The sequence below is a fragment of the Enterococcus hermanniensis genome, from assembly GCF_001885945.1.
Classification (GTDB): Bacteria; Bacillota; Bacilli; order Lactobacillales; family Enterococcaceae; genus Enterococcus_A; species Enterococcus_A hermanniensis.
This window is the reverse complement of record NZ_JXKQ01000001.1, coordinates 173,015-230,685: the sequence shown is the minus strand read 5'-3', so window position 1 is coordinate 230,685 and position 57,671 is coordinate 173,015. Positions and strand designations below refer to the sequence as shown.

Annotated in this window: 56 protein-coding genes, 1 tRNA gene, 1 pseudogene and 1 other annotated feature (2 of these 59 running past the window's edge); of the genes and pseudogenes, 48 read left to right on the top strand and 10 right to left on the bottom strand. The window is 38.1% G+C overall.

Annotated features, from left to right (window positions below; all coding sequences use genetic code 11):
* From asnS to dinB, 9 genes are all read left to right on the top strand, one after another.
* A protein-coding gene (gene asnS, locus RV04_RS01140; RefSeq protein ID WP_071856635.1) for an asparagine--tRNA ligase crosses the window boundary here: on the top strand, window positions 1–813 show its 3' portion. The gene continues 486 nt to the left of window position 1, outside the view; only the last 813 of its 1,299 coding nucleotides appear in the window; its start codon lies off the left edge, out of view; the stop codon is at window positions 811–813.
* Between the two features lie 181 nt (window positions 814–994).
* Window positions 995–3,052: a heavy metal translocating P-type ATPase gene (locus RV04_RS01135; RefSeq protein WP_071856634.1), complete on the top strand. Its 2,058-nt coding sequence runs from the start codon at window positions 995–997 to the stop codon at window positions 3,050–3,052.
* A 148-nt stretch (window positions 3,053–3,200) separates the two neighbouring features.
* The gene (locus tag RV04_RS01130) at window positions 3,201–3,641 is read left to right on the top strand and encodes a CopY/TcrY family copper transport repressor (protein WP_071856633.1); all 441 of its coding nucleotides are present in this window, start codon (window positions 3,201–3,203) and stop codon (window positions 3,639–3,641) included.
* Window positions 3,642–3,683: 42 nt separating this feature from the next.
* Window positions 3,684–3,893, top strand: a complete 210-nt coding sequence (copZ, locus tag RV04_RS01125) for a copper chaperone CopZ (protein ID WP_071856632.1) — start codon at window positions 3,684–3,686, stop codon at window positions 3,891–3,893.
* Complete coding sequence (locus RV04_RS01120) at window positions 3,894–6,068, top strand: heavy metal translocating P-type ATPase (RefSeq protein ID WP_143139473.1); 2,175 nt, start codon at window positions 3,894–3,896, stop codon at window positions 6,066–6,068.
* A 1-nt stretch (window position 6,069) separates the two neighbouring features.
* Window positions 6,070–8,190: a heavy metal translocating P-type ATPase gene (locus tag RV04_RS01115; protein ID WP_379952882.1), complete on the top strand. Its 2,121-nt coding sequence runs from the start codon at window positions 6,070–6,072 to the stop codon at window positions 8,188–8,190.
* 112 nt (window positions 8,191–8,302) lie between these two features.
* Window positions 8,303–9,337 (top strand): HTH domain-containing protein, encoded by a 1,035-nt coding sequence (locus tag RV04_RS01110; RefSeq protein WP_071856630.1) that lies wholly within the window; start codon window positions 8,303–8,305, stop codon window positions 9,335–9,337.
* 168 nt (window positions 9,338–9,505) lie between these two features.
* Window positions 9,506–10,033 (top strand): prevent-host-death protein, encoded by a 528-nt coding sequence (locus tag RV04_RS01105; RefSeq protein WP_071856629.1) that lies wholly within the window; start codon window positions 9,506–9,508, stop codon window positions 10,031–10,033.
* Between the two features lie 133 nt (window positions 10,034–10,166).
* Window positions 10,167–11,288, top strand: coding sequence for a DNA polymerase IV (gene dinB / locus RV04_RS01100; protein ID WP_071856628.1), 1,122 nt, complete (start codon window positions 10,167–10,169; stop codon window positions 11,286–11,288).
* On the opposite strand, the gene nrdG is transcribed toward dinB, so the two are convergent.
* Both nrdG and nrdD read right to left on the bottom strand, forming a co-directional pair.
* On the bottom strand, window positions 11,280–11,882 hold the full coding sequence (nrdG, locus tag RV04_RS01095; RefSeq protein ID WP_071856627.1) for an anaerobic ribonucleoside-triphosphate reductase activating protein: 603 nt from the start codon (window positions 11,880–11,882) through the stop codon (window positions 11,280–11,282). The two genes, dinB and nrdG, sit on opposite strands and share 9 nt — an antisense overlap.
* Before the next feature lie 61 nt (window positions 11,883–11,943).
* Complete coding sequence (gene nrdD / locus RV04_RS01090; RefSeq protein WP_071856626.1) at window positions 11,944–14,142, bottom strand: anaerobic ribonucleoside-triphosphate reductase; 2,199 nt, start codon at window positions 14,140–14,142, stop codon at window positions 11,944–11,946.
* A gap of 290 nt (window positions 14,143–14,432) precedes the next feature.
* Between nrdD and RV04_RS01085 the strand changes: the two genes are divergently transcribed.
* The 9 genes and pseudogenes from RV04_RS01085 to RV04_RS01045 all read left to right on the top strand — a co-directional run bounded on the left by RV04_RS01085 (window position 14,433) and on the right by RV04_RS01045 (window position 23,845).
* Window positions 14,433–15,200, top strand: coding sequence for an ABC transporter ATP-binding protein (locus RV04_RS01085; protein ID WP_071856625.1), 768 nt, complete (start codon window positions 14,433–14,435; stop codon window positions 15,198–15,200).
* A complete protein-coding gene (locus RV04_RS01080; RefSeq protein ID WP_071856624.1) occupies window positions 15,190–17,202 on the top strand; it encodes an FtsX-like permease family protein in 2,013 nt (670 codons plus the stop codon). Before RV04_RS01085 ends, RV04_RS01080 begins: the two co-directional genes overlap by 11 nt.
* A gap of 196 nt (window positions 17,203–17,398) precedes the next feature.
* A complete protein-coding gene (locus RV04_RS01075; protein ID WP_071856623.1) occupies window positions 17,399–17,548 on the top strand; it encodes a teichoic acid D-Ala incorporation-associated protein DltX in 150 nt (49 codons plus the stop codon).
* 36 nt (window positions 17,549–17,584) lie between these two features.
* Window positions 17,585–19,096, top strand: a complete 1,512-nt coding sequence (gene dltA, locus RV04_RS01070; RefSeq protein WP_071856622.1) for a D-alanine--poly(phosphoribitol) ligase subunit DltA — start codon at window positions 17,585–17,587, stop codon at window positions 19,094–19,096.
* The gene (gene dltB / locus RV04_RS01065; protein ID WP_071856621.1) at window positions 19,096–20,316 is read left to right on the top strand and encodes a D-alanyl-lipoteichoic acid biosynthesis protein DltB; all 1,221 of its coding nucleotides are present in this window, start codon (window positions 19,096–19,098) and stop codon (window positions 20,314–20,316) included. The genes dltA and dltB overlap by 1 nt, the downstream gene beginning before the upstream one ends.
* Before the next feature lie 45 nt (window positions 20,317–20,361).
* Entirely contained in the window at window positions 20,362–20,595 is a 234-nt protein-coding gene (gene dltC, locus RV04_RS01060) for a D-alanine--poly(phosphoribitol) ligase subunit DltC (RefSeq protein ID WP_071856620.1), read from the top strand.
* A complete protein-coding gene (gene dltD / locus RV04_RS01055; protein ID WP_071856619.1) occupies window positions 20,595–21,863 on the top strand; it encodes a D-alanyl-lipoteichoic acid biosynthesis protein DltD in 1,269 nt (422 codons plus the stop codon). Before dltC ends, dltD begins: the two co-directional genes overlap by 1 nt.
* A gap of 135 nt (window positions 21,864–21,998) precedes the next feature.
* Window positions 21,999–23,413 (top strand): annotated as a pseudogene (locus RV04_RS01050) (DHA2 family efflux MFS transporter permease subunit).
* Between the two features lie 15 nt (window positions 23,414–23,428).
* Window positions 23,429–23,845: a MarR family winged helix-turn-helix transcriptional regulator gene (locus RV04_RS01045; RefSeq protein WP_071856618.1), complete on the top strand. Its 417-nt coding sequence runs from the start codon at window positions 23,429–23,431 to the stop codon at window positions 23,843–23,845.
* Between the two features lie 48 nt (window positions 23,846–23,893).
* On the opposite strand, the gene RV04_RS01040 is transcribed toward RV04_RS01045, so the two are convergent.
* Window positions 23,894–24,310, bottom strand: a complete 417-nt coding sequence (locus RV04_RS01040) for an NUDIX domain-containing protein (protein WP_071856617.1) — start codon at window positions 24,308–24,310, stop codon at window positions 23,894–23,896.
* A gap of 161 nt (window positions 24,311–24,471) precedes the next feature.
* Between RV04_RS01040 and RV04_RS01035 the strand changes: the two genes are divergently transcribed.
* The 4 genes from RV04_RS01035 (at window position 24,472) to lplA (ending at window position 28,231) form a co-directional block, all read left to right on the top strand.
* Window positions 24,472–25,551, top strand: coding sequence for a M42 family metallopeptidase (locus RV04_RS01035; RefSeq protein ID WP_071856616.1), 1,080 nt, complete (start codon window positions 24,472–24,474; stop codon window positions 25,549–25,551).
* Window positions 25,552–25,609: 58 nt separating this feature from the next.
* The gene (locus tag RV04_RS01030) at window positions 25,610–26,383 is read left to right on the top strand and encodes a DUF975 family protein (protein ID WP_071856615.1); all 774 of its coding nucleotides are present in this window, start codon (window positions 25,610–25,612) and stop codon (window positions 26,381–26,383) included.
* The gene (locus RV04_RS01025; RefSeq protein WP_071856614.1) at window positions 26,380–27,117 is read left to right on the top strand and encodes an MBL fold metallo-hydrolase; all 738 of its coding nucleotides are present in this window, start codon (window positions 26,380–26,382) and stop codon (window positions 27,115–27,117) included. The genes RV04_RS01030 and RV04_RS01025 overlap by 4 nt, the downstream gene beginning before the upstream one ends.
* A gap of 106 nt (window positions 27,118–27,223) precedes the next feature.
* Window positions 27,224–28,231: a lipoate--protein ligase gene (gene lplA, locus RV04_RS01020; RefSeq protein WP_071856613.1), complete on the top strand. Its 1,008-nt coding sequence runs from the start codon at window positions 27,224–27,226 to the stop codon at window positions 28,229–28,231.
* Window positions 28,232–28,276: 45 nt separating this feature from the next.
* Here lplA and RV04_RS01015 read toward each other — a convergent pair whose 3' ends face one another.
* On the bottom strand, window positions 28,277–29,950 hold the full coding sequence (locus tag RV04_RS01015; RefSeq protein ID WP_084405482.1) for a hypothetical protein: 1,674 nt from the start codon (window positions 29,948–29,950) through the stop codon (window positions 28,277–28,279).
* A gap of 190 nt (window positions 29,951–30,140) precedes the next feature.
* Here RV04_RS01015 and RV04_RS01010 point away from each other — a divergent pair, with 190 nt between their 5' ends.
* Window positions 30,141–30,662, top strand: a complete 522-nt coding sequence (locus RV04_RS01010) for a S24/S26 family peptidase (RefSeq protein ID WP_071856612.1) — start codon at window positions 30,141–30,143, stop codon at window positions 30,660–30,662.
* Window positions 30,663–30,676: 14 nt separating this feature from the next.
* Here the strand turns inward: RV04_RS01010 and RV04_RS01005 are convergent, their stop codons facing one another.
* Entirely contained in the window at window positions 30,677–31,045 is a 369-nt protein-coding gene (locus tag RV04_RS01005) for an ACT domain-containing protein (RefSeq protein ID WP_071856611.1), read from the bottom strand.
* A gap of 129 nt (window positions 31,046–31,174) precedes the next feature.
* Between RV04_RS01005 and RV04_RS01000 the strand changes: the two genes are divergently transcribed.
* From RV04_RS01000 to RV04_RS00985, 4 genes are all read left to right on the top strand, one after another.
* Complete coding sequence (locus tag RV04_RS01000) at window positions 31,175–32,134, top strand: quinone oxidoreductase family protein (protein ID WP_071856610.1); 960 nt, start codon at window positions 31,175–31,177, stop codon at window positions 32,132–32,134.
* A 74-nt stretch (window positions 32,135–32,208) separates the two neighbouring features.
* Window positions 32,209–32,478, top strand: a complete 270-nt coding sequence (locus tag RV04_RS00995) for a Na+-transporting malonate decarboxylase, carboxybiotin decarboxylase subunit, madB (protein ID WP_071856609.1) — start codon at window positions 32,209–32,211, stop codon at window positions 32,476–32,478.
* Between the two features lie 144 nt (window positions 32,479–32,622).
* A complete protein-coding gene (locus RV04_RS13165; protein ID WP_071856608.1) occupies window positions 32,623–33,219 on the top strand; it encodes a hypothetical protein in 597 nt (198 codons plus the stop codon).
* Window positions 33,220–33,345: 126 nt separating this feature from the next.
* Window positions 33,346–33,606, top strand: coding sequence for a SemiSWEET family transporter (locus RV04_RS00985; protein ID WP_071856607.1), 261 nt, complete (start codon window positions 33,346–33,348; stop codon window positions 33,604–33,606).
* An 80-nt stretch (window positions 33,607–33,686) separates the two neighbouring features.
* On the opposite strand, the gene RV04_RS00980 is transcribed toward RV04_RS00985, so the two are convergent.
* From RV04_RS00980 to RV04_RS00965, 4 genes are all read right to left on the bottom strand, one after another.
* Window positions 33,687–33,760, bottom strand: a tRNA-Arg gene (locus RV04_RS00980).
* Between the two features lie 121 nt (window positions 33,761–33,881).
* A complete protein-coding gene (locus RV04_RS00975; protein WP_071856606.1) occupies window positions 33,882–34,718 on the bottom strand; it encodes an alpha/beta hydrolase in 837 nt (278 codons plus the stop codon).
* A 100-nt stretch (window positions 34,719–34,818) separates the two neighbouring features.
* Entirely contained in the window at window positions 34,819–35,487 is a 669-nt protein-coding gene (locus RV04_RS00970; protein WP_071856605.1) for an O-methyltransferase, read from the bottom strand.
* Complete coding sequence (locus RV04_RS00965; protein ID WP_071856604.1) at window positions 35,487–36,134, bottom strand: uracil-DNA glycosylase; 648 nt, start codon at window positions 36,132–36,134, stop codon at window positions 35,487–35,489. Before RV04_RS00965 ends, RV04_RS00970 begins: the two co-directional genes overlap by 1 nt.
* A gap of 196 nt (window positions 36,135–36,330) precedes the next feature.
* Window positions 36,331–36,402: a sequence feature (ribosomal protein L21 leader region), on the top strand.
* Between the two features lie 20 nt (window positions 36,403–36,422).
* On the opposite strand from RV04_RS00965, the gene rplU reads away from it, so the two are divergent.
* The 21 genes from rplU to RV04_RS00860 all read left to right on the top strand — a co-directional run bounded on the left by rplU (window position 36,423) and on the right by RV04_RS00860 (window position 57,349).
* On the top strand, window positions 36,423–36,731 hold the full coding sequence (gene rplU / locus RV04_RS00960; protein WP_010740661.1) for a 50S ribosomal protein L21: 309 nt from the start codon (window positions 36,423–36,425) through the stop codon (window positions 36,729–36,731).
* Window positions 36,732–36,752: 21 nt separating this feature from the next.
* Window positions 36,753–37,103, top strand: coding sequence for a ribosomal-processing cysteine protease Prp (locus RV04_RS00955; protein ID WP_071856603.1), 351 nt, complete (start codon window positions 36,753–36,755; stop codon window positions 37,101–37,103).
* A 12-nt stretch (window positions 37,104–37,115) separates the two neighbouring features.
* A complete protein-coding gene (gene rpmA, locus RV04_RS00950) occupies window positions 37,116–37,409 on the top strand; it encodes a 50S ribosomal protein L27 (RefSeq protein ID WP_010779981.1) in 294 nt (97 codons plus the stop codon).
* A 384-nt stretch (window positions 37,410–37,793) separates the two neighbouring features.
* Entirely contained in the window at window positions 37,794–38,480 is a 687-nt protein-coding gene (locus RV04_RS13430; RefSeq protein ID WP_245791023.1) for a hypothetical protein, read from the top strand.
* 181 nt (window positions 38,481–38,661) lie between these two features.
* On the top strand, window positions 38,662–39,582 hold the full coding sequence (locus RV04_RS00940) for a DUF6731 family protein (protein ID WP_071856602.1): 921 nt from the start codon (window positions 38,662–38,664) through the stop codon (window positions 39,580–39,582).
* A 21-nt stretch (window positions 39,583–39,603) separates the two neighbouring features.
* The gene (locus tag RV04_RS00935) at window positions 39,604–40,146 is read left to right on the top strand and encodes a hypothetical protein (RefSeq protein ID WP_071856601.1); all 543 of its coding nucleotides are present in this window, start codon (window positions 39,604–39,606) and stop codon (window positions 40,144–40,146) included.
* A 419-nt stretch (window positions 40,147–40,565) separates the two neighbouring features.
* Complete coding sequence (locus RV04_RS00930; RefSeq protein WP_071856600.1) at window positions 40,566–41,273, top strand: putative ABC transporter permease; 708 nt, start codon at window positions 40,566–40,568, stop codon at window positions 41,271–41,273.
* 264 nt (window positions 41,274–41,537) lie between these two features.
* Window positions 41,538–44,315, top strand: coding sequence for a sigma-54-dependent transcriptional regulator (locus RV04_RS00925; RefSeq protein WP_071856599.1), 2,778 nt, complete (start codon window positions 41,538–41,540; stop codon window positions 44,313–44,315).
* Between the two features lie 218 nt (window positions 44,316–44,533).
* Complete coding sequence (locus tag RV04_RS00920) at window positions 44,534–45,028, top strand: PTS sugar transporter subunit IIB (protein ID WP_211271162.1); 495 nt, start codon at window positions 44,534–44,536, stop codon at window positions 45,026–45,028.
* A 75-nt stretch (window positions 45,029–45,103) separates the two neighbouring features.
* Complete coding sequence (locus RV04_RS00915) at window positions 45,104–46,093, top strand: mannose/fructose/sorbose PTS transporter subunit IIA (RefSeq protein ID WP_071856597.1); 990 nt, start codon at window positions 45,104–45,106, stop codon at window positions 46,091–46,093.
* 32 nt (window positions 46,094–46,125) lie between these two features.
* Complete coding sequence (locus RV04_RS00910; RefSeq protein WP_071856596.1) at window positions 46,126–46,929, top strand: PTS mannose/fructose/sorbose transporter subunit IIC; 804 nt, start codon at window positions 46,126–46,128, stop codon at window positions 46,927–46,929.
* 21 nt (window positions 46,930–46,950) lie between these two features.
* The gene (locus tag RV04_RS00905; RefSeq protein WP_071856595.1) at window positions 46,951–47,862 is read left to right on the top strand and encodes a PTS system mannose/fructose/sorbose family transporter subunit IID; all 912 of its coding nucleotides are present in this window, start codon (window positions 46,951–46,953) and stop codon (window positions 47,860–47,862) included.
* Between the two features lie 109 nt (window positions 47,863–47,971).
* Complete coding sequence (locus tag RV04_RS00900; protein WP_071856594.1) at window positions 47,972–48,343, top strand: DUF956 family protein; 372 nt, start codon at window positions 47,972–47,974, stop codon at window positions 48,341–48,343.
* 155 nt (window positions 48,344–48,498) lie between these two features.
* Entirely contained in the window at window positions 48,499–50,259 is a 1,761-nt protein-coding gene (locus RV04_RS00895; RefSeq protein WP_071856593.1) for a PTS mannitol transporter subunit IIBC, read from the top strand.
* A gap of 86 nt (window positions 50,260–50,345) precedes the next feature.
* The gene (locus RV04_RS00890; RefSeq protein ID WP_071856592.1) at window positions 50,346–52,397 is read left to right on the top strand and encodes a BglG family transcription antiterminator; all 2,052 of its coding nucleotides are present in this window, start codon (window positions 50,346–50,348) and stop codon (window positions 52,395–52,397) included.
* A gap of 24 nt (window positions 52,398–52,421) precedes the next feature.
* Window positions 52,422–52,859, top strand: a complete 438-nt coding sequence (locus tag RV04_RS00885) for a PTS mannitol transporter subunit IIA (RefSeq protein ID WP_071856591.1) — start codon at window positions 52,422–52,424, stop codon at window positions 52,857–52,859.
* A 1-nt stretch (window position 52,860) separates the two neighbouring features.
* Window positions 52,861–54,000, top strand: a complete 1,140-nt coding sequence (locus RV04_RS00880) for a mannitol-1-phosphate 5-dehydrogenase (protein WP_071856590.1) — start codon at window positions 52,861–52,863, stop codon at window positions 53,998–54,000.
* 184 nt (window positions 54,001–54,184) lie between these two features.
* The gene (locus tag RV04_RS00875) at window positions 54,185–54,826 is read left to right on the top strand and encodes a YitT family protein (RefSeq protein ID WP_071856589.1); all 642 of its coding nucleotides are present in this window, start codon (window positions 54,185–54,187) and stop codon (window positions 54,824–54,826) included.
* Between the two features lie 204 nt (window positions 54,827–55,030).
* A complete protein-coding gene (nagB, locus tag RV04_RS00870; protein ID WP_071856588.1) occupies window positions 55,031–55,732 on the top strand; it encodes a glucosamine-6-phosphate deaminase in 702 nt (233 codons plus the stop codon).
* A gap of 130 nt (window positions 55,733–55,862) precedes the next feature.
* On the top strand, window positions 55,863–56,570 hold the full coding sequence (locus RV04_RS00865) for a pseudouridine synthase (RefSeq protein ID WP_071856587.1): 708 nt from the start codon (window positions 55,863–55,865) through the stop codon (window positions 56,568–56,570).
* A 74-nt stretch (window positions 56,571–56,644) separates the two neighbouring features.
* Entirely contained in the window at window positions 56,645–57,349 is a 705-nt protein-coding gene (locus RV04_RS00860) for an MgtC/SapB family protein (RefSeq protein WP_071856586.1), read from the top strand.
* Window positions 57,350–57,426: 77 nt separating this feature from the next.
* On the opposite strand, the gene RV04_RS13360 is transcribed toward RV04_RS00860, so the two are convergent.
* Window positions 57,427–57,671, bottom strand: partial view of a TPM domain-containing protein gene (locus tag RV04_RS13360; RefSeq protein ID WP_084405481.1) — the 3' end only. 793 nt of this gene lie beyond the right edge of the window; only the last 245 of its 1,038 coding nucleotides appear in the window; its start codon lies off the right edge, out of view — the gene reads right to left on this strand; the stop codon is at window positions 57,427–57,429.

Here is a 57,671-nt window from a genome sequence, read left to right as displayed (position 1 = left end):
CCAGAAGGAACTAGTGATCTGTTCGAAACAAACTATTTCGACCAAAAAGCCTACCTTTCTCAAAGTGGCCAATTATATATGGAAGCAGCAGCTATGGCTCTAGGCAAAGTTTTCTCATTTGGCCCAACTTTCCGTGCTGAAAAATCTAAAACACGCCGTCATTTGATTGAATTTTGGATGATCGAACCTGAGATGGCTTTTATGCATCAAGAGGATAGTTTAGAAGTACAAGAACAATATGTTGCTTACCTTGTTCAAAGTGTCTTAGATAACTGTGACTATGCATTGGATGTTTTAGGCCGTGACAAAGAAGTCTTAAAAAACTATACAAAACTGCCTTTCCCACGTATCTCTTATGATGATGCCATCGAATTATTGAAGAAAAATAACTTTGATGATATCGAATGGGGCGATGATTTTGGTTCACCACATGAAACTTTTATTGCCAATTCATTCGACCGTCCGGTCTTTATTTTAAATTATCCAAAAGCAATCAAACCATTCTATATGAAGCCACATCCAACACGCGAAGACGTGGTGATCTGTGCGGACTTGATCGCACCAGAAGGCTATGGTGAAATCATTGGTGGTTCAGAACGCGCAACTGATTATGATTACTTGCTAGAGCAAATTCGTGAAGCGGGTCTGAATGAAGAAGAATATAGCTGGTACTTAGACTTACGTAAATATGGAACAGTGCCGCATTCAGGTTTTGGTTTAGGTTTAGAACGGACGATTACCTTTATTTCAGGGATTGATCATGTTCGTGAAGCTATTCCATTCCCTCGTTTATTAAACCGTATCTATCCATAAAAAAAGAAGTTGAGCCAAAAGTAGAAACATACTTTTGACTCAATTTTTTTTTGATTTCAATCAAAAGAATGGAAGCTAAAGTTTATGAAAAAGCTTTCTTTTTCGCTTGACACATGAGTACCTACTCATATATAATACATATGAATAATCGTTCATGTGTAAAAAGAGAGAAGGGAATTTTATGGAAAAGGTCTATCGTTTGGATGGTTTAGATTGTGCAAATTGCGCAGCAAAAATTGAGCGGTCTGTTCAACAGATCCAAGGAGTCGAAGAGGCAAAAGTTGACTTTATGAGTACAAAGCTTACGATCAAAGCATCAGCAGAAGATATTGATCGTGTAAGCAATGAAGCAAAAGGAATCGTTCATAAATTAGAACCAGAAGTAAATGTTAATAGTGTCCAAGCTGAAAAAAAAGAAGAAACACCTTATAAGAAGTTGATTCAGATTGGGATCGCTGTAATCGCATTGCTTCTTTTGGCCCTTTTTACGCCGCCAATGCCTTGGAAATTAGTTGCCTATCTAATCGTATATCTTTGGGTAGGTTACGACGTATTAAAGACGGCGATCACGAATATTTTCCATGGAGAGCTGTTTGATGAAAACTTTTTGATGGCGATTGCCACAGTGGGGGCCATTGCGATTGGGGAATATCCAGAAGCAGTCGCAGTGATGTTGTTTTATCAAATCGGCGAATTTTTTCAAGATTATGCAGTCACGAAATCAAGAAAATCGATTGGCTCATTATTAGCAATTCGACCGGATTCTGCGAATTTGATCCAAAATGGGGAAGTAAAAAAAGTAGCCCCAGATACGATTGCCATTGGTGATCATATTCTAATCAAACCTGGCGAAAAGGTTCCTTTAGATGGAATCGTAATCGAAGGACGTTCTATGTTGGATACATCAGCTTTAACGGGTGAATCAGTCCCGCGCAGTATAAATAAAGGAGAAGAAATTTTAAGCGGTTTTATTAATCAAAGCGGACAATTGACTGTGGAAGTTACGACAACTTTTGGTGAATCTACTGTAAGTAAAATTCTTGATCTAGTCGAAAACGCTAGCAGTAAAAAAGCTCCGGCAGAGAATTTTATTACGAATTTTGCGCATTACTATACACCGATTGTTGTAGGTTTGGCTGCTTTATTGGCCATCATACCACCACTTGTTACGGGGGAACCATTTTATGATTGGGTTTATCGTGCATTGACGTTTTTAGTAATCTCTTGCCCATGTGCTTTGGTGATTTCCGTTCCGTTAAGTTTCTTTGGCGGGATCGGTGGGGCTAGTAAAGCCGGAATCTTGATCAAAGGAAGTAACTATATTGAGACATTAGCAAAAGTCGATACATTAGTCTTTGATAAAACTGGAACATTAACTAAAGGTGTCTTTCGTGTTCAAAAAGTGGAAACAACTATGGATGAAAAAGATTTCTTACGTTATGTTGCAAGTGCAGAACAAAGTTCAAGTCATCCGATTGCTCAGTCGATCGTTAATTATGTCGATCAACCGTTGTTGCCAGTAACTGAATTAGAAGAACTTGCTGGATTTGGTATTTCAGTAGTGATAGACGGTCAACGCTTCTTAGTGGGGAATGAAAAATTATTGGTAAAAAACCATGTGACTTTCGAACCAGTGAATGAAATCGGGACGCTTGTCTATGTTGCAGCGGATAACGTTTATTTAGGCTACTTGGTTATTGCAGATGAATTAAAAGATCATGTAGCAGCAGCAATCACAGAAGTAAAACACTTAGGCGTTAAACGGACAGTAATGTTGACTGGAGATAACCAAGCTATTGCAAATGCAGTCGGCCAAAAAGTTGGAATTGATCAAGTCTATAGTGAATTACTACCTGAAGACAAGGTCAATTATTTAGAAGCAGAATTGAATCGTGAACAAAAAACGGCTTTTGTTGGCGATGGTATGAATGATGCACCTGTCTTGGCTCGAGCAGATCTAGGAATCGCGATGGGCGGCTTAGGGTCCGATGCAGCGATCGAAGCAGCCGATGTTGTGATTATGGATGATCAACCAGCTAAAATTCCGACAGCCATCCAGATTGCCCGTAAAACGATGAAAATCGTCAAGCAAAATATTGTTTTTGCGATCGGTATAAAAATTATCGTCTTGGTTTTAGGTGCATTAGGTTTTGCTACGATGTATGCAGCTGTTTTTGCTGATGTAGGAGTAACAATCTTAGCAGTTTTGAATGCGATGCGCTGTTTAAAAATCAAATAAAAGTAAAAAGCTTCTCGACTTTTACAAAGGCGAGAAGCTTTTTTTATAGAAATAAAAGAAAATCAGTTATATTAGTTGACGAATGAAGTTTACAACTGTAAACTTGGATTATAAAGATTACAACTGTAAACGAAAAGGGATTCTTTTTATGACAATGACAGTAACGCCTATAAAAATCAGTGATTCTGAATGGGAAGTAATGCGTGTGATTTGGACGCAAGAAGCGACTACAGCTCAAGAAATCATTGCTATTTTGGGACAAACGATGGATTGGAAACCAGCAACGATCAAAACACTTCTGGGTCGTTTAGTAAAAAAAGAAGCTGTCCGCACAGAACAATCAGGCAAAAAATATATCTATTACCCAGCTATCAGCGAAAGCGCCACTGTAAAAAGTGCTACGGAAAATCTTTTTTCTCATATCTGTGCTAAACGAATCGGTGAAACCATTAGTGAACTGATCGAAGAAGCCCAATTGACACCAGAGAACGTAGCCATACTTCAAGAACAACTAGCATCGAAAGAGACGGTTGCTACGATTGAGTGCAATTGTATCCCTGGTCAATGTGAGTGCACCCATCATAAATAAGCAATAATTAAAACAAACAAAACAAACGAGGAGACGGATAAAATGAAAAAACAATTTGCAATTAATGGAATGAGCTGTAACCACTGTGTAGCAAAAGTAGAAAATGCGGTCAATCAATTAGCTGGAATCGATAAGGTGAAAATTAATTTGAAAAAAAATCAAGGCGTTGTAAAGTTTGATGAAACAAAAGTTTCAGCTGAAAAAATTGCTGCAGCAGTGACTGAAGCTGGGTATGAAACAGAGGTGATCTAAGTGCCGACAAGTACAGTAGAAACCTTCGCAATTACAGGCATGACCTGTGCAAATTGCTCTGCTCGAGTGGAAAAGGAATTAAAAACGACCTCAGGTGTGTTAGAAGCCAATGTCAATTTAGCTACTGAAAAAGCTACAGTTCAGTTTGATGAGACAACGACGACGGAAGCTTTAATTCAGCAAGTGGAATCAATCGGATATGGAGCAATCCTCTTTGATGACGCGCACAAACAAAAAATTCAACAAGAAAAAATCACTTATGTCAAAAAAATGAAACGTGACTTGATTTTCAGTGCGCTCTTAACAGCACCATTAGTGGCGGCCATGTTTGGAATGTTGATAGGTAGCCATGGAGAATGGGTCCACTTCTTACATTTACCATGGGTCCAATTGATCTTAGTCACTCCAATTCAATTTGGTGTCGGTCAACGTTTCTATCGTGGAGCGTATCATGCCTTAAAAACAAAAGCACCAAACATGGATGTCTTGGTTGCTATGGGAACAACAGCAGCGTATTTATTGAGCATTTATAATGGGTTCTTTAATCCACATACGTCTGATTTGTACTTTGAAAGCAGCGGGATGATCATCACATTGATCTTATTGGGGAAATACCTTGAACAAAAAGCGAAGACCAAAACGAGTGATGCCATCAAACAACTGATGAATCTGCAAGCGAAGAAAGCCACGTTGATCGTCGATGGGATTGAAACAGAGGTCGCTATCGAAGCCGTTCAAGTCGGTGATCTACTGCGGGTTCGTCCTGGAGAACAAGTTCCAGTGGATGGAAAGATCGTTGCCGGGCAAACGACGATTGACGAAAGTATGTTGACCGGCGAAAGTTTACCGGTCGATAAACAAGTCGATGATTCTATTTTTGGTGGTACGGTCAACACAACAGGAAGTATCCAATTCACTGCTACTCAAGTTGGTAGTATGACGGTACTTTCAAGAATTATTCGAATGGTGGAAGAAGCGCAAGGTGAAAAAGCACCAATTCAACAAATCGCAGATAAAATCTCTAGTATTTTTGTGCCGATTGTTTTAGTGATTGCCCTGTTCACATTATTAGCAACAGGCTTTATCACTCAAGATTGGCAGCAAGCCATCGTACATAGTGTCGCTGTTTTAGTAATTGCTTGTCCATGTGCGCTAGGTTTAGCAACCCCAACGGCGATTATGGTTGGAACCGGGCTAGGTGCAAAATCAGGGATCTTGATCAAAGGTGGGGGTGCGCTTGAGCAAATCGCTCATCTTACCACAGTAGTTCTTGATAAAACTGGAACAATCACAGAGGGCAAGCCAGTTGTGGCTGATTTTGAAGCTTTCGATCCTAATGCATTGAGTTATTTAGTCAGTTTGGAACAACAGTCTGAACATCCATTGGCTCAAGCTATTTATCATTATGGAAAAGAAAAAGCCCCTATTTTACCAGTAACAGATTTTGAGAGTATCACCGGCCGTGGGGTCACAGGAACGATTGCCAACAAAAAGTTATTTGTTGGTTCAAAACGCGGGTTGAATGATCGAAATATTTCTTTTGTCGACGAGCGTGTGGTAGCGTTAGAAGCAGAGGGCAAGACGGTAATGTTTTTAACCGATGAGACGACAGTCTTAGCGTTGATCTCGGTAACAGATAAAGTCAAGCCATCATCGAAAGCAGCTATCAAAGCGCTACATGATCTAGGAATCAACGTAAAAATGTTGACCGGTGATAATCCACGTGCAGCACAGTTTATCGGTGAACAAGTTGGTTTAATTCAAAAAGATATCGTTACGGAAGTATTACCGGAAGACAAAGCTCAGATCATTAAGGAACTACAGTCGAAGCAAGAAATCGTTGGAATGGTCGGCGATGGAATCAATGATGCGCCAGCGTTAGCGTTAGCGGATATCGGAATCGCCATGGGTAGTGGAACGGACATAGCTATGGAAACAGCAGATATCACATTGATGAACAGTGACTTGCTTTCAGTCGAAAAAAGTATTCGATTATCAAAATTAACCTTAAGAAAAATCAAACAAAATTTATTTTGGGCATTTTTATACAATGTGATTGGTATCCCCTTTGCGGCATTGGGCTTTTTGAACCCAATTATTGCCGGAGCAGCGATGGCCTTTAGCTCAGTCAGTGTCTTACTTAATTCATTAAGTTTGAACCGAAAAAAAGTGTAAACTGTCTTTTAATAAATCGAAAAAATTTCAAGAACGAGGAGGGAATAAGGTGAAAGAGAATATGGAAGAACACCAAGCAATGAAGATGGATCATTCAAATCATCAGAATCCGCATGGAGATGCGATGAATGAAATGGATCACCATGAGATGGATCATGGTGGAATGGATCATTCGATGCATATGGGGAATTTCAAGCAGAAGTTTTGGCTTTCATTGGTCTTAGCAATCCCCATCATTCTACTGTCTCCGATGATGGGAATGTCGCTACCTTTTCAATTTACTTTCCCTGGCTCTGAATGGGTCGTCTTGGTTTTAGCAACGATTTTATTCTTTTACGGTGGACAGCCATTTTTAAGCGGAGCAAAGATGGAATTAAAAATGAAAAGCCCAGCAATGATGACACTGATCGCCATGGGAATCTCTGTTTCTTATATTTATAGTTTGTATTCATTTATCGTAAATAAACTGAATCCTCACGAACATGTGATGGATTTCTTCTGGGAACTTGCGACCTTGATCGTTATTATGTTGTTAGGACATTGGATAGAAATGAGTGCTGTCTCAAATGCCAGTAATGCAATCCAGAAATTGGCAGAATTATTACCGGATGAAGTGAATAAAATCGAAGCAGATGGGACTACTAAAAAAGTTAAATTGCAAGAGATAAAAAAAGGGGATCAACTACTTGTTCGTGCGGGTGATAAAATGCCGACCGATGGACAAATCATTGACGGAACAACGATCGTCGATGAGTCTGCGGTTACGGGCGAATCAAAAGGAGTCCAAAAATCGAAAAAGGATCCAGTGATTGGTGGCTCGGTAAATGGTGACGGTACGATCAAAATTCTAGTGACCGGAACTGGAGCAGACGGTTATTTAGCTAAAGTTATGGAAATGGTCAAACAAGCCCAACAAGAAAAATCAAAATTGGAATCTATCTCTGATAAAGTGGCAAAATGGCTATTTTATATTGCTTTAGGTGCTGGTATCTTGACCTTTATCGTTTGGTTGTTCGTTTCAGACTTAGCCCAAGCTTTAGATCGGATGGTCACTGTCTTCGTGATTGCTTGTCCTCACGCTTTAGGGTTAGCGATTCCGTTAGTGATTGCACGTTCAACTTCTTTAGCAGCTAAAAATGGCTTGTTGTTAAAAAGTCGTCAAGCATTAGAACAAGCCAATCAATTAGATTATATCTTTTTAGATAAGACGGGGACGCTGACAGAAGGGAAATTCACTGTGACGGGTGTAGAAGCAATGCATTCAATGCCACAAGCAGAAGTATTAAGCTATGTTGGCGCATTAGAAGCTCAGACAAATCATCCGCTAGCGGTAGGCGTAATGAATTATTTGAAAGCTGAAAATATTACGCCTTATCAAGCGCAAGAGGTTTCTACTTTAAAAGGAATTGGTGTCAAAGGAATCGTCGAAGGACATCAAGTGATTTTAGCAAATCAAAAGGAAGTAGAACGACGAGGTTTGTCTGTTGATCAAAAAAAATTGAGTAATTATCAAGCGCAGGGAAATACACTATCCTTTTTACTGATTGATGATCAGCTGATGGCCTTCTTTGCTATGGGCGATACCTTAAAACCACAAGCTAAAGAGTTTATCAGTCAATTAAAAGACGCAGGCATCGAGCCTGTGATGGTAACCGGCGACAATCAAGCCAGTGCTGAGGCGGTAGCGAATTATTTAGGCATCAAAGAATTTTTTAGTGAACTTTTACCGGATGATAAAGAAAAAATTATTAAGCAATACACAGATAAAGGCAAACAAGTCATGATGGTAGGTGATGGAATCAACGATGCACCTGCTTTAGCGAGAGCTTCGATTGGAATGGCGATTGGTGCTGGGACTGATATCGCGATCGATTCAGCAGATGTCGTCTTGACCAATAGCAATTTGCAAGATATTTTGAAATTTGTTCGTTTGGCAAAACGAACCCACAGTAAAATGATCCAAAATCTTTGGTGGGGAGCAGGCTATAATATTTTAGCCATCCCTTTAGCAGCCGGGATTTTAGCTCCAATTGGTATAATATTAAGTCCAGCAGTTGGAGCTGTATTGATGTCATTAAGTACAATCATCGTTGCCATCAATGCGATGACATTAAACGTCTGAGAATTCAGACGTTTTTTTTTTTGCAAAAAAATTGAGAAAAAAATGTATGGATACTTATGCTATGTTGGAATTGATACATAGGACGAAGGAGAAAAGAAAGAAGGGATGGAGTATGATTTGGCAATTTGTAACACGGAAAAAGTGTCGTCGACAATTAAATTTGATTGAATTGTTACGAGAGGAACGGTATAGTGTCGGTGATTTTGCAGAAAAGTTAGCTGTCAGCCGTAAGACGATCTTGCGAGATCTTTATGAATTACAGCAAAAAAAATATGTTGAAAAAAATTTTTTTTGGCAAATCAATTGGCGACAAGAACCTAGTTATACAGAGCTTTATCGCAAGTTGCTATGGACAGATGATCGCTTTCAACTGTTTCAACAATACTTATGGAATCGTGGAAACAAAAATGTCAATTACTCCAAAGTCAAAGAACTGAATCAACAGTTAGTAGAATTGAATCTCACGGCAAATCGACGAACTGGTAGCTTAATAGGAGAAGAAGCATTGATCCTTCATCTTCAATTACACTATTTACGTGATTTCTTTTCAAACACTGAAAATGAATTGTATCAACATGTCGAACAGAATCAGTGTTCCGTTCAACCATTTAATAATATGGCGACTTGTTTTCCTGATCCACATTTGTTAAAACAATTTGCGAAGAGCTTTGGGTTAAAAGAGCGATATACGCCTTACTTTTTTTTAGATTATACACGCTGTCATTATTCGGTTTGTGCTGACTTTTTTCACCTGCATCAATTACATCAAACCTCATTGTATCAAGCAACGATCCTTGGAATGCAAGTCATCGAGCCAGCAATTCAGTGGGATTCAACGTTAGTCAAAAAAATTTTTACAGTGAAACTATTTGATTTGTTTATTGGTATCCATCAGGGGCTGCCTTTAAGTGTCTACAATTTATATCGAAAATCAGAGAGACCAAGTAACTATTATTATGTATTAAGTAAAGAATTAAAACGCGAGAGTATTTTGCTAGTCAACTGTCGGTTGGATGAGTTGGCAAAAGCGATACACCAGATTTTTCAGTCTAGCCGACAGATGGTCATGAACGCGAACCTCGAGTCTCCCATTGCGGTAGTCAATGAAGCCAACGGATTATTTTCAGCTTTTCAAAATGAAAAGTAAATCTACGATTTTGCTTCCAGAAAGGTTATGCTATAATACTTTGAGAGTGCTTATTCTGTCTGGAAATTTTCAATCAGGCTTAAGAAAAAGCAAAACTAGAGCGATGAAAAGAGCCACTCAGAGTGGATCGCGATAAAAGTTGTCATAGAAAATCAGGGGGAGAGCAAAGTGGGGTTACGAAAATTAGATGTTCCGACATCTTCGATCACTGAAGTAAAAAAATCACCAATGGACGTTTTTGCCCAAGCTCGGAAAGCCGAGACAGGTGTTTATATTTTTAATCGTGAAAAAATTGCCGGCGTGATGTTGACGAAAGAACAGTATGAAGCATTGGTTGAAGAGTTGGACACATTGCGTGACACGCTTTATCAACCTGTTGAACGAGAATTGCCAGTGCCAGAGGAATTGGAAGAATTAGCCACAGCCTTGCGATCATCATTAGCTAAAGGCTCTGTGATCTCTGCGCGCTTTTTAGATGAGCGGATGGTAGCGAATGGCTTTATCACAAAAAAAACCGGTTTCGGTGGGGTAACAGAATTGATGAAGGAGCTAGAAGATAGCGGGAAAATTATTTATCAATTACGTCGTCGGGAACATAACAAAGTGATTTATGCGGAGATTTTTGGTGAATCTCAAGAGTCGCAACATGCACCAGATAAATTAATGATCCGTAAAGTGAATTTAGTGGAAAGATAGACAGTGAGCGCTGTCTATTTTTTTATTGGAAAAAGAACCCTTAAAAAAGCGTTATTAATTATCAGAAGGTTTGTCTCTGAACAAACGTTCGTTTATAATGGGAGGAGCAATTAAGAACAAAGAGGTGAGTTGTTTGGCTGAATTAGTCTTTCCATTAAAAAATGATACATCGCGAAAGATTATCCATATCGATATGGATGCTTTTTTTGCATCAGTCGAAGAACGAGATGATCCTGAATTAGCAAAACATCCTTTAGTGATTGCTCGCCATCCATCTGATACTGGTGGTAAAGGGGTGGTGACAACGGCTAACTATAAAGCTCGGGTTTACGGAATTCATTCAGCGATGAGTGCGCAAAAAGCATATGAGCTTTGTCCACAGGCAATTTTCAAACCAGGCGATCACGAAAAATACCGTGCAGTATCGCAACAAGTCCGTGAGATCTTTCATCGCTATACGGACGTCATTGAACCCGTCTCCATTGATGAAGCGTATCTCGATGTTACGAATAATAAAATTGCTGCCCGTTCGGCGATCAAAGTAGCTCGTAAGATCCAACAAGATATTTGGCAAGAACTGCATTTAACTTGTTCTGCGGGTGTCAGCTACAATAAATTTTTGGCTAAATTGGCTTCTGATTATCAAAAACCTCGAGGAATGACAGTGATCTCACCAGAAGAAGCCGTTTCTTTTTTGAAACGGTTGCCGATTGAACAATTTCACGGTGTTGGGAAGAAGACTGTTCCAAAGATGAATGAATTAGGTGTCTTTACTGGTGCTGACCTTTATGATAAAAGTGAAATGTTTTTGATTCAAGAATTTGGTAAGATGGGCTATTCATTGTATCGAAAAGTTCGGGGAATCCATGATTCACCGGTCAGTATCACTCGTGAACGAAAATCTGTCGGTAAAGAGCATACATATGGCCGTCCCTTAGCAACTGAAGAGGAAGTGTTGAGTCAGCTGCGGCAATTGGCTGAAAAGGTTGAAGAAGCTTTAAAACGAGTGCAGCGTCACGGAAAAACAGTGGTCGTAAAGATCCGTTATACTGATTATACAACGGTCACGAAACGTGTGACCTTGCCTTATTACATAGCAAAAAAAGAAGAGTTATTTTTACACGCCCGTTCGATTTGGGAAGATATCGGTGGCATCGAAAAAGGGATCCGATTAGTCGGTATTACGTTGACTAATCTAGATCCCATTGCGTATGAAAATATAGTATTACCTTTGTGGGAAGGGCGATCAAATTAGATCGCTCTTTTTGATTTGTTCAAAAGCTTTTTCGGAGTCGTGTAATTTTTCCCAAATAACGACTTTTCCTTGTGCTAAAGATTTTTTAACATCGATGATCCGTTGATTTGAACTACCACGGAATTGTAGCATCAGATTTTTTTTACTGATATCAAAGCGGCCGTCGACTAAAATATCGATCTTACTCAACATTTCTAATTTATCCTCACTGTCTTGCAAAAGCTCTTCGAAGGTATAACCGCTCCACGACCAAATATCTTTGCTTTGGCCAAATTCGGCGCGGATTCGATTGATGACTTTTAAGCAGACTTGAGTATTCAAGAAAGGTTCACCACCGAGTAGCGTGATGCCTTGAACGTAGTCGTGTGCGGTATCTGCAATGATTTGGTCTTCTAACTCTTGAGTAAATGGTTTTCCATAATGAAAATTTTGAGCCGCAACATTAAAACAGCCTTCGCAAGCAAAGGGACAGCCGCTGACATATAAACTATTTCGAACGCCTTCACCATCGACAAAGTTAAAGGCTTTATAATCAGCGATATATTGCAAACTTAAGTCGCTGGCTAGCCATTCTTTCGGTTTTGGATTACGCATGTGATCACCTTTCAAGTAAAACAGGGAGCAGCGAAAGAGCCGTCCCTGTCAGGAATAATTTTTATTGTTGTTTCATATGTTTAACACGAGCAGAGATTTCTTGATGACGTCCGTGAACCATTGGACGTGCTTGTGGATTGCCTAAGTAACCACAGGTCCGTTTAACGACATCACAAGTTTTGGGATCATGATTGCCACATTCTGGACATTCAAAACCACGTTCAGTTGGTTTGAAATCACCTTCAAAACCACATGCATAACAATGATCGATTGGTGTATTTGTTCCTAAGTAGCCGATTCGATCGTAGCCGTAATCCCAAACAGCTTCTAAAGATTTTGGATTTTGTTGTAGCACTGGATATTCACAGTAATGGATAAACCCACCAGAACAATAATTAGGATAATCTTTTTCGAAATCTAATTTTTCAAATGGTGTTGGATTTTTTCGAACATCATAATGGAAGCTATTCGTGTAATATTCTTTGTCGGTAATATTTTCCACGATTCCAAAACGTTCTGTGTCTAAACGACAGAAACGGTCGGTCAAGCTTTCACTTGGTGTTGAATAAACACTGAAGTGATAGCCATATTCATTACCCCAATCATCAGTGTGAGCTTTTAAATCTTCCATGATTTTCAAAGTAAAGGCTTTTGCTTCAGGGTTATTTTCCCATTCGCCGCCGTAAAAGACACTAGCGACTTCATAAAGTCCGATATAACCTAATGAAACAGTTGCGCGTTTGTTTTTGAATAAGTCATTGACTGAATCTGTCCGTTTCAAACGTTTGCCAAAAGCGCCATATTGATAAAGGATTGGTGCATTCGCTGGTGTTGCTTCTTTACAACGATCTACTCGGAAAACTAAAGCATCTTTAGCGATTTGCAAACGTTCTTCTAATAACGTCCAAAATTTATCTTTGTCGCCAGCTGATTCCATTGCGATACGAGGTAAGTTCAGTGTCACCACACCTAGATTCATTCGACCGACATTTACTTCTTGGCCATTTTCATCTTTCCAGCCTTGAAGGAATGAACGACAGCCCATAGGGACTTTGAAACTACCGGTTAATTCAACTAATTTGTCGTAATTCAAGATATCAGGATACATCCGTTTTGTGGCACATTCTAAAGCTAATTGTTTAATATCATAGTTTGGATCAGTTGGTTCTAGGTTTGTACCGCGGCGCAGAGTAAAAATCAATTTAGGGAAAATCGCGGTCCGTTTTTCGATTCCTAATCCTTCGATCCGAATTTGTAGAATTGCTTTTTGGATTTCGCGTTCAAACCAATCTGTTCCTAAACCAAAGCCTAGTGAGGTGAAAGGTGTTTGACCGTTTGAGGTAAACAATGTATTGATTTCGTATTCTAAACTTTGCATCGCATCATAGATATCTTTGCGAGTTTTTTGTTTTGCAAAGGCTTCTTGTTTTTCAGTACCTTCGATCCATTCTTGCGCGTCTTTCAAATGTTTTTGATAGTTTAAGCGCGCAAAGGGAGCAAGCAATTCATCTGTTCGGTCAGAAGAACAGCCACCATATTGACTAGAAGCCACATTCGCAATGATTTGTGAGATTTGGGCAGTGGCTGTTTGGATTGATTTAGGACTTTCAACATCAGCATTGCCGATTTTGAATCCATCTGTCAGCATGCCTTTAAAGTCGATCAAGCAGCAATTCGTCATTGGTGTATATGGATGGTAATCCAAATCATGGTAATGGATATCGCCTTTTTGATGGGCATTTGCTACATGTGGAGGCAACATTTTTAAACCGATCGATTTGCCAACGATTCCAGCAGTTAAATCACGTTGTGTATTGAAGACGTCACTATCTTTGTTGGCATTTTCGTTTACAACTGATTGGTCTTTATTGATTAATTTACCGATCGTGAAATTGATATCTGTCGCTTTACTCCGTTGGAAATCACGGTGCGTCCGATAATTGATATATTCTTCGGCTAATTCATATTCATTATGTTCAAGTAAGATATGTTCCACGATATTTTGGATTTCATAAATTTTGATATCATTTGTAAAGCGTTCAGAAATCTCAGCATCGACCCGTTCGACGATTGATTGGATGCGCTCATTGGCTAAAGGATCTACAGATTTCTTAGTTTTTGTTTCCGCTTTGATCAAGGCATCATAAATTTTTTGATCATCAAATGACACATGGCGACCGTCCCGTTTGACTACTTTGATTTTTTTTAGCGACGGTTGAAACTCGTTTGTTAGCGAGTCTTTTGTATGAATTTCCATCATATCTATTCACTCCAATTCGGTTATTTCAATTATTAATAATATCACAATGAAACGAGATATAGTAGCTTTTTTGTTAAAATAAAATCAGAAGACACTATATATTGTGCCTTCTGATAACGTAAGTTGTATTAAGTAGGATAGTATCAAGCTTTGGAAAAAATAAAATAACTTAAAGGTTTCTGTTTTCGAGTGATAAAAACGTAAGGCGTTATTTAGTCGTTTCACTCAAGAAACCAACCTAAATATGATACCATAAAAGAAAAAAATTAGATGTTAAAAAGAGGTAACAAATGAAAAAAATTATTGAAGTCCAACATCTTACTAAAAGTTATGGCATGCGTAATAATAAAGTCAATGTCTTGAATGATTTGAATTTTTCAGTTGAAAAAGGTGAATTTGTGGGCATCATGGGACCTAGTGGTGCGGGTAAGACGACTTTAATGAATATTTTGTCCACGATATTATTGCCAACGATGGGCTCAGTCAAAATTGCTGGATCAGATATCACACAAATGCGCGAAAATAAATTAACCGATTTTCGACGAGAGCATCTAGGATTTATTTTTCAAGAATTCAATTTGATCGATAGTTTAACGGTTCGTGACAATATCATCTTACCGTTGACCGTTAGTAAATTATCCAATGAAGAAATCATGCAGCGGGTGGTGCGCTTGACGAGTATTTTAAAAATCGATCATATTTTGCATCGCTATCCCGAAGAGATCTCAGTCGGACAGCAACAACGAACAGCCGCTGCGCGAGCATTGATCAGTCAGCCACAAATTTTATTTGCGGATGAGCCGACGGGTTCTTTGGATTCAAAATCAGCAACAGAGTTTTTGAATTATTTGGATGAAGTCAATCTGCATGAAGAGACGACCGTTTTGATGGTAACACATGATCCGTATACTGCCAGTTATTGCAATCGGGTTCTATTTATCAAGGACGGCCGTTTCTTTTCTGAAATCGTTCGTCGATCATCACGCAAAGATTTTTTTGAAAAAGTGATCGATATGCAAGCCACGATCGGTGGAGGAGGGAAAGCCAATGCTGATTAAATTGATTTGGCGTGGCTTTAAAAAGCAACTTTCTAATTATTTAGTTTTTTTCTTCAGTTTAATTTTTGCAGTTATGGTCTATTATTCTTTTACGGCTATGACTTATGAACAACCGCTGATCCGCAGTGCGGGCAAAAACACGCAATTGGTTGCAATGCTGGGTCTGGGCGGATTTGTTGTCGTATTGATTTTATTGTTTTTTATGACCAATACAAATCGTTTTTTTATTGAAAATCGGCGCAAAGACATCAGTATCTTCCATTTATATGGTCTGAGTTATTATCAGATCTGCTTGTGGTTTATTTTGGAAATTCTTTTTATTGGTATTTTTTCATTTGTGATCGGGATCAGTCTGGGTGTCTTGCTATCAAAATTATTTAGTATGATCTTAGTCAAAGCGATGGATCTGCCGCTTCAGGTCCATTTCTTTTTCTCTACCGATGCAATCGTTTCGACAAGTTTAGTGGTAGCTTTTATTTTATTGGTCGTGTCTCTTCAAGTTTTATGGTTAGTATCTAGATATAAATTTTCTCAGCTTAAAAAAATACAGTTGCGAAAAATCAAGGCGATGACACTTTCTACCAGTCAAAAGATCCTAGCTGTCATAGGTGTTTTACTCCTAGCTATCGGTTGGGGTTTAGCGGTTTTTTATCTCTATTTTTCTCGCCAATGGAGTGATCGTTTCGGCTTGTTCCAAGGTAATTTTTTATTGATGTTACTTATATTTATGATTTGTGTGGTGGGTAGCTACTTATTCTTCGCGGATACGCTTCGCTGGTATAACGCCTATCGCCCCAAACGATTGACCAAAAATCTAAGAATACTGTCACGCAGTGAGTGGCAATTACGTTTGTCTAGTGAATGGCGTTTTTTAGGTTCGATCACTGTAGCACTCGGTTTAGCTTTGACCTTATTAGGCCTGATGATTGCGATTAGTTCACTAGTAATGCGCTCGGTTCACGAAAGTACTCCCGCTTCCCTGATTGTGACCAGTGAAAGCTTCAAAAAAATCGAGCCAGAACTAAAAGCAGGGTTTCCTTATACCAAAGCAACGGTGACACTAAAAGCAGTTCCTGCTAAACAAGATGTCCGAATCTCGGGTGAAGAAACCATGACACAGCCAGAAGTGATGGACATGGTCTCATTGACTGATTATCGTGCCTTTCAAAAAATGAATGATACGTTAGGAAATATCCAATTAAAGGCAACGGATGCAACAATCATCTTGAGTTCGTATCAGCGTTTTTTAAATGAGTACACTCAATATGACAAAGTCATCAATCTTAAGCAGCGAAAATTATTTGTTCAAGAGATGCGGCCAAACTTTTTTGGCGATACGAGCATGCGTTATGGAACTGGAATGATCGTTGTCTCAGATAAAGTTTTCGCAGAGACACAAGGAGTAGCTTATAAAATAGAAGTGATCGATGTGGCTAGAAGAGATGAAAATGCACTGAATCGAATCGTGAAAAAAAATCTTAAGGGTGATTGGGATCATCCAATTCATCATGATCTAAGTTGGAAAAATGGTCAGATCGTGGGGGAGATCAAAACAGGTGATGACACGGAAAATAAGGAATCAACCATTTACCGCTCAGAGTATGCCTCGCATCTGGAAACCTATCGCCAAGCACGGAGTACGCAAGGCCTGATTTTGTTTGTTGTGACCTTCGTGACCACGATGTTCATCATTGCTACTGCAAGTATGTTGATGATGCGCCAATTATCTGACTTCAAACAAAAACGGAAACAATATTTATTGTTGCAACAATTGGGCATTCCAGAAAAAAATATCCATCAAGAAATCAATCGTGAAAATCGATATGCCTTTTTTATTCCTGCGCTATTAGCGTTGGTCCATAGCATTTTAGCTATCTCAGTGATCGCTCACATCGCGCAAAATGCCAATTATGGTTTTGTTTATTTATTTTGTGGCCTGATGTTAGCTGTTTATGGCTTGTTCTATTGGATCACGTGCATGTATCAGAAAAAATTTCTATAAATATCTTTATTTATCGTGAAAAAATAGCTGTTGATCGGTCACTTCCAAGAAGTTGTTGGAAGTGACCGATTATTTTTGTTTCAAGGATGTGACAAAAGTGTTCGTTCGGAAGCGTTTTATGTAAGTAGAATCGGTGGTAGATTATTTTCAGCTCTTTATAATAATTATCGAAAGCAGAAAAAGAAAGGGCGATTGGATGAAAGAGTTTTTTAATCGGCCGACGACTCGTTATTGGTTCAGTTTTATTGGAAAGACGATTTTTTACTTTGCTGTCCTTCTGATTCTAGTCTATTTGTACCATTACAAGAGTATCCAAGGCGGTAATTTTATTTATAACGAATTTTAATCAAGCGAGTTTTCTTGCAACGAACGGAGGTTAGTTATGCAAAATATTATTCAAACCATTGACCAATGGGCGATCGATCAACCCAAAGCGATAGCTTATCAATCTGAAAAAGAAAGCTTTAGTTATCAGACGCTGCAGCAGTGGTCGGATCATATCGCGTACTATCTACAACAAACAATTGAACCAAACCAACCGATTGTAGTTTATGGCGAATTAGAATTTGAGATGATCGCAAGTTTCTTAGGTGCAGCGAAAAGTGGTCATGCGTATATTCCGATTGAATCGAATACACCGTTAGATCGGATTGAATTGATTTTAGCCGTCGCTCAGCCAGCACTGATCTTAAGTGTTTTGCCATGGCCGGAGGAAATCAAATCAGATATCCCAGTAGTGACACCAACACAATTACGAGCGCTGTTTACTACCCAACCAAAAGAAGTAACGCTCACTCCAGTCACGGAAGATGAGACCTTTTATATTATTTTTACTTCAGGAACGACAGGTGTGCCGAAGGGCGTACAGATCAGTCACCAAAATCTTTTGAGCTTTACTCAGTGGGATTTAGCCGATTTTGAGATTCAATCCGGGATGCGTTTCTTATCGCAAGCACCTTATTCGTTTGATCTTTCAGTCATGAGCATTTATCCCGCTCTTTGTAGCGGGGGCACATTGATTCCGATGGAAAAAGAAATCATCAATGATTTTAAACAATTGTTCCATTTCTTACCGCAATTGGATTTGGAAGTATGGGTTTCGACGCCGTCATTCATGGATATCTGTTTAATGGAGAAGACCTTTGATGGGGAACATGTGCCATCGCTTAAAATTTTTCAATTTTGCGGTGAAGAACTAACGCGTAAAACCGCTGAAGAATTATTACGCCGTTTCCCACAAGCAAAAGTCTTCAATACCTATGGTCCAACGGAAGCCACTGTAGCAATGACAAAAATCGAAGTGACTGCTGAAGTATTAGCTGAATGTGACCGTATCCCAATCGGTTATATCAAAAAAGATACCGAAGTGTTGATTTATGAGGAGGATCAAGTCGTACCTGTAGGTAGAACTGGCGAAATCATTATCAAAGGTCCCAGCGTATCGAAAGGCTATCTACATAATCCTGAAAAAACTGCAGCAGCCTTTTTCACCATTGATGGTGTTCCGGCTTATCGTACAGGTGACGCCGGTCGCTTAACGGAAGAGGGTTTACTTCTTTATGAAGGACGGATCGACTTTCAAGTGAAACTACATGGCTTTCGAATTGAGTTAGAAGACATTGATCATCATTTAGAAAATGTTTCGTATGTGAAGCAAGCGACCGTAGTGCCTAAATATCAAGAGCACAAAGTTCAGCAGTTAGTCGCGTATGTAGTAGTAGAAAACCACGGCTTCGAAAAAGCCTATCAATTGACTAAAGCAATTAAAGCAGAACTAGCTGAAGGAGTCATGGATTATATGATTCCGCAAAAGTTTGTGTACGTCGAACAATTGCCACGAACAGCAAATGGAAAAATTGATCGGAAACGTTTGATCAGTGAGGTGAATAACTAATGTTTATTCCTCACATGATTCCATATGCGTCACCGACCTACTTTATAATTTTATTTATCGCTTTGGCACCTTTGGTTTTAAGTTTATTGTTTCGAGGCAAACGCATCAATTGGTATCAATCTCTGATCACCTTGTTTTTCTTATATATCTCTTTTGGTGGAAGTGACTATCGGCAAGGGTTAGCATTGATTGGGTATGTAATTTTCCAAAGTGTCCTCGTTTGGAGTTACCAGCGGTATCGTAAAAAAACGAATCAAGCCGGCGTATTCTATGGAGCTGTCTTTTTAAGTATCGTTCCGTTGATCTTTGTAAAAGTAACACCGTTTATGAATGGTCAAAATTCAATTTTGGGGTTCTTAGGAATTTCGTATCTCACGTTTAAGTCCGTTCAGATCATTATGGAAATGCGCGATGGGATGATCAAAGAATACAGTCCGTTGAATTACATCAAATTCTTGCTATTCTTTCCAACGATTTCATCCGGTCCCATTGATCGGTATCGTCGTTTTGAAAAAGATTTGAATGAACCGCCGATGAAAGAAAAGTACGTGGATCTATTAGGCTCAGCTGTCCATGATATTTTTCTTGGTTTCTTATACAAATTCATTATCGGATACTATTTTGGTCAAGTCTTGTTACCGATTGTGGACCGACATGCCTTACAACATGGTGGATTATCGTGGAGTTTGGTAGGGTACATGTATGTTTACAGCATGTATTTGTTCTTTGATTTTGCGGGTTACAGCCTATTCGCAGTCGGAACCAGTAAATTGATGGGCTACGAAACCCCACCGAATTTCAATAAACCATTCTTGTCATGGAATATCAAAGAATTCTGGAATCGTTGGCACATGACGCTATCTTTTTGGTTCCGTGATTATATCTATATGCGTTTGATGTTTACATTGATCAAAAAGAAAACCTTCAAAAGCCGAATCGTCGCCTCGAATGTTGGCTACTTTGCCTTGTTCTTATTGATGGGCGTTTGGCATGGCTTGACTTGGTACTATATCGTTTATGGTATTTACCATGCCACGTTGATCTGCTTGACGGACGCTTGGCTGCGATTCAAAAAGAAACACAAGCAACAACTACCATCCAATAAATTTACAAAAGCCTTCGCGATTTTCTTAACATTCAACGCTGTTTGTTTGAGCTTTTTGATTTTCTCAGGTTTTCTAGATAAATTATGGTTTCACAATATATTTTTCATGAAATAACTACCTAAAAAATAAAAAACGATAAAATGAAATGGAGCGAGTAAAATGGAAGAAACAATTTTTAGTATTTTAGAAGATATCACTGGAACGGATGAAGTGAGAGACAATCCAGAAGTAGACTTATTCGAAGAAGGTTTGATGGATTCACTAGCTACTGTTCAATTATTAGTAGAAATCGAAGGACAATTAGGTGTTCAAGTTCCCGTATCAGAGTTTGACCGCGCACAATGGAACACACCAGCTAAAATTATTGAACAAGTGAAAGCATTACAAGATTAATGAAAAAGAAACTCTTCGGTATCTTTGGGCCGGTTCTTTTGTCAGCGGTCCTATTGGTTCTTCTGTTTTTTTCACCATTCAAAATTAACAGCAGTGATCCGAAGTTGATCAAAGCTGCATCAAGCTCGATGGCGGGAAATGTACTGCGAGGAAACAATATTACAAAAGAAGCCTTAAGTACCGATAAATATGTTCCGTTTTTTGGCTCATCTGAATTGAGTCGGATCAGTCCATTCCATCCATCAGTTTTAGCAGAGAAATATGACCGTGGCTATACACCTTTTTTGATGGGCGCCCCCGGTACTCAATCGTTAACCCAATTTATGATGATGCAATCTTTAGGTGATGAATTAAAAGATCGTAAAGCAGCCTTTATTATTTCACCCCAATGGTTTGTCAAAGAAGGGATCAAACGTGATTACTTTGATGCCTACTATTCCCCAGAACAAACGCTGAATTGGTTGATGCATTTGAAAAAAGTCGATGACAGCGACCAATATCTAGCGCAACGTTTGACTCACTATGGAGTGATAAGAAAAGATGAACGCCTAGAACGTATGTTGACTGCCGTTATGAAAGGTCAACTACCAAGTAAAACCGATATCACATATAGCAAATTAAAACTAAACATGTTAGAACGCGAAGATGAATTGTTCAGCACGATTGGTATGATCAGTAAGCAAGACTTAATCGATCAAAATGTCAAAGCTCTACCTGCGAACTATGACCATGATGAACTTGATAGTCTTGCCAACCAATTAGGTGAACGGGCGACTCGAGGAAATGAATTCGGTATCCAAAAGCAATTTTATAAAAAACGGATTGAACCAAATTTGAGTAATTTGGCCGATTCACAAAAAAAATGGGACTATCGATACTCTCCAGAATTCTCTGATTTCCAATTGGCTTTGAATCAATTGGCTAAAGAGCATTCAGATTGTCTCTTTATCATTCCTCCTGTGAATGGTCGATGGTCTCAATACACCGGTCTTTCCGATGAAATGCTGCAACAATTTGCTAATAAAATCAAATATCAATTAACGTCACAAGGCTTTACGAACATCGCTGATTATACGAGCCAACAAAATGAACCTTACTTTATGCAAGATACGATTCATTTAGGTTGGAAAGGTTGGCTGACTGCCGATAAAAAGATCGAACCCTTCTTAAAAAATCGTGGTGCAACTAAAAAAGTCTATACTATCAATAACCATTATTTTTTGAGTAAAGAATGGCAAGAAGAAAAACCAGAAAATGTGATGAAATAAGCATATCAGCAAAAAAACTCTTTAGACCTTTCAACTAATTGAAGGGTCTAAAGAGTTTTTTTTGCTTGATTTATTTGAGAAAAGGGCTTATTCTATAAAACGTTAGCTTGCTAACGAATTATAGGGGGTCTTTTTATGTCAAACAATCAACATTCAGCAATTCCTTTAAAGGTTGTGCTCTCAATCATTGCAACAGGTATTATGTCATTTTGTGGCGTGATTGTTGAGACAGCTATGAACATTACATTTCCAACATTGATGGAAGAATTCCAAGTTCCAACAAGTACCGTTCAATGGTTAACAACGGGCTATCTGTTGATGGTGGCCATCATAGTGCCACTATCTGCAACATTAAAAAAACGATTTAATTTGAAAACATTGTTCCTTTTTGCGAATTTGAGTTTTTTATTTGGTTTATTGATTGATAGTTTTGCACCGAATTTTGGCATCTTATTGTTAGGTCGAGTGATTCAAGGATTGGGGACGGGGGTTGCCTTACCATTGATGTTCAATATTATTTTAGAACAAGTTTCGGTTGAGAAACGTGGAACAATGATGGGTGTAGGGACATTGATTACTGCAGTTGCCCCAGCGCTCGGCCCGACATTTGGTGGGATCGCGGTATCAAGCTTAGGGTGGCGTTATATCTTTGTATTATTATTGCCTTTTATTTTATGTTCGCTAGCGATTGGATTGAAATGCATCCAACAAGTGCAACCAACTCAACGTGTCTCAGTTGATTGTTTGAGTATCGGATTTGTTGTTATAACATTTGTAGGTTTGATTGTTGGATTTAGTGAATTCGGCACTAAAGACTTTTTGAGTTTGGCTGTTGCCGGTGCATTATTCATCGGTATTATCGGATTGCTTTTATTTATCCGAAGATCTATGAAAATTGAGCAACCATTGATCGATATCAAGGTGTTAAAATCGGGGACGTTTGGTGGTCATGTTTTTGCTTTTTTTGTTTTACAGTTAAGCACATTGGGAATGTCGTTTATTTTGCCTAACTATATTCAATTGGTCAATGGGTCAAGTGCAACGGTTGCGGGTTTGGTTATTTTGCCCGCTGCCCTTTTAGGAGCAATTATGTCACCTATCAGTGGAAAAATCTTAGATAGTTTTGGTGCTAGAAAACCAATTTTAACAGGCGCTTGTTTGATTTTACTGTCGTTGATCATTTTTACATTTAATATCAGTGCTATGAAAATAATTTGATTTTGATCATCTATATTCTTTATATGTTTGGTTTAGGTCTATTATTTGGTAATATTATGACGAGTGGCTTGAGCCAACTTTCCTTTGCGCAACAAAGTGACGGCAATGCGATCTTAAATACTTTGCAACAATTTGCAGGAGCTACTGGGACATCGATTGTCTCTGCGATCATTGCCATTAGTCAAACATCTGGACACGGTACACAAGCTCATCTTACTGCAATGGGCTCGCGGAATGCTTTAATCATTTTGACGGTCCTTATGTTGATAACTTTGTTCGTCCTATTTAAAAGTGTCAAAGGCCGATCGGATGTTAAGATAAAAAATAGCTAATCAAAAGGAGCGCTTATGAAAAATGTAGGTCGAGAGATCAAACGAGCTGTAAATCAAATGGATAAAGCAATGGATGCTTATGCTCGTTCATTTGACTTGACGGGTGTTCAATTATCGATCATCCATATGTTGAGCGAACGCAAACAACAAAATGTTTTACAGCGAGACATCGAACAAGAATTCAATATTCAACGTTCGACTGCAACCGTTATTCTTCAGCGAATGGAAAAAAAAGGCTTGATCCAACGAAAAAAGGCCAATCAAGATGCTCGACAAAAGCAAGTGATGCTTACGCCAACAGCGTTAGCTTTTGAAAAAAGCGCAGCTGAGTATATTGATGGGCAACAAGCTTTGATCGAGCAAAGATTCACAGAGCAACAACGAAAAGACTTTGAAGCCATCTTAGCGTTCTTCATTGAACAAAATAGTTGAGCAAAAAAAGAGCAATGCTTTGCTCTTTTTTTGTTTGCCACAGCTACTTTATTGATTATTGTCAAAATAAATTTGTTGTTGTTCGTCAAAGAAAATCGGGAGGAGTTCGTTTAGTGTACCGGCTAATTTTTTGGCTGTTAACGCTTCTTTATTTACCCATAAAAGATCGCTAGCAACAGGGCGTTTTTCCACGGTTGCCGTATAGAGAAAGGCTAATTCACGAGTTTGTTTGTTGAGATTGTTCCATTCGGCGGTACCTTTTAAAATCGGCTCGATAACAAAATCGGTTTCTTCTTTGATTTCACGAATTGCAGCAGTATAACTGCCTTCGTTTTGTTCCACGTGTCCACCAGGAAAGGTCCAGCCTGGCCAATCTGTCTTTTTCCGATCTTGAACTAAAATCTCACCGTCTTCGTTTTCGATCATAACCATCATCGTGAATTCAATTGCTAGTAAACGTTCCATTCAATCACCTCCTAGCTAGTATACAACATACTACGCAGATAATTTTTACAATGGTATACTAACTTTATAATTAATGGATGAAAGCAGTCTTTTTACAAGGATGCCTGCTTAGTGAAACGTCCAAATTTTTAAATAAATGTTTAACCATAGGGGGACCAGAAGTGGACAAAAAAGAAGAACAATTATTGATTGATTTGACTTCAGCTCGCGGTATCGCAGGCAATGAAGAAGAAGTCAGAGAAGTATTCAAAAAGTATGCCAAAGAATTTTCGGATGATATTTTCTTTGATGGATTAGGCAGCGTGATCGCCAAACACGGTGGGGGTGGAGGCCCTAAAGTATTTATTTCTGGTCATTTGGACGAAGTCGGTTTTATGATCACCAAAATTACTGAAAAAGGGTTTCTTGAATTCCAAACGATCGGCGGTTGGTGGAACCAAGTAATGCTCGCACAACAAGTTGAGATCAAAACACGCAAAGGGAAAATCATCCATGGCGTGATCGGCTCAAAACCACCACACGTATTGACAGCAGAAGCACGCAAAAAGCCCTTTGAAATCAAGGATATGTTTATCGATATCGGTGCAACTAGTGCTGAAGAAGCCAAAGAATGGGGTATTCGTCCTGGCGATATGGTAACACCATACATCCAATATCAACGCATGAATGAGTCAAAATTCTTACTGGCTAAAGCTTGGGACAATCGAATTGGTACGGCAGTAGCTTTACGAGTGCTAGAAAATCTATCAAAACGTGAACATCATAATGTCTTGTTTGCTGGAAGTGATGTCCAAGAAGAAGTGGGATTACGTGGAGCAAGAACAAGCAGCCATATCGTCAATCCAGATATTGCTTTTGCACTTGATACAGGTACTGCTGGAGATACACCCGGAATGACACCTAAAGAGGCTGATTCTGTTTTAGGAAAAGGCCCGCAAATCTTGATTTATGATGCTTCAATGGTCCCTCATAAAAAATTATTAGATTTCGTGATCGATGTGGCAGAAGAATTGGAGATTCCTTTCCAATATACAGTCATAGCAGGTGGCGGAACGGATGCTGGTCAAATGCATTTGACTCGTGATGGCGTACCATCATTAGCAATCACCGTGCCTGTCCGTTATTTACATTCACATACTTCAGTGATCCACGAAGAGGATTACTTCAATACGATTAAATTAGTGACCGAAGTTGTTGCGCGCTTAGATTATGATACTGTGGGTGAAATCAAAAATTATTAGTAGTTTTAAATATTGGGGAAGGATTCTCAAATAAATAATTGAAAAAGGAAGTGGATCTATGCGTCTTAGTGAATATCGTCAAACAGCCAAAGATCGGTTAAATGGACAATGGGGGATCAATGTTGGGTTGATTTTGATTATTGGGATTTTAACTGGAGCAATCGGTGGGGTTTCTTCAATCTCGAATAGAGAATCAATCCAGTTGGGAATCTCTTTTTTATTAAGTATTTTTGTCTTATTTGCCTTTAGTTATGCTATTTATTACATCAGTCTGTATGTCATCCGTGGCGGACGTGCAGAACTAGGTCAAATTTTTATTGTTTTTCAAAAAGGCTATTATGTACCGTTGTTACTGATCAATATTGCGGCTCAGATTGTTCAATATGTCTTGGCAGCAATTTTCTTTATTCCAATGTTGTTACGTGCAGGCAGTAGCGTTTATTTTTCGTTGATTGTCAGTGGTGGTGTGACGAGTGCGGGTAACGCTGCAACATTATTTGATATCGGCATGTTGACACTGTATCTTATTTTAACTGTGATCTTTTTGATCGTTTCAACGATCATCAGTATTCTCTTCAAATTTGCACTCTGGGTAAAATTCGATTATCCGGAATTAAGTGTTGGAGAGTGCATCAAACGTGCGTGGTTTTTACTAAGTGATCGTTGGGGTAAATACATCTTATTGCAACTTTCATTTATCGGTTGGTACATTTTAGGTTTCGTTGCTTTATTGGTCGGATTATTGTTTGTAGCGGTGTATGTCAATACAGCGAGTGCTGCTTTTTATGATCAAGCGGTCAAAGAAAAACTAACTCAGGAGGAATTGGTATGAAATTAACAGTTCTTGGTTGTCTAGGGGCCTATCCGTACGAGGGTCATGGAACCACTAGTTATTTGTTGCAATCAGATGGGTTCAATCTATTACTTGATGCCGGCAGTTCAACGTTAGTCGAGTTAGAAAAAGAATTGGATCCACTGGATTTAGATGCCGTGATCTTAACCCATTATCATCACGATCACATTGCTGATTTAGGTGTTTTACAATATTATTGGCAGCTTTATCCAACGCAAACGCCAAAACCGATTCTACCGATTTATGGCCATACGGAGGATGACTTTCATTTCAATGATTTAACGATGGAAGGAGTCACTGAAGGCCGTGCCTATTTTGAAGCAGAAGAATTGAAAATTGGCCCGTTTCTTGTTACGTTTATGAAGACGATTCATCCGGTACCATGCTATGCGATGCGTTTTGTAGAAGAAAAGACCGGAGCAGTATTTGTTTTTACTGGCGATTCCGGTTACTTAGAATCATTCAATCAATTTGCGAAAGCAGCGGATTTATTTTTAGCTGATACGTATCTGTTTGATGGGAATGAACATCATAAAGCACACTTTACCGCAGGTGAAGCAGGAACTTTTGCCAAAGAGGCGGCAGTTAAAAAATTGGTTTTAACACACTTGCCACAACATGGTGATTTAGAAAAGCTGCGTCAACAAGCAGTAGCTAAAAGTGAAGGCATCCCCGTTGAATTAGCAGCACCACATAAAGTCTTTGAGATTTAGCAGGGAATGAAATACGCCCATTTTTCGGGATAGATGATCGAAGAGAAAGGCTTTTGACCGGATAAAAAGAAAAGGTATTTCTCAATAAAAGCAGGGAGTTGGAAAAATGTTATACGTACCAAATGACAATGAACGTGATCCACGTGTGAATCTCGCAATTGAAACGTATTTATTACAAAACATGCCTTTAGATGAACCCATTTTACTTTTTTATATCAATGAGCCTTCGATCATTATCGGAAGAAATCAAAACACGATCGAAGAAATCAATAAAGAGTACGTAGATGAAAAGGGAATCCATGTGGTCCGTCGTTTGAGTGGTGGCGGGGCAGTCTATCATGATCCGGGTAATTTGAATTTTAGTTTTATCATGCCAGATGATGGTAATTCATTTAGAGATTTCAAAAAATTAACAGAACCGATCGTGGAAGCCTTACATAAATTAGGGATTGAAGGGGCACAACTAAAGGGCCGTAACGACCTCGTGATCGATGACAAAAAATTCTCAGGCAATGCGATGTATTCAACCAATGGACGGATGTTTGCTCATGGGACATTGATGTTTGATAGCGATATCGAGGAAGTCGTAAAAGCCTTAAAAGTAAAAAAAGATAAGATCGAATCCAAAGGAATCAAATCGATTCGCTCGCGTGTAACGAATATCAAAGATTATTTACCGGCTGAAAAACAAGCGATGTCGACAGAAGATTTCCGCCAAGCGATCTTACTTCAAATTTTTGGTGTTGAAAGTGAAGCTCAAATCAATACCCATGAATTGAATGAAGAAGATTGGCAAGTCATCAATCAAATCTCGGACGAATACTATCGTAATTGGGATTGGAACTATGGTCGCTCACCAGAATTCAATTTGGAACGGCAAAAACGTTTCCCAATTGGTTCGGTCGAAGTACGTTTAGATGTCGCTAATGGGTTGATTGAAAAAGCTAAAGTCTTTGGCGATTTCTTTGGATTAGGTGAGATCCAAGATGTTGAAGAACAATTAGTGGGTACACGTTATGAAAAGCAAGCCTTAACCGAAGCAATCGACAAAATCGATTTGGCTCACTACTTTGGTAATATCACAAAAGAAGAGTTTTTAGACTTGATCTATTAAAAAAAGCTGAAACAAAAGTAAATATTTACTTTTGTTTCAGCTTTTTTAGATAGCGAGAATAATTTTAAAGTATTGTTCCTTGCCCTTGTTTTCCCATGTCCAATGACCAGCTGAACGCCAGACCGTTTCTTTGAGTTTCTGATGAGTCGGATCTGTTTCAGCTTCAGTAATCAGTTCCAGTGAGTGACGTACAAAATTACTAGTGTTGCTTTCGATAATGAGTTGACTCGCTTGTTGTTCAATCGTTAATTCGACCGCACTATAATCCGAACTGTTCAAGAATTTTTCCAACAACTGAATCACTACCAATAATGGATATTCTTTTAAGAACGCTATTTCTGATGGAATAGCTAATTGACAGGTAAAAAACTTAGCATGTTTCGCAAATTCTTTCTGATAATACTCTTCGATCACTTGAAAGAGCTCATTCAGTGAGTAATTTTCAGTTTTATAGCGTTGGACTGCTAGTAATTTAAATGTTGCCAGTAAGTTGACTTGCTTTTCATGTTCTACTAATTGTCGTTGCTGTTCTTCTAAGCGTTGTGCTTGCTGTTGTTTTAGTGAAAAATAATTTTCAGTAAAGAAGTAGCCGCTAATCAAAACCATCAAACAACTGAAGATGATTAAGGGCCAATCGGTCGTTAAATTAACTGTACCAGTAAACAGTTGAATATAGTAAAAACCGTGGATAAAAGCAGCTAGGATGATCCCTGGGGAGCAGATCACGAAAAAATGATTCTCATCATTAGATTCCAGCATCGAAATAATTGCTGTATAGAGTGTAATAAATACATTGAAGCCACTGAATATATGAACTGAGATTGGCAAATTGATTTGTCCAATCAAAGTCAGCAGTAAAAAGCATAATGTAAGAGCTGTTTGGAAAAAGACCACTGGTCGGTATAAACTACGATAACGTTTGGATCGAGACAAGTAGTAATTCGTCAGACAGATCGGTATCAGTAAAAGCGTCAAATCACTAAACAAAGCAACTACTGTAGGATGGAAAAGTAGACTGATCTGATTGTTTGAAACGAGCGCTTGAATTCCAATACAGAAGACGAAACCAAGCAAAAAAACAGTCGAGTAAGTAAAGGAACGGGGCTTGTTTTTTTTCAATAGGAATAAAAGCCCGATTGCTACGAGCAATACAAGAACTAGAACAAGCAAAATTAATTGGGGTAGCGCATGAAAAATCAGATAACGGTCGAGATCTTCTGAATTTCCAATCAAAACTTGAGCCGGCACACCTGCATGGTAATTGTAAGGACTTTCCATAATGATCCGTAATTTTTGCCCTTGAAAATCTTTTGGTAGAGCAATGGTCGTATGAAGAAGTCCAGGTTTGTCTTGATCATTGGAAGCTTTATAGCGGTAAATTTGTTTGTCGCCTAATAAGACCGTTACCCATTGGTGATTGACTTTTAAGGCTATTTTTGGTGTATCAAGCGACATTATTAATGGTTTTTGCATGATCAGTAGATCATTGGCATGGATTTTTTCAATCCGCTGATGAGTATCCCCATAGATGTATTGGTCAGAGTGGTCTTTTAAAATAAAGGACCAACCATTTTTAAGTTCTTGGACAGTTGTTTTTTTTTGCTTAGTTTGGATTAATAATAAAAAGGAAATAATTAAAACAAAAATAACAATAGATATAAAATATTTTCTATTTTTTTTGACAATTATTGAATTTAGAATATTCTGATAAGAAGACATGAAACTACTCCTTTTTTAAGAAATAAACTTTATGATTTAATTTTATTATAATAATATTATCATATTGTCTCATCTAATCAAAATATATTTGAATTTAATTTCAAATAATAATATTTAAATGTAATTTTTTGGATATTGTGATATTCTTAAAGAAAGGGAATTCTTTACTTTTTGAGGGAGGAAAAAGCGGATGAAACGTAAAAAAATAACTATATTTTGTTCGTTTTTAATTTTTCTAATATTCTTCTTATCATTTGTAACGATTGTAATTCCAAGTGTATTGAAAGTAACACCGCATATCGTGGAAGACGATACGATGGCACCAGAATATAAAAAAAATGGACTGATTTTTGTAAAAGAAGCAGACCAACCAATCAATGTCGGTGATACGATCACTTATTATGAAAATCAAGGAACGGGAATCAAAACACGACGTGTCTTAGCACTGGACAATAAGATTTCTGGTTACTTTGTCAAAGGCGATAATGAGGAGAAGGCTGAGATGGGGATGGTCCACGAACGAAATCTGATTGGCTGTCCAGCATTTTATCTGCCTTATATAGGATTTTTAGTAAATCCCAAAATGTTAGATGTCATAAAAATTCTTTTATTTATCTTGGCTTTTCTTTTAACGCTGATTACTTTAATGTTTAATCCAGAGCGCCATAAGCGATACTTAGAATCATTTAAGGAAAAAGACCTCCGTTTATAGCGGAGGTCTTTTTCTTATTTTTCTACAGTATAATCATTGGCCTCTAATATGTTGATTGCCTCAACAAGCGTATCAGCTTTGACTAAAATATAATCAGTATTGTACGTTGAAATCGCAAAGATGCTGATATTTTTTGCAGCTAGTAGTGAGGAAATCGTCGCTAAGATACCAACTAGGCTAAAATCTAAAACCCCTTCGATTTTTAATGCGCGCCACTCATCTTCACGCTTGAGTGTATCTTTTGGAACAGTTTTGCTGGCAGACACGATCGATAATTCATCTTCTGTCTGACTGATGAACAAAGGTTTTTGTTTTAGATCGATGTGACTAAGATCGTGGACTTGATAGACAGAAAGTGGTTCTGATAATGTGAGTAATCTCATGGCAAACACTCCTTTTCATCTAAGCTACCAGAGAAGTCGGCTCAGAGCAAATCGGATTCTTTGCCGGAAAATTTTTCTCATAGTATATTTTAGGAAAGATGGATCTAGTCAATCAAAGGAGTAGATAAAATGAAAGCTTTGTATTTTGAAAAATTCGGTGATCGTGACGTTTTACATTATGGGACGGTCCAACGTCCTAAAATTAAATCAGATGAGATTCTTGTCAAAACTGATTATATCGGATTGAATTTTGCAGACATTTATCGCCGTCGGGGAGAATATCATATTGAAAAACACAGTCCTTATATCAACGGCTATGAAGCTTCAGGAATTGTTGTGGCAGTGGGAGAAAATGTAACGGCTCAAAAAGTTGGTGAGACAGTTTTATTTGTAGATGTCCCATTTGCCAATGCAGAATATGTGGCTGTTCCTAGTGAACGTGCGATTCGTCTACCAGAAAATATCGATAGTAAATTAGCGGCCAGTGTTGGCTTGCAGGGTCTGACTGCGGATTTTTTAGCTCATGATCTGGGAAAAAATACACCGAATGAAAAAGTCTTTATCACTGGGATCAGTGGAGGTGTCGGACAGCTTCTTTCTCAAATATTGATTGCGGATGGACTGGAAGTCTATGGTTCTGCTTCATCAGAAGAAAAAAAAGCTTTGGCTCTGGACCATGGCGTGCGTACTGTTTTTCCTAGTCGTGAGACAGACTGGGTCGAGTCGATTGAGGGACAATTTGCGACGGTTTACGACGGTGTAGGAAGTACGTTGCAACAAAGTTTGGATTTATTGAAACATCGTGGGAAAGTCGTCTTTTTCGGAATGGCTGGTGGGAATCCAATCAAAATAGATCCAGTGGCACTTATGTCCGAATCAAAAAGTTTATTGACCGGCGACTTATGGGACTATTTGACTAGTTATCAAGAGCGCAAGAATCGTAGCGAGCGTTTATTCAGCTATTTTGAACGAGGAAAAATCAAAATAAGTGAACCAACCATTTTTTCTTTGGCTGATGGTAAAGCGGCACATGAATATTTAGAGACTGGTAAGAGCATCGGGAAAGTCTTATTGAAGCCTGGATCGTGAATCACGAAAACCATTAAGCACAATTTTAGTTTTCTAATGCGCTTTCTAGTATAGTTGAATTAGGAGGTGAGAAAATGGAAAATCTTATTTTAATGGGGCACATTATTTTTGGGATCGCTTCATTTATTGGCTCATTATTATTAACTGTTGGCTTCAGAAATTCATTTGCCAATCTATCAACGATCCAAAAATCAGGTATCATTATTACAGTAATCGGCTTGTTCGGGACCGTTGCTTTTGCAATGTTAACAGGTGGCAACTTGATCGGTGCTATTTTATTTATTGTTTTAGGGATTGCGATGTGTGCACTATTGATCGTACCAAAAACACAAAAAGAATCGTAACAACCAAACTGCTCAGAGAATCCTCTGAGTAGTTTTTTTGATACTCAAAAAGGTCTTTAACTTTTAATGCCTATTTTATGATTGATGTTATCATTATTAGTGTATTACGTAGTAGCAATTTAATTTGAAAGGGGATTTTTGTTTATGGAAAATGTAGTAACTGTTAATTTTAAGGAAACATCAAAAGCATATGAGGTTTTAGCAGATCTTAAAACAAGCAATTCTTCTTTAAAAGTTCTTTCTGCGGGTATTATTGAAAATAAAGAGGGCGTACTTACAACTAAAGACGGTTTTAGTAAAGAAAGCACCGGAACAAACTGGGCAACTGGAGGATTGATCGGTGGTCTATTAGGAATCATTGGTGGCCCATTGGGAATATTGTTTGGTGGCAGCCTAGGTATGATGCTAGGTGATCTAGGAGACTTGGATGAAGTCACTGACAAAACAGATACGTTCAATAATATTGCAGAAGAAGTCAAATTAAATGATACTGTGTTATTAATTTTAATCCAAGAAGACGATCCGAAATTCTTAGATAGTTATTTATTTGATAATGGTGCAGAAAAAATCAATCGCGAATCATTGGCATCTATCCAACAAAAAATTGTAGCTGCTGAACAAGTTCAAGAAGAACTTGAAAAAGAAGCGAAGAAAAAAATAAAAGAGCAAAAGAAAGAAGAAGTGAAAGAAAAAGCTGATAGTAAAATTGAAGCAATCAAAGAACACTTCAAAAAAATCTAATCAATAAAAATGCAGCCAGATATTATGGTGTGGTTCTAGGAGGAACATGAATCCTGCTAAATGTGATCATGCTATGATTCTGGCTTCTTTTAATAGGTAATAGGAAAAAAAGTAGGAGAAAAGAATATGGATAATAGTAAATTAGTGAATCGTTTAGGAAGAATAGCTTCTGCGCTATCTGTTTTAATGTATGTATCGTATATTCCACAAATCATGAACAACTTAGATGGCATGAAAGGAAATCCAGTTCAACCGTTTGTCGCAATGGTCAACTGTATCGTCTGGACTCTATACGGGACGATGAAAAAAGAAAAAGATTGGGCAATTATCATCGCAAATGTTCCAGGGATTTTCTTGGGATTAATTACTTTTGTGACATCATTATAAAATTATTTGAACCATTGAAGAATAATTGAAAGCAAAAAAAGTTAGCGAACAGACTTGTTCGCTAACTTTTTTTATCATGATGTTCCAGGAGGGATTCGAACCCACGACCGCTCGCTTAGAAGGCGAGTGCTCTATCCAGCTGAGCTACTGGAACGAGACAAAAGTAGTCTATCATTGCGCATTAGAAGAATATTACCTTCTTCTTTAGAAAATGAAATAGTTTTGCAACAATTGCTATTATAGAAAACCTACTCTTGCTTGTCAATGCTAATTCGTTATTTAACCGATTCAAAAAGATAATTTTGAAGTAAATCCAAGGTTTTAGGGTTTTCAATCAATGAACTATGCTCAGCAGCTTCGTCAACGATAATCTCTTTATATTTTTCACTATTCCCATAAATCATCCGACCAGCAAGAACACTGGTTAACGGAACCGTGGTATCGGTATTTTGTTTATCGACATTTCCAGCGATATTATACATCGTAATATTTTTAGGAATATTTTGGGTATTTTTTAAGTAGTAGTGTAATAGCTCACTTTCTACTTTGGGTTTAGTGAAGGTAGTGCTATCGGCATTGTATTCCCAAGAAGTATCGTTGTAAGGCGTTCCTAGGGTGACTAGATGGTTCAATGATGGATCGTTGCTTTGTTGCTCATTTTCGAGATAGCCAGTAATGACTAAACCACCATTAGAATAACCAAGATAATCATAGGTATTGAACGTATATTGTTTTTCAGCATAAGCTAAGGCTAATTGGAACCAGCGAGATTGCTTGGGTAAAGAAGGGTCTGAACCATCTTCAAAAGCAACCACGATAATGGGTCGTTGGGTCTTTTTGTTAAATTTTCCAGTAGCAGTGATCGAATCATCGGTATTGACCGTGATCTTTAGAACATCCACATTTTTTTGTTTCTGTTTTAAGGAATCAACCAAGTTATCAAATCGATCAACATCACCATTGGTTCCCGGCACCATGATGACAGGAGCGGGAATAGCTAAGGGTGAATTCGTTCTTGATGCGTGCACGGGATCAAGCTTTTGAAACAAAATAATACCAACTAAACAGATAAACAGTATGGTGATACTTATGCCTATTTTTTTTCTATTCACAGTTGCACCCCCTCCATTTCAACCTTAAGTTTACGCTAAAATATTCACGGTACAAGCAAAAAGGCAGAAATTCAAAAAAGTTTCAAATTTCTGCCATCTATTATTTGTTTTTTGAAATCAAAGCCACGCCATCGCCTAATGGTAAAAGGGTAGAAGTCAATTCGGGTGATTTTGTTACTTCTGCTAAAAACTCATTTAGATGACGATGAATCGCCCGATTTTTACGAGGGATCTCTTCGATCGACTGTAAAACAGTTCCAGCTTGGAAAATATCATCGACCATCAAAATACCGTCATCGGCTAAGACCCGTAAGCATTCTGGTAAAAAGGTAATGTATTTTGATTTGGCACTATCCATAAAGATAAAATCGTAAGGTCCTTCTAAAGTACTCAATAAATCAGCAGCATCGCCCTCGAGCAAGGTTACTTGGTCGGTTAAATCCAGTGCTGCGAAATTCTTTTTAGCCTTTTCGATCATGACAGGGAAGCGATCGATGGTTGTGATATGAGTATCTTTGCCAATAGTCTCAGCCATTAAGCTAGCAGAAAAGCCGATGGCAGTCCCAATTTCTAATACGTTTTTGGGTTGTTTTTGCTTCAATAAAAATTGTAAGAAGACCACTGTTTCGTGAGGGATGACGGGGACACCATTTTCATGGGCTACAGCTTCCAAATCTCCTAGTTTTCCAGTTAATTGTTTTTGTTCTGTTCGTAAGTAATTTAAGATATCTTCATTGATAATGGGACGGTACATCATTTCGTTGCGCATTATTCAACCTCTTTCTCTAGTAATTTTCCTAAATTTGTCCAATCTTCTTGAATTTTTTCGCTCAAGGAGCGGTTGTAAAAAATCGCTGCTGGATGAAAAAGGGGGAAGACGGTATATATTTTGTTCGTCAGTTGGTAGGCCTCTTTTTTTGGAGTAAGCTCAAAAATTGGTCCCTGATAAAGATCACCGTGGCAGTCACTGATTTGCTGTTTCGGACCTAACAGACGTTGTAGACCGATGTTACCTAAAGTAGCAATGAGTGGTGGTTGGACGGTGGCCAATTCATAATCCAAAATTGGCGCGTGAGCTAAAATTTCCTTTTTAGTCGGTGTTCGATTGGGATAAACCGTCTCAACTGCTTTTGTCCGTTTATTGATTCGTTCGACGATTTTATAGGGACGACTACGAACCGCACTTGTGATATAAGTGTTCTCCCGAGTTAAACCGATCTCAGCCATGACTTTCAGTAATTCTTTACCAGCTGCACCAGAAAAGGGAATATGATTAATGACTTCGTTGCGGCCAGGGGCTTCACCGATGAGCATCAATTTGGGCTGGAGCGGTCCTTGACCTGCGATAAAGCCTTCTAATTGAAAACCTTTCGAGCGCTGCGCCACTAATTCAATCAGAGTTTCTGGATAATCCATGTTTAAAGCCTCACTTTGCTAAAACAGTAGCATTTAAAAAATCATTATTCGTTTTTTTCAAGATATAGATGAAGAAATAATGTGTTGAATAGTTTTCATCTTTCTAATAGTAGAAAAAACAACGCCCTGAGTCAATAAATAATCATTGACTTAAGGAAATATTTTTAGTAGACTGTTAATGTTGTAATTGTGGAACTCACAGCTACAACCGCGCAGAACAAGTTATTAAGAACTTCGGTCACTTGGGATGGCGAGTCTAAGTATCTATTATAAGGAGGTGCCACAAGCATGTACGCAATCATCAAAACTGGCGGTAAACAAATCAAAGTTGAAGAAGGTCAAGCAGTCTACATTGAAAAATTAGACGTTGAGGCTGGAGAAAAAGTTGTCTTCGACCAAGTTGTTTTAGTAGGCGGCGAATCTACAAAAGTAGGAGCTCCTATCGTTGAAGGTGCAACTGTTGAAGGAACTGTTGAAAAACACGGCAAACAAAAGAAAGTCGTTACTTTCAAATACAAACCTAAAAAACATTCACACCGTAAACAAGGTCATCGTCAACCTTACACTAAAGTTGTCATTGACTCAATCAAAGCATAATAAAAAAAGAAGGTGCCTAAGTTGATCAAAGGTACATTCAATCGAAATGACGCAGGTCAAATCAGCGAATTTACACTGACTGGTCACGCAGAAGCAGGACCTTACGGTAGCGATATCGTTTGTGCCGCCGTTTCCGCTTTGGCTATCAGTACAGTAAATAGCTTGGATGCACTAGCAGGGATTATTCCTACTGTTGAAACAAAAGAAGATGAAGGTGGCTACCTTCATGTTGCTTTAGAATTAGACGATACGATGTCCCAAGAGCAGATGAATATCTCGCAAATATTGTTAGAGCATTTATTATTAGGTTTGCAGTCAATCGAAAAAGACTATCTGGATTTCATTGAGATCCAAACAGAATCTAAATCATAGGAGGTGCAGCTCATGTTAATGAATATGAACTTACAATTATTCGCCCACAAAAAAGGTGGCGGTTCAACTTCTAACGGACGTGACTCAGAATCAAAACGTTTAGGTGCTAAACGTGCTGACGGTCAAACTGTTACTGGTGGATCAATTCTTTATCGCCAACGTGGTACTAAAATTTTCCCTGGTGTTAACGTAGGTATCGGTGGCGATGACACATTGTTTGCTAAAGTTGACGGCGTGGTACGTTTCGAACGTAAAGGTCGCGACAAAAAACAAGTGTCTGTATACCCAGTAGCTCAAGAAGCTTAATTACAAATAGCTCTATCCCTTGTCTTGCAAGGGATAGAGCTTTTTTTGTTTGGATAGATAGAGATTTGATTGTAAAATGTTTAGAAGTTATTAGCAAATTAATGGAATGTCGTGGACACCGGATAGAGAAGTTGCAGAACTGTTTGTTGATCAATACGAAGAAGCAGACTTTATAGTGTGAAAGTGGAATTTTCTGAGGTATTAGGTGTATTCGAAGGTATAGCTGGTACAATAGATGATTATGAAAATGGAATCGTATACCATAAGATAGAATATGTTTTGGATGCTGCTACGCTTGATGGTAGGGTTAAAGAGATAAGATTGAATTTAGGCAAGTCCATCGATTGATGGGCCTTTTGGTATACTGGTATCGAGGTGAGTTTGGTGGTAAATTATTTTTTAAAGCATCCTAGTGATTTCATTGGTTTAATTGGTAGTATTCTAACTGTTCTACTATCTGGATACATTTCAAATAAGGTTTCCAAAAGAAATATAGTAAGCGAACAAGCAAAAATAGATAAACAAATCACATCTGAAATTGAAAAATTACGTATTCAGTATGAATATAGTCAAAAGCTTAATAATTCAAATTATCTTTATCGTTTCAAGTTAGAAAAACTTGCAGATCTTTATGAGTTAGTCGTCCAATATGCAAGAAATAATGCTCAAGTAAGTTTAGAAATAGAATCACTACTGCGTAATACAAAAATTAATGATATTACTGATGAGCAAAAAAGTAGGTTTAAGGACTATCGCACACAGATTGAAGATGATTTTTTTAATAGAAATGTTATGAGAAATATTACTATAAATATGGCTTATTTTCCTCGTATAAAGAAGCAATGGGTGTATGTTTCTTCTTTAAAATTTAGGATAATTGATTTGTATATTGATCAAATACTTGGGCTACTTAAAATTACAGATCCAGTTAAATTTGATAAAAAAATTCCAGATAATTACACTTTAGGACAATTTCTTGATGATATTCATCGGGTTAGTTATGAAACGCAAAACATTTTAGATTTGATCGAAAATGAAGTTGGCAGATTGATGATGGAAATGGAAGCTTAATTGAGGATTAAAAAAATTATCAAATATAGGATACATTACATGAACGTATGTTCTTTTTGTGTGGTATAATACTGTCATAATCCTTTGATTATATTAGCTAATTGAAAGCTGAGAGAACCTTGTTTTCTTGGCTTTCTTTTGTTTTAATTAGGTTAGCTAATGTAATGGAAGAAGGATTATTATGGCAATAAAAAAATTTAAGTGTGAGTATTATCAATTGACTGAAGAAGTACCTAACGCAAGAGAAGCATTTTTTGACTTAGAAGCATGGATTAATATTATGGAAGGTGTTTCACTGGCGGAAAGAACGAGACCGTACAAAGAAGATTCTGTGAGACTAGAACAAGCATATTATCATCCCAATTATGAATGTTGGTTTTTACGTTTTATGCGTCAACGTCCTAATGATGTTCCATCTTTATCAGGGCCCGATATTCCAAGCGAATTTATGGATTTAGAAGATAACCAGTTTGTTAGTGAAGATGTTAGTTGCTTATTTGATCCTGAAAACAATGTTATAATGGTACAAAAAAATAGCCATAGTGTATCACCAGTTGGATTGGAGCAATACTTTAATAATACAACCCCAAATGAAACTGTAGTGCATCTGAGAAAGATAGTAGCGACTGATAGTTTTCAAAAAGTTAGACGTTCAAGAAGGTGTCGGAAAATTATTGTTAGAGTAGCAGACATGCCTACGCTAAGGGCTAGGGGATTATTAGATAATTTGAGAAGTACTGTAGGTCAGATGGTCAGAGCGATGCAAGAAACACCTTCCCCTTACTTAGAATTCACTTATTCTGTAGGTATGGATCGGTCGTTGGAAGTTGATGAAGATGAGGTAAATGCTATCGTAGATGATATTCAAAATAATCCGATTGTTTTTGATCGCGCAAAAGTGAATATTATTGAGGAGAACGAAACTAAGCAACGGATGGTTGATCTATTTTTAGATAGCCCTAAGGATGAAATTAGTTTTAATACTGAACGTAATAATCCCATACGTTTTGATGCAATGATGGATGCTTTAGGACAAAAGTATTGTCAAGGCAATGGTAGAGAAAATAGAAAACGAGATATAAATTTTTATCTGAGAAGATAACTTAATTGAGGTGGTGTGACAATGATGAAAATAGTTGATAAAATTATTTGGCGTTTTCCACTACTTTTTTCTGTGACTATTTGTATAGTTAATTTAAACTTAGGTATAGTTAAACACGATCTTCCGGGTTTAGATAAAATATTAGAGTCTGTAATAACATTCACATCAATAATAATTGGTGTGCTAGTTGCACTATTTGGAGTCGTTGTAACTTTGGCAGATAAAGATATTATGATTAAATTACAAAGAAATAGAGGAGACAAAATAATTTTTAAATATAGTTTAGAGACTTTAATAACAAATTTTATTTTGCTTATCATTTCTATTATCATGCAATCAGTTCTAGAGTTCTCTCCAACACTAAAATATGTTGATTACTGTGTGTATACATGGGTTTTCTTTTTAATTTTTTCAATAGCTTCATCAATACGGACTATATATTACTTACTTTTGATATCTTTTAACCAAGATGACAAGTCTAATAGACCTAAATCTAGTTTAAAAATTAGCAATGAGGAAAGGACTAAGTTAAGAATGAAAAAGGTTCCACCTCAAAAAGATTAAAAAGAGGGAAACTAATAACTGATTTTCCTCTTTTTGTAATTTCTCCTATTTCTTGATTGTAAATTAAGGATATTAATAAGAAAAACCGCCCACAAAGTGAACGGCTGCCCCAAGTCAATTTGATTACACTTAGTTTTATTCAGTTTAGTATATTGGCTTATAAAGACTTTGGAATAGCGGTTTATTTTCCTTAGTAAACATAGCCTAAAATTGTTCATTTCTTTACCCAGTAGCTCAAAGAAGCTTAATTACAAATAGCTCTATCCCTTGTCTAGCAAGGGATGGAGCTTTTTTTGTTTGGCTAAAACTAGGTTTACCGAGTGGTCTCCCGAGATTCAGTTTTGTTATGGCTTTATAAACACTGTGCTTAATGGTATGGTAATTTTAGGGTTATAAATAAAATTTGAAAGGGAGAGACGATGGAATCTATTTTTATGACATTTATTGTGTATTCATTTATTGGATGGGTATGGGAGAGCATTTATTGTTCCTTTAAAGCGAGGCATTATGTCTATAGAGGTTTTTTATTAGGTCCGTATTGCCCGGTTTATGGTTTTGGCGTTTCGGCCGTCATTTTGTTAGTCCCGGAACATGCAGGGACGTTGCTCAATTTATATTTTAATATTGTAGTGATTGTGACGATCATTGAGTTTTTCACTAGTTGGATACTAGAAAAATTCTTTAGTATGAAGTTATGGGATTACTCAAAGGTACCATTGAATATTGAAGGTCGAGTGGCAGTTCCCGTATCATTATTTTGGGGGATCGGATGCTTATTTTTATTAAAGGTAATCAATCCTGTGATCCAAGAAAAAATCCATGATTTTGCTGAGATTACCAATAGTATTGGACCAATTATTTTAGCTATTCTATTTTTCGCAGATGTTTTAGCGACATTGATATTCACGCTTACAACCAAGAGCGAAGTGGAAGCTGTGGTCGATACATCAGATTCTAACAACGCCGCAATAAAAGAGTTTCGATTAGAGCACTTATTCAGCAATCGTAAATCATCTAATAGTAGAGAAAAAGTAATCGAGTTGATCAAAAATCGTCCGATGAAATTGAAACATCACAATTTGAATCGTTTAGTTAAAAACTATCCAAATATTAGCTTTAGAAAATAATTTTAACTAACAAGAATTGGGTACAGCCTGACTTTTTAATCGAGGTCAGGCTTTTTTGCGTATGTATATATAATAGAAGAAAACCGTCATTTTTTCTAATTACTGAAAAATAAAACTAAATTCACTAAAGAAAGTAATAAATAAAAACCAACATTTTTCATTTTTATAAAAATAGTGTATCATTTAAATACGAATGTTTGACATTTTATAAAAAACTATAGATGATTGATATAGATTAAATACACAAATAAAGCAGGTGTCTAAATGGAACGACGGATTGACCGTATTTATCGCTTTGTGTTGGAAAATGCCCATGTCACGACGAATGATGTGGCAGAATCTTTGGATATTCAACGTACAAATGCCAGTAAAGACCTGAACCTCCTTGTAAAAGAGGGTCAATTGAATAAAAGTGAAGGCCGACCAGTCCGCTATTTTGTCTCGTCACAGTCAGTAGAACGAGCAGTTTCGATAGAAGAAGCCAATCCTAAAGAGAAACACACGACAGAGGCGCCTGAGCGAAAAATGTTACAGCGTAACACTGGAAACGTATTCACGCAGATTATTGGTTCGACCGGTAGTATGCGAAATGCTGTAGAGCAAGCAAAAGCAGCGATTTTATATCCGCCAAGAGGACTGAATTGTTTAATCACTGGTCCGACAGGTTCTGGGAAAACTTTTTTTGCCCATGCAATGTTTCAATTCGCTCAAGCAGAAGGTGTAGTAGAAACCGATCATGATTTGATTGTTTTTAACTGTGCTGATTATGCCAATAATCCTGAACTCTTGATGAGCCATTTGTTTGGTTATGAAAAAGGTGCGTTTACTGGTGCCGATACCGAAAAAGAAGGATTGATCCATCAAGCCGATGGCGGCATGTTGTTCTTGGATGAAATCCACCGGTTACCGCCAGAAGGACAAGAAATGATTTTTTATTTTATGGATCATGGAACATATAGTCGTTTAGGCGAAAGTGGAAAAAACCGGTTTGCAAATGTAAGAATTGTCGGAGCCACTACAGAAGATCCACATTCAGCCTTGCTGGATACATTTGTTCGTCGGATTCCAATCAATATCCAAATGCCTTCATTTAGTAATCGACCGGCTGCTGAACAAATTGATTTAGTCCGAGTCATGGTGGCGATGGAAGCTAATCGTATCCAACGAAAGATCACATTATCTGAAGATGTAGTAAAAGCTCTTTTGGGAAGTGTCACTTATGGGAATGTCGGACAATTAAAATCCAATGTACAATTGATCTGTGCCCGTGGTTTTATGAATCATATGACTCAATCCGAGATCCATATTACGTTGAATGATCTGACAGAAGGAATCAAATCTGGTTTAGTCCAACTTTCAGCGGATCGGTACAAATCCACTGATTTTTCGCCATACTTGGAACCAGAAATGATTGTAACACCCAATGAAATCGACGAATTGATCAAAACAGATACCTATGAATTGCCATATAATCTGTACGATATTATTGGTGATAAAGCTGCGCTATTAAAAAATGAGGGATTGGATCAAGAAACGATCAATCACTTTATTTCAACCGATATTAATGTTCATTTAAAATCCTTTTATAAGGATCATGGCTTTACATTTGATACAGAAACGCGCTTAACTGAATTTGTGGATAAACGTGTGATTGAAACTAGTAATAAAATTGCTATTCTGGTCAGTGAGCGACTGGAAACCCATTTCCAACAAAACTTTATTTATGCGATGAGTTTGCATATTTCTTCTTTCTTGAAGAAAATCAACGTTGGGCAGACTCGTGAAACCAATGATAATATTCGTGAGATGGCTAAAGATTATCCAAAAGAATTTTCAGTAGCACAAGAGATTCGGGCGCTAGTGGAACATGAATTTCAAGTCACGATCCCTGATAGTGAAGAATATTATTTAACCGTATTATTAGTATCGTTGAGAGAAGACCAATCAGCGGGGAAAATCGGGATCGTAGTAGCAGCACATGGAAATAGTACGGCGTCATCAATGGTTCAAGTTGTGCGTGAGTTATTAGATGTAAGTAATATTTTTTCGGTAGATATGCCGCTGGATATGCATCCGCGAGTAGCTTACGAAAAAATGCGGGAAGCGGTGACTCAAGTCGATGAAGGCAGTGGTGTCTTGATTATGGTCGATATGGGTTCATTAGCTACCTTTAATGAAGAAATCCGAACGGATACTGGAATCGAAGTATGTACTTTAGATATGGTGACAACACCACTATTAATCGAAGCTGCTCGTAAGTCCAGTGTTCTTGGTTCGGGCGTGGATGAATTGTTTGAATCATTAGAAGGCTTTCGTGGTTATGGTCATATCACGAAAGAAAAAGCAGAGCCTAAAGAGAAACAAGCTATTTTAGCGATTTGTGCTTCGGGTGAAGGGACAGCTCAACGTTTGAAAGAAATCATCGAGCGTCCATTGAAACAACGAAACTTAAAGCATATAGAAGTTTTAACCCTATCGGTAGCGGATATCAAAACAAAAATTCCAGTTTTCAAAAAAGAATATAAACTTTTAGCGACTACAGGTATCATGGATCCAAAAGTTGGTGCGCCGTATATTCCAATGGAGAAGTTTATCAGTCAAGATGCAGATCAGATTTTGGATGAACTGTTGTTAGAAAATGATTTGTCTGCACAAGAAGAGATTGTCTTGGATGCAGAGAAGGCCCGTCAAGTCTGTGTGGATTTTATGGAAGAAAGTTTTACGTTTATTAATCCGAAAAAGTTGATTGCACCGCTATGGCGTTTAGCGCAAACATTAATCGAAGGAAATGGTGAGACGGTGAATTATGCATTGATGGTAAACTTTGTCATGCATATGGCAGGCGTAATCGAAAGGAATATTAGACAACAACCATTAAAAATTGATTCGGATACAAAAAGAGCGTATGAAGCTATCACAGATAATATAGTGATGAATCGCGGACTAAATGAAGTAGAGAGTCAGCTAAGAATCACGATTCCTACATCTGAACGATATTATATTTATCAATTACTAAAAAATAATGAAGAAATAAAAGTCTAAAAGATACACAAATAAATACACAAATAAAGGATACAGTATACTGTATCCTTTTTGTGTATCGTAAAAACGCTGTTAAATAAAGAATTTCTTATTAGTGTATTTTGGCACGGTACTTGCTTTAATATAAGTGAGTACTTGTGTGTGACTGTACTCAAAAAATTGTAGCACAAGTCTTTTAGCATCTAAGCCTTGTAGTATTAGGAGGTGGTGGGATGGTAATGGATATTCGACTCACTCGTATCGATGATCGTTTGATTCACGGTCAAGTAGCGACAGTTTGGTCTAAAGCAACAGGAATCGACCGGATTTTAGTAGTCAGTGATGAAGTCGCCAACGATGAGTTGCGTAAGTTCCTCCTGAAACAAGCTGCACCACCAGGAATCAAGTCCAATGTCGTCACAAAGAGAAAAATGGTTGAAGTCTATCACGATCACTTGTTTGATGGAATGAAAGTCATGTTGCTTTTTGCTTCACCACAAGATGTGGTTGAAGTCGTTAAGGCGGGCGTTGATTTGAAAGCGGTCAATATTGGCGGGATGCGTTTTTCTGAAGGGAAAAAGATGATCACCAATTTTATTTCTCTAGATGAAAGCGATGTAATTTCTTTTAGACAGTTGGAGGTTGCCGGTGTCCAATTGGAGATTCGCCAAGTGCCGACTGACCGAAAAACAGATTTGATGCAATTGATCAAAAAAGAAAAGATGCTGCAATAACTTAATTTTGGTTACAGGTTTTTTAGAACTTATTTATATTTTTGAGCTGTAACAATAATAGTAGGAGGTATGAAGATGGTAGGAATTATCATTGCTAGTCATGGTGAATTCGCTAATGGTATCTTGCAATCCGGTGCGATGATCTTTGGAGAACAAGAAAACGTCAAAGCAGTAACTTTGATGCCGAGTGAAGGACCCGATGATGTTAAAGCAAAAATGAAAGAAGCAATTGCCTCTTTCGAAAACCAAGACCAAGTATTATTCTTAGTCGATCTTTGGGGTGGAACTCCGTTCAACCAAGCAAATAGCTTGTTTGAAGAACACAAAGATACATGGGCAATTGTTGCCGGCATGAACTTGCCAATGGTTATTGAAGCTTATGCTTCACGTTTCTCTATGGAAACTGCGCATGAAATCGCTGCTCACATTTCTGGGACGGCAAAAGAAGGCGTGAGAATTCGTCCTGAAGAATTAGAACCAGCTGAAGCAGCACCTGTTGCAGCAGCAGACAATCAACCAAAAGGTGCAATTCCAGAAGGAACTGTACTTGGAGATGGACATATCAAGTTTGTATTAGCTCGTGTGGACTCTCGCTTATTACACGGACAAGTTGCGACAGCTTGGACTAAAACAACTGGCCCTAGCCGAATCATTGTTGTTTCAGATGCAGTAGCAAAAGACGATCTACGTAAACGTTTGATCGAGCAAGCTGCTCCTCCAGGTGTTAAAGCAAACGTTATCCCAATCGATAAAATGATCGAAATTTCAAAAGACCCTCGTTTTGGTAATACAAAAGCGTTGTTGTTATTTGAAAACCCTGAAGATGTACTACGTGCAGTTGAAGGCGGCGTGGATATTCAAGAAGTGAACGTTGGATCAATGGCTCACTCAGTTGGGAAAGTTGTAGTAAGTAAAGTATTGTCAATGGGTCAAGAAGATGTAGATACTTTTGAAAAGTTAAAAGCCAAAGGTGTTAAATTCGACGTACGTAAAGTACCAAATGATTCTCGCGACAATATGGATGAAATTTTAAACAAAGCAAAAAATGAATTGAAAAAAGCTTAAGCAACAAATTATCTTAAATAGGAGGGCTTATAATGTCTGGTATTTCAATGGTATTAGTAATAATCGTTGCCTTTCTAGCTGGTATGGAAGGAATTTTGGATGAATTCCAATTCCACCAACCGCTAGTAGCATGTACATTAATCGGATTAGTAACCGGTAACTTAGAAGCTGGGATCGTTCTTGGCGGCTCACTTCAAATGATCGCCTTAGGTTGGGCAAACATCGGGGCTGCTGTAGCGCCGGATGCTGCGTTAGCATCTGTTGCATCTGCAATTATTTTAGTTTTAGGTGGTCAAGGAGTTAAAGGTGTTTCTTCAGCGATCGCGATCGCTGTTCCCCTAGCTGTTGCTGGATTGTTCTTAACAATGATCGTTCGTACGATCGCTGTACCAATCGTTCACTTGATGGACGCGGCTGCTGAAAAAGGTGAAATGCGCAAAGTTGAAATGTGGCACTTAATCGCTGTAGCAATGCAAGGTGTTCGTATTGCAATTCCTGCTGCTGCACTATTAGTTATTCCTGCTGACACTGTACGTGGATTCTTAGAATCAATGCCTGCATGGTTAACAGACGGAATGGCAATCGGTGGTGGTATGGTTGTAGCCGTTGGTTATGCAATGGTTATTAACATGATGGCTACTCGTGAAGTATGGCCATTCTTCGCAATTGGTTTTGCTATTGCAGCACTTTCTGAATTAACATTGATCGCACTTGGTGTTATCGCAGTTGCATTCGCTTTGATTTACTTGAACCTACAAGATAGTTCTGGTGGTTCATCTAATGGTGGCGGAGGCAATACTGGTGATCCGCTAGGCGACATTTTGAATGACTATTAGACTTGAAGGAGGAGAAATAAAATGGCAGAAAAAATCGAATTAACGAAAAAAGATCGTTTAGCCGTTGCATGGCGTTCTACCTTCATTCAAGGTTCTTGGAACTATGAACGTATGCAAAATGGTGGTTGGTGTTATGCAATGATGCCAGCAATCAAAAAATTATACAAAACAAAAGAAGACCGTACGTTGGCAATGCAACGTCACTTGGAATTCTTTAATACTCACCCATATATCGCTTCACCAATTCTAGGGGTAACATTAGCACTTGAAGAAGAACGTGCCAATGGCGCACCAGTTGATGACGTAGCGATCCAAGGGGTTAAGGTCGGTATGATGGGACCTTTAGCCGGTGTTGGTGACCCAGTCTTCTGGTTTACTGTTCGTCCGATGTTAGGTGCTCTAGGTGCTTCTCTAGCTTTAGCTGGAAACATCATGGGACCAATCATTTTCTTCCTAGCTTGGAATATCATTCGTTGGGCATTTATGTGGTATACACAAGAATTCGGCTACCGTGCTGGTTCTAAAATCACTGATGACCTTTCAGGTGGTCTTTTACAAAAAGTTACTAAAGGTGCCTCTATTTTAGGGATGTTCGTACTTGGGGCGTTAGTTGAACGTTGGGTAAACGTGAAATTCACTCCAATCGTATCTACTGTTAAATTAGACAAAGGTGCGTATATCGAATGGGATAAATTACCTGCAGGTGCACAAGGAGTCAAAGAAGCATTGACTCAACAAGCCTCAGGTCTTGCATTAGATAGTTCTAAAGTTACGACTTTACAAGATAACTTGGATCAATTGATCCCTGGTCTTGCTGCATTACTATTGACTCTACTTTGCATGTGGTTATTGAAGAAAAAAGTTTCTCCAATCATCATCATTCTTGGTTTGTTCGTAGTCGGTGTTGGCTTGCACGTATTAGGTATTATGTAAGAAGTCACTCATTAAAAATGCTCGGGCTTGCCCGAGCATTTTTTGCTTAATAAAGAGAAACTGAGTATAATACGTTGTAAGATACATATAAAGAAATGGAGTAGATCTAATGGTTCAGTCAATCAATACAAAAATCGATTTGACGATCGATGCTACCTCGTACTTAGGAGTTGCTGATTATGGTAAAATCATGATTGGCGATCAAGGATTTGAATTTTTTAATGACCGAGATGCACGTAAATTTGTCCAAATACCTTGGGAAGAAGTCGATTATGTTGTCGCATCTGTCATCTTCAAAGGAAAATGGATTCCACGCTATGCGATTCAAACAAAAAAGAATGGCACATATACTTTTGCTTCCAAAGAGCCTAAAAAAGTCTTGCGCGCGATTCGCGAATATGTAGATCCTTCTCATATGGTCCAATCGTTGAGTTTCTTGGATGTCATTAAACGTGGTGTCAAAAATAAATTGCATAAATAAGCTTCCAAAGCCGTCGGACCTTAGGTTGACGGCTTTTTAATTTTGGCACAAAGTTCTGTGCCAAAGCTATACCTTCTATTTATTGAAAGCGGATACCGCTAACGGTATGATAAGAATGTAAACGAAATCATTTTTATTTAGAGGAGGAAAATAAAATGGAAAATGCTGGACAGAAAAGTGGATTAAAAGCCAAAGTCCAACGCTTAGGGAGCTATCTTTCTGGGATGGTCATGCCGAACATCGGGGCGTTTATTGCTTGGGGTGTTATCACGGCACTATTTATTGATACAGGATGGTTACCAAACAAAGAATTATCATCACTTGTAAGTCCGATGCTTACTTATTTATTGCCATTATTGATTGGATATACCGGTGGTAGCATGATTCACGGACAACGTGGAGCAGTCGTTGGGGCAATCGCTACGATGGGTGTTATCGTGGGGTCAGATGTACCGATGTTTATTGGTGCAATGATCATGGGTCCGTTAGGTGGATGGTGTATCAAGAAATTTGATGATGCTTTCCAAGCAAAAATCAAAGCTGGTTTTGAAATGTTGGTCAACAATTTTTCTTCTGGTTTGATTGGTTTTGCCTTAGCAATTATTGCTTATTATGCGATTGGACCGGTAGTAGAGGGTGCGACGCATTTAATGGCACAAGGTGTTGAAACAATCATCAACATGCACTTATTACCATTAGCAAATATTTTCATTGAACCCGCAAAAATCTTGTTCTTAAACAATGCGATCAACCATGGTATTTTGACACCGTTGGGAGCAGAGCAAGCAGCACAAGCTGGAAAATCAATTCTATTCTTATTAGAAGCAAACCCTGGACCAGGTCTAGGTATCTTATTAGCCTTCACATTCTTTGGTAAAGGTTCTGCTAAATCATCTGCACCAGGTGCGATCATCATTCAATTCTTAGGTGGGATCCATGAAATCTACTTCCCATATGTAATGATGAAACCTCTTTTATTCTTAGCTGTTATGGCTGGTGGGGTTGCCGGAACATTTACGTTCCAACTATTAGGTGCTGGATTACAAGCAGCTGCTTCTCCGGGTTCGATCTTTGCGATTCTTGCAATGACACCAAGAGGCGGATACTTACCAAACTTAGCTGGTATTGCAGTAGCCTGTGCCGTATCATTCTTAGTCGCGATGATCATCTTGAAAACGGATCATAATGAAGAAGACGATTTAGCGGCAACACAAGCATCTGTAGCAAATGCCAAAGCAGAATCAAAAGGTAAAGCTGCAGTGAAAACTGAAAATCAAGAAATGTTCGGTAATGTAAACAAAATCATCTTCGCCTGTGATGCTGGAATGGGTTCAAGTGCGATGGGGGCTTCAGTTTTACGGGATAAAGTGAAAAAAGCCGGCTTGTCGTTGCCAGTCTCAAATTCAGCAATCAATAATTTGACTGATGATCCGAATGCATTGATCGTAACACAAGAGGAATTACATGATCGTGCATCTCAAAAAGCGCCAAGTGCAACGTTTGTTCAAGTAGAAAACTTTATGAATTCACCCCGTTACGATGAAATCGTCGAACGTTTATCAAGTGATTCAACACCTACTGAAGAACCAAAAGCAAAGTTAACAGATAATGTGGTACAAGGCTTGGCCGACTATTCAAAAGTCGATCACATTGTCTTTGCATATGATCAAGTCAAAGGCTCAGCGAATATGGGCGCAACGATCTTGAAAAAATTAATGAAGAATAATGCATTGCATTATCCAGTAGTAGTAGTAGCGATCAAAGATTTGAAAGATGAAACAAATGCGTTGATCATTACCAACAATGATGAAACAGTCAAAGCAGAACAACAAGCACCGAGTGCTATGCATGTACCGCTAACTGACTTAGTAGCTTCAGAAAAATATGATCAGGTCATTCAAAACTTAAGGAAATAAGTAGTCTTTTTTAAAGAATCGTATTACTCTTAAAGCAGTGGGGATTCTCACTGCTTTTACCCTTTGAATCCATTGGAGGAGATATTGTGTATTTTTCGATTCGCGAAAAAAAGATCCTTTCCCTTTTGTTGGAATATCCGAATGGCATCACTTCGGAAGAACTGCAAGATATTTTGCAGGTCAGCAAGCGAACAGTGTATCGTGAATTATCGAGTATAGAAAAAACAATCAAATCACTAGATGTGCAAATCATCAAGCCACGAGGCGAAGGCTATCGCATCGTAGGAGAGAGTGTAAATCTAGATCGTTTAAAACAACTGATCAAGGAAAAACAAGAAGAATTATTCACTGATAATGTCCAACGGCAGAGTGCGATTGTTTGTTCTTTACTATTGAAGGAAGAAGAAGAGACGATCGAAGGTCTAGCAATCGATTTTAAGGTTAGCCAAGCAACGATCACATCTGATTTAGCAACGATCGAAAAAAGTTTGGTCGATTATCGCTTGAGGTTAAAGCGCTTAAAAGGTCGCGGGATTCGCATTGATGGACAAGAAAAACAACGCCGCCAATTACTAGGAAACTTGATTTACAACGGTGTTAGCGAATATGATTTCTTTAAGTACATTGATTTGTTAGAAGCAAAAAAAGCAACCAAAGATAATTTCTTTTTAAAATTATTAAATCCAAAAAATTTAGTATTGGCTCATACGATTGTTGAGCAAGTTTCACGGCAATCCTTTGAACAAGTAACGGATAATCAATTGCAGCGAGTATTGGTTTTATTAACACTATCGATTGATCGAATGGAGCAAAAACAGTTTATTCTCGACGAAAAAGATAGCAAAGCGAAACCAGAAAGTATGCAAATTGCTAGTCAAATCATGATTAAAGTAGCGATGGCGATCAAGCAGTCGATCCCACCGCAAGAAGTACGGTTGTTTGCTTTTCAATTGGAAGGGGTCAATTATAAAAGACCGCAAAATATTTTCATTGATAGCTTTGATGTGGAATTATCCTATAAGATCAAAGAACTGATTCGATTGGTTTCTGAAGCGACAGCAGTTGATTTTCGCAAAGATGAACAACTATTCAATGATTTATCAGCACATATGTCAGCTGCCTTGAAACGGAATTTAACGGTTATTCAAAATGCGAATAACCCATTATTACAAAAAATACGGGAGAAATACCAAAAATTAACAACAGCGATCATCAAAGAATTGGCGGTTGTTTTTCCGGGTCATCAGTTCACAGCCGATGAATTGGGCTATGTCGTAATTCATTTTGCGACGTCACTTGAGCGTAACCCTACTGGACGGGCGCTTTCAGCCTTAGTTTTATGTTCTAGTGGTATCGGAACAGCAAGGATCTTAGAGAGTCGAATCCATAAATACTTGACGGAGATTGAAAAAGTTCAAGTTGCAAAAATTTCTGAGATGAATCAGTTAGATTATAAAAGTTATGATTTGATTTTAGCGACGGTATTCTTACCGGGATTCCAAGTGCCGTATAAAGTGATCTCTCCCTTATTGTTAGATGATGAGATCAAAGAAATCAAAGACTATATTCAAACGTTGCATCCAGAAAAAACACCTGAATTAGCCGATGAGCCGGAACAAGAGCCAAGCGAAGCCTTTGATGTGATCTATGAAACGATGCGGATCGCAAATAATCTATTGCAAAGTTTCGATGTCAAATCTTTTCAGGCACGATCAACGATCGAACAAACCTTAAAAGAAATCATTGATCCACTGCAAGGGACTTTCGTTTCTGATGCCACATTGGTAACCGAGAAAGTGATTCAACGGTATTTAGTGGCACCAATCGGGGTACCAAATACCAATTTTGCATTGTTTCATTGTGCCGATGTGCATGTCAAAGAACCACTATTTACGATCTATGATTTGGATCAGAAATTTTTGATTCAAGGGATGGATAAAAAAAGTATCGAACTAACCAGGGTTTTATTATTATTAGCCCCAGATCCGATCCCTGAAAGTCAGCAACATTTATTAGGAAAGATCAGTAGTTCAGTGATTGAGAGTGACTTAAACACTGAAATTTATAAATTTGGCAATAAGGAAATCATCTATCAATTATTGAGTTCTTTATTCGTCAAAGAAATTCGGGAAAATTAAACATAAGAAGCGGAGGAAATTATGATGGAATTAAAGCCAGAAATGATTTTATTAGATCAAGAGTTTGCAAATAAAGAAGCGGCAATTCGTGCAAGCGGTCAGCTATTGGTTGATGCAGGTTGTGTTGAAGCAGGCTACATCGATGCGATGATCGAAAGAAATGAATTGGTTTCGGTTTATATGGGAAACTTTATCGCGATCCCGCATGGCACAGATGAAGCAAAACGATATGTTAAAAAAAGTGGTATTTCAGTGATCCAAGTCCCAACGGGCGTTCACTTTGGTAAAGATGATACAGATGATGTAGCGATGGTACTATTTGGTATCGCTGGAATCGAAAACGAACATTTAGATATCTTGCAAAAGATTGCTATCTTTTGTTCAGATGTTGAAAATGTCGTAAAATTAGCAGATGTAAAAACAAAAGAAGAAGTCATGGGCTATCTTCAGGAGGTAGAATAGGATGCAAGCAACACACTTTGGAGCAGGAAATATTGGACGTGGATTTATCGGTGAAATTTTAGCAAAGAATGGTTTTTCAATTGATTTTGTAGATATCAATGAAACAATCATCAATGCTTTGAATGAGCGTAATGAATATACGATCCAATTAGCAGATGAAAGCCAAAAAGAAATCCATGTCTCAAATGTTGATGGATTGAACAATCAGACAAATCCAGAAGCAGTGATTGATTCTGTCAGCAAAGCAGATATCGTGACCACAGCGATCGGACCGAATATCTTACCTTTTATCGCAGAATTGATCGCAAAAGGAATCCAAAAGCGTCGCAGCAATGGAAATACTGCAGCATTAGACGTAGTGGCCTGTGAGAACATGATTGGTGGTAGTCAATTCTTATTTGAAAAAGTGAAGGGCTTCCTAACTGAAGAAGACTTAGCGTACGTTGAACAATATATCGGATTTCCAAACGCCGCAGTCGACCGGATCGTACCGATCCAACATCACGAAGACCCATTATTCGTATCCGTTGAACCTTTCAGTGAATGGGTGATCGATGCGACTCAAAGTAAAAATAAAGCCTTACGTTTAACCGATGTAGAATATGTTGAAGACTTAGAACCGTATATTGAACGTAAATTGTTCTCAGTTAATACAGGTCATGCGACAGTTGCTTATACAGGTGCATACGAAGGCTATAAAACGATCGACGAAGCGATTGCTGATGAACGTGTTTTAGAAAAATTACGAGCTGTTTTGGGTGAAACTGGCAGCTTATTGATCAATAAATGGGGTTTTGATGAAGCAAAACATGCGGCTTATATCAATAAAATCGTTAGTCGTTTTGAAAACAAATATATTTCAGACAGCATCAGCCGTGTAGCACGGACGCCGATTCGCAAACTTGGCTACGACGAACGTTTTATTCGTCCAATCCGTGAACTGAAAGATCGTGGATTAAGTTATGATAATTTAGTTGATGTCGTTGCGATGGTCTTAAAATACGATGATCCTAATGATGAACAAAGCGTGGAATTACAAGGCTACTTGAAAGAAAAATCAGTTGCTGAAGTAATTCAACAAGTGACAGATCTTAAAGACGATCAATTGATCGCTGAAATTTCTGCGAACTACCAAAAATAAGTCAATAAAAAAACGACTCGAAGATTATTTCGAGCCGTTTTTTTGTTTTAGTTAAGTAGGTTTGAAATAAAACTAGAAACAAATTTTTCATGTTCTGGTGAAAAAATTGATTCTTTTGATAGATAAAATTTTGATAAACTGAGGGTAGAAAATCTACGACATTACGCATGGAGAAGGGGATAACTTGACTAAAACTATCATAAAAAAACAGTTAGCTATTTTATTGGGTGTTCTCTGGATCTGTATCGCTTTGAATTTTTTCTTATTGCCTCATAGTATCGCCTCGGCTGGCGTTGGTTCTATTGGTTATTTAGTGGAAACCGGATGGCAAATAGATCGTCATCTGATTGTGTGGACAATCAATTTAGTAATGTTGGCACTGACTTATTTTTTACTAGAGCCTCAGGTTTTTGTTAATACCTTAATCGGCAGTTTGAGCTTTCCGATTCTGCTAGTCTTGTTACCTGAATTGATGTTGGTTCGATTTTATGGTTTTTCGTTAGTTTTAGGCAGTTTCTTTTTCAGTTTGGGAGTCTATTCATTGTATCGGATCAATGCTTCAAATGGAGGGATCACAATTCCACCATTGATTCTAGAAAAGTATTATCACATCCGTAAAGCTAAGGGTATTTTTTTGACCAATGCGGTCATTATATTGCTGAATTTAGTGATTTTCTCTTGGAACGAAGCGCTTGTATCCGCATTATCGATCTATCTGATTGCCTTCTTTATGCGTTGTTTGTTGAAGGTAGAGAAAAAACGGAAGAGAAAGGCAAGTCAAAGAATTAGCAAAATGAATAATACTAAGGTTTCATCACTTGAATAAATAAAAATATTCTTTTATTGAAATTCTTTATGGAAATCGAATGGCAAAATAAAGGGTATTGCTTTACCAAATATCAGTAATTAGAGATAATTATGGAAAGTAGATGACAAAATTTTAATTTTTGGTCTAGACATTTTTAGTTGATAAATGAATTCAAAGGTGCTAAAATTGGTGTATACCAAATCAGTGAAGGAGCGTTTACCAATGAAAGTAATTCGCGTAAAAGATGCCAACGAAGGCGGAAAAAAAGCATTTGAAATAATTAAAGATGGAATGGAAAATGGCGTTAAAATTTTAGGACTAGCTACTGGTAGTACACCAGAAACGTTATACCAAGAAATGACTTCTAGCGATTTAGATTTTTCAGAAATGACTTCTGTAAACTTAGATGAATATGTAGGATTAGCGGGCGAAGATGTACAAAGCTACCGTTACTTCATGAACGATCACTTGTTCAACCAAAAACCTTTCAAAGAATCATTCGTACCGAACGGTAAAGCAGCTGATTTAGAAGCTGAATGCAAACGTTACGACGGCGTGATTGCTGAACATCCACTTGATTTACAAGTATTAGGAATCGGCCGTAATGGACATATCGGTTTTAACGAACCAGGTACGCCATTTGATGTAACAACTCATGTAGTTGAATTAACTGAATCAACAATCGAAGCAAACAAACGTTACTTTGATAAAGTTGAAGATGTGCCAACACATGCTTTATCAATGGGCATCGGTTCAATCATGCAAAGTAAAAAAATCTTATTGATGGCTTTTGGTACAGATAAAGCTGATGCTATCAAAGGTATGATCGACGGAGACGTAACAGTTGATCTTCCAGCAAGTGTTTTACAAAATCATGCAGATGTAACAGTCATTATCGATGAAGCAGCTGCTAGCAAATTATAAGAATTGACTTGTTTGAAGGCGCTGGGGAGTGTAAATTCCTTGGCGTCTTTTTTGATTTTAAAGTTGCTTGCTTCTTTTTTTAGGGTTGGTTATAGTAAGTTATCAAACAATTAGTGGAGGAACATAATTCATGCGGTTAGATAAATTTTTAGCAGAAGTGGGTTTAGGTAGCCGAAAAGAAGTCAAGCAATTAATAAAAAAAGGCAACGTTTCGGTCAATCAGCAGATTGAAAAATCGGATAAATGCCAAATTGATCCAGCAAAAGATGTTGTTACTTTCTTAGGAGAAGACTTAACCTATCAAGAATTTTATTATTATTTACTTCATAAACCAGCGGGGGTGGTCAGTGCAACTGAGGATAATCGAGATCGAACGGTGATGGATTTATTTTCTCCCCAAGATCTGCGGAGTGATTTGTTTCCAGTAGGACGTTTAGACAAGGATACTGAAGGATTGTTACTGATCACTAACGATGGCAAGTTAGCACATGAATTATTATCGCCAAAAAAACACGTGGAAAAAGAATACTTAGCTGAAGTTGCTGGTGTGATGACGACTGAAGATCAAGAACAATTTAAAAAGGGGGTCCAGCTAGATGGTGAAAGGACCTTGCCTGCGGAATTAATGATTGATGAAACGGCACAAGATACATCGCTTGTTCGAATTATTTTACATGAAGGCAAATTTCACCAAGTCAAACGAATGGTCAAAATTTGCGGAAAAGAAGTGACTTATCTTAAACGGATCCGTATGGGTGCGTTATCATTACCTGACGATTTAGCTAAAGGGGCTTATCGCGCATTGACAAAAGAGGAACTGCAACAAATCAAAGGTTAGAACACTTATTTTTTTGACACCATGCTATACTAGAAAAAGAGCGATATTTAGCTGCTGAAAGAAGAGGCGAGAGAATGGATCTGCATTTATCAGTTTATGAAATTATGCTACGGCTATTTTTAGCAATGGTTATGGGCGGATGTATCGGGATCGAACGCGAATATAAGAATCGTCCAGCTGGAATCCGAACACATATCTTAGTCTGTATGGGAGCGACGATCATAGCGTTGATTCAAGTGGAAATTGCGGACCAAGCGTTACGTTATGCCGCGGCAGAGCCACAATTTGTCGGTGTTGTCCGAGCGGATGAAGCGCGCTTGATCGCACAAGTCGTTAGTGGGATCGGTTTTTTAGGTGCCGGAACAATCATGGTCAGCAACCGCTCAGTCAAAGGCTTGACTACGGCTGCTTCGATTTGGGCAGGTGCGGGCTTAGGGATTGCCATAGGCATGGGCTATTATACGATCGCTATTTGTAGTTTTGTTGGGATCATGTTAGCTTTGACCGTTGTCAAACGAATCATCAAAATCAATTCGATCAAAAAGTTGGAAATTCGTTATATTCATCGAGAAGCGACGAAAGAATTCATCATGAATTACTTTGACAGTAAAAAAATTGCCGTGGAAGACGTTGATTTTGATGTTGATTTTATGGATGATTACCGGATCTACACAAATGTTTATACAATCGATTTGCCTCGGGGAATGAATTATACCGAAGTAATCGAAGATTTATCGATGTATAAGAACATCACGAAACTTCGGATGATCAATGTATAATAGTTTATAGTAAAAAAAGCGAGTAGGACAAGTCAAAGACTTGTCCTACTCGCTTTTTACTTAACAACTAAATGATTTTACCAACCCGAGTTAGCCCCACCGCCACCAGAACTACCGCCACCAAAGGAATCACCGCCCCCACCAGAACCAGAACTGCCACCGGATCCACCAAAGCCACCGCCAGAATGGTCGTTGTTAGAGGAACGATACTCCCATAATTGAGAATAATGCGTATAAACAGAATAAGAACGGATCGAGCTTTCATCGTAAGAGAGTAGATCACTTAGTGACAAATCACCAAAAGCAAAAGCAAAATCAAAAA

Coding starts and splice junctions, on each gene's coding strand:
- RV04_RS01135 (WP_071856634.1), top strand. CDS start 995: ATGGAAAAGGTCTATCGTTTGGATGGTTTAGATTGTGCAAATTGCGCA.
- RV04_RS01130 (WP_071856633.1), top strand. CDS start 3,201: ATGACAATGACAGTAACGCCTATAAAAATCAGTGATTCTGAATGGGAA.
- copZ (WP_071856632.1), top strand. CDS start 3,684: ATGAAAAAACAATTTGCAATTAATGGAATGAGCTGTAACCACTGTGTA.
- RV04_RS01110 (WP_071856630.1), top strand. CDS start 8,303: ATGATTTGGCAATTTGTAACACGGAAAAAGTGTCGTCGACAATTAAAT.
- nrdG (WP_071856627.1), bottom strand. CDS start 11,882: ATGCGTAATCCAAAACCGAAAGAATGGCTAGCCAGCGACTTAAGTTTG.
- nrdD (WP_071856626.1), bottom strand. CDS start 14,142: ATGATGGAAATTCATACAAAAGACTCGCTAACAAACGAGTTTCAACCG.
- RV04_RS01085 (WP_071856625.1), top strand. CDS start 14,433: ATGAAAAAAATTATTGAAGTCCAACATCTTACTAAAAGTTATGGCATG.
- RV04_RS01080 (WP_071856624.1), top strand. CDS start 15,190: ATGCTGATTAAATTGATTTGGCGTGGCTTTAAAAAGCAACTTTCTAAT.
- RV04_RS01075 (WP_071856623.1), top strand. CDS start 17,399: ATGAAAGAGTTTTTTAATCGGCCGACGACTCGTTATTGGTTCAGTTTT.
- dltA (WP_071856622.1), top strand. CDS start 17,585: ATGCAAAATATTATTCAAACCATTGACCAATGGGCGATCGATCAACCC.
- dltB (WP_071856621.1), top strand. CDS start 19,096: ATGTTTATTCCTCACATGATTCCATATGCGTCACCGACCTACTTTATA.
- dltC (WP_071856620.1), top strand. CDS start 20,362: ATGGAAGAAACAATTTTTAGTATTTTAGAAGATATCACTGGAACGGAT.
- dltD (WP_071856619.1), top strand. CDS start 20,595: ATGAAAAAGAAACTCTTCGGTATCTTTGGGCCGGTTCTTTTGTCAGCG.
- RV04_RS01045 (WP_071856618.1), top strand. CDS start 23,429: ATGAAAAATGTAGGTCGAGAGATCAAACGAGCTGTAAATCAAATGGAT.
- RV04_RS01040 (WP_071856617.1), bottom strand. CDS start 24,310: ATGGAACGTTTACTAGCAATTGAATTCACGATGATGGTTATGATCGAA.
- RV04_RS01030 (WP_071856615.1), top strand. CDS start 25,610: ATGCGTCTTAGTGAATATCGTCAAACAGCCAAAGATCGGTTAAATGGA.
- RV04_RS01025 (WP_071856614.1), top strand. CDS start 26,380: ATGAAATTAACAGTTCTTGGTTGTCTAGGGGCCTATCCGTACGAGGGT.
- lplA (WP_071856613.1), top strand. CDS start 27,224: ATGTTATACGTACCAAATGACAATGAACGTGATCCACGTGTGAATCTC.
- RV04_RS01015 (WP_084405482.1), bottom strand. CDS start 29,950: ATGTCTTCTTATCAGAATATTCTAAATTCAATAATTGTCAAAAAAAAT.
- RV04_RS01010 (WP_071856612.1), top strand. CDS start 30,141: ATGAAACGTAAAAAAATAACTATATTTTGTTCGTTTTTAATTTTTCTA.
- RV04_RS01005 (WP_071856611.1), bottom strand. CDS start 31,045: ATGAGATTACTCACATTATCAGAACCACTTTCTGTCTATCAAGTCCAC.
- RV04_RS01000 (WP_071856610.1), top strand. CDS start 31,175: ATGAAAGCTTTGTATTTTGAAAAATTCGGTGATCGTGACGTTTTACAT.
- RV04_RS00995 (WP_071856609.1), top strand. CDS start 32,209: ATGGAAAATCTTATTTTAATGGGGCACATTATTTTTGGGATCGCTTCA.
- RV04_RS13165 (WP_071856608.1), top strand. CDS start 32,623: ATGGAAAATGTAGTAACTGTTAATTTTAAGGAAACATCAAAAGCATAT.
- RV04_RS00985 (WP_071856607.1), top strand. CDS start 33,346: ATGGATAATAGTAAATTAGTGAATCGTTTAGGAAGAATAGCTTCTGCG.
- RV04_RS00970 (WP_071856605.1), bottom strand. CDS start 35,487: ATGCGCAACGAAATGATGTACCGTCCCATTATCAATGAAGATATCTTA.
- RV04_RS00965 (WP_071856604.1), bottom strand. CDS start 36,134: ATGGATTATCCAGAAACTCTGATTGAATTAGTGGCGCAGCGCTCGAAA.
- rplU (WP_010740661.1), top strand. CDS start 36,423: ATGTACGCAATCATCAAAACTGGCGGTAAACAAATCAAAGTTGAAGAA.
- rpmA (WP_010779981.1), top strand. CDS start 37,116: ATGTTAATGAATATGAACTTACAATTATTCGCCCACAAAAAAGGTGGC.
- RV04_RS00940 (WP_071856602.1), top strand. CDS start 38,662: ATGGCAATAAAAAAATTTAAGTGTGAGTATTATCAATTGACTGAAGAA.
- RV04_RS00935 (WP_071856601.1), top strand. CDS start 39,604: ATGATGAAAATAGTTGATAAAATTATTTGGCGTTTTCCACTACTTTTT.
- RV04_RS00930 (WP_071856600.1), top strand. CDS start 40,566: ATGGAATCTATTTTTATGACATTTATTGTGTATTCATTTATTGGATGG.
- RV04_RS00925 (WP_071856599.1), top strand. CDS start 41,538: ATGGAACGACGGATTGACCGTATTTATCGCTTTGTGTTGGAAAATGCC.
- RV04_RS00920 (WP_211271162.1), top strand. CDS start 44,534: ATGGATATTCGACTCACTCGTATCGATGATCGTTTGATTCACGGTCAA.
- RV04_RS00915 (WP_071856597.1), top strand. CDS start 45,104: ATGGTAGGAATTATCATTGCTAGTCATGGTGAATTCGCTAATGGTATC.
- RV04_RS00910 (WP_071856596.1), top strand. CDS start 46,126: ATGTCTGGTATTTCAATGGTATTAGTAATAATCGTTGCCTTTCTAGCT.
- RV04_RS00905 (WP_071856595.1), top strand. CDS start 46,951: ATGGCAGAAAAAATCGAATTAACGAAAAAAGATCGTTTAGCCGTTGCA.
- RV04_RS00900 (WP_071856594.1), top strand. CDS start 47,972: ATGGTTCAGTCAATCAATACAAAAATCGATTTGACGATCGATGCTACC.
- RV04_RS00895 (WP_071856593.1), top strand. CDS start 48,499: ATGGAAAATGCTGGACAGAAAAGTGGATTAAAAGCCAAAGTCCAACGC.
- RV04_RS00885 (WP_071856591.1), top strand. CDS start 52,422: ATGGAATTAAAGCCAGAAATGATTTTATTAGATCAAGAGTTTGCAAAT.
- RV04_RS00880 (WP_071856590.1), top strand. CDS start 52,861: ATGCAAGCAACACACTTTGGAGCAGGAAATATTGGACGTGGATTTATC.
- nagB (WP_071856588.1), top strand. CDS start 55,031: ATGAAAGTAATTCGCGTAAAAGATGCCAACGAAGGCGGAAAAAAAGCA.
- RV04_RS00865 (WP_071856587.1), top strand. CDS start 55,863: ATGCGGTTAGATAAATTTTTAGCAGAAGTGGGTTTAGGTAGCCGAAAA.
- RV04_RS00860 (WP_071856586.1), top strand. CDS start 56,645: ATGGATCTGCATTTATCAGTTTATGAAATTATGCTACGGCTATTTTTA.